Origin of the sequence: Corallococcus sp. RDP092CA (assembly GCF_041903675.1) — a bacterium.
Lineage (GTDB): Bacteria > Myxococcota > Myxococcia > Myxococcales > Myxococcaceae > Corallococcus.
Map to the genome: position 1 here is coordinate 1 of NZ_JAYESI010000035.1, position 57,671 is coordinate 57,671.

Sequence of the window (57,671 nt, forward strand, 5' to 3'; positions counted from 1 at the left end):
ACCTCGCGGGCCTCTACGCCCTGGTGGCGACCTGCGAGGCCAACGGCGTCAACCCCGAGGCGTACCTGGCTGACGTCCTGCTCCGTGTCCAGACGCATCCCAACTCGCGCATCGCGGAGCTGCTGCCGCACGAGTGGAAGCGTCGGCAGACCACCGGTCCGCCCGAGTCACACCTCCAACCCTCGCTCTGAACCCTCCTGCGGTCGCGGTGTCCGTTGCGCACGGACCTCGTCCGTCTTCAACGGCTTACACCACGTCACTGACCGGACGGATACGCAGAAAGCGCCACTGCACGCCCGTCCGCGTCACGTAGAGGATGGCATTCACCACCTCGCGGCGTGGGTGCACCTGCTCCTTCGGCCCGCCTCCCACGGGCCCGACGAACGGCTCAATGTGGGCCCATTGCTCGTCCGTCAGGTCGCTCGGATACGGCGTGCGCGTGGGCATTGGGAGGTCGGCCATCCTGTTCCTTCAACGTCCTGGCCCGCTCGCTCCATTTCAACAGGCTCTAAGGGTCGAAAACCTGCGACTCTGTATCCATGCCCTACGCAGCGACCAAGGTGTGGTGGCCGTGGAATGAGGATTCTATGGTTCGGTGAGTTGATGTGGGGTGCTTGAGGTGGGGTATTGTGGTGTTTGTGTTGAAAGTTTTGGTGGGGTGGTTGTTGTCTTGGAGGGAAGTATGGGTTCGCGTCTTGGATATGAGGAGTTGGTGGAACGATTTAATTCTGTCTCGATGGATGTTGTGAAGTTGCGAGAGGTGATTGTGGTGATTGATGGTGAGTTGAGGCTGGCGCCACATGATGCGAGGTTGTACTCGCTTCGCGGTTGGGCTCGGACGGTGGCGGGAGATGCGAAAAATGCTATTGCTGACTTTGATCGGGCCATAGAGCTTGATTGTAGTCGTGGGGCTTATTATTACAATCGTGGATTGGCGTATGGGATGTTGGGGGAGTCGGATTTGGCTCGGGAGAGTTTTCTTGCCTGTGGGCGATTGGCTGTTGAGTCGGGGGATGAGGATTTACTGGATGCGTTGGAGGGCCACATTTCGTTGGATGCACTGAAATGACAAGCCCGGGCCAGCGCATCCCTCGCACCAACCTGGGCTCGAATCCCATCCAGATGAACAGGCCTACGGCTTCTTCACGTCGTAGGACACCAGTTCCTCCAGGCGTTCCCCTTCCTCGCGGACCTTGCCCACGCCGGGGACCAGCCAGTACCGGCGTTGCTTCTCCTCCTTCACCTCTCCGCTCTTGTTCAGCTTGTCGCGCTGGACCTTGATGGCATTGGTGAAGGTGCCCGCGGGCGTCGTCACCGTGACGTCCTTCTCCAGCACCTTCCAGACGTACTTCGGGTCCTTGCCCTCCGTTCCGCCCGCCGCGTAGGTGATCAGCTCACGCACCTGATCCTGGTGCTCCCAGGGCACGGTGGTTGGCGTCGTCGCCAGGGACTTCATCATCGCCGGAGACCAGGTCGTCGCCTTCGAGGGCAGGCCGTCCAGGACGTCCTCCTCGCGCAGGCGCACCACCAGGCCGTTCGTCAGCTCCAGTTGCCAGGAGTTCTCCTCGTAGACCGTGCCCGACTTCGTGCGGTCCTGCCGGCTGTGGACCTTGACTGCCGTCATCGTCGTGTCCGGCACCGTCTCCGGGCCCTGCACCGTCACCACCTTGTTGAAGACGCCTTCCACGTCGTCGGTGATGCGGTAGGTCCACGTGGAGCCCGCCGTCAGCGGCCAGAGCGTCGTCAGCTCCGTCTCTTGATCCGGCTTCGTGCCGCCGCCCGTGCCGTCCGGATCCACCGCGTTGCCCGGCAGGTCCACCGTGCCGTCCGGGTTCGTCGTGGGGGCTCCCGGATCATTCCCCGTCGGCAGACTGCCTCCGCCGCCACCACAGGCGGCGAACGCTCCGCACGCCGTGAACAGCACCGCCAGCTTCCTGAACTTCATGCCATCTCCTCCCGCGCGCCCTTCTCGCTCACCGCCGTCCACCGCAGGCCCCGCAGGGGCGCCCCTGCCGTCCGCCCCAACGCCGCCGCCAGGCTTCCTGGCTCCGGCTCCTCGACTTCCAGCTCCACCCGCCGCGCGGAGAAGTCCATCGCGCAGCTCTTCACCAGCACGTTGCGCTCCCCCAGCGCCGCCCTCAGCGTGGCCTCCGCGCGCACCAGGTCGTCCGCCTGCGCGGACACCACCAGCCGCTGCTTCGCGTCCTTCGTCGCCACGGCCTTCTTCTCGAACAGGTCCAGCACGAAGAGCAGCGCCGCCACGAACCCCGTGCCCACGCACGCCAGCACCAGGTTCCCGTGGCCGCACGCCATGCCCAGGCCAATCACCAGGAACAGGATGGCCGCGTCCCTTGGGTCCTTCAGCCCCGAGCGGAACCGCACGAACCCGCCCAGGCCCACCAGCCCGAAGGCCTTCGCCACGCTGTTGCCGATCACCGCCGTGATCACCGCCGCCGCCGCGCAGAGCAGAATCTGCGCCTGCACCATCTCCACCTTCGGCAGCGGCTTGCCCGTCACCATCCGCCACGGCCTCGACGACAACAGCGCCCCAATCAGCGCCGCCGCCACCAGCCGGGGGAGGATGGACCCCATCGACAGCGCCGACAGCTCCTGCTCCACGTCCTGGAACAGCGCTCCGAACGGACCCTCCATGGGCGTCACGCCTCCTGCCGCCCGGTGTCCACTCCCAGCGCCTCCACCAGGGCCCGTGCCGGCCGCTGCGCCTGCTCCAGCGCCCGCGCGTGCGCCACCACCGCGTACGCGTTGCGCAGCACCGGCAGCTTCCCGGCCTGCTCCTCCAGGATGCGATCCAACAGCGCCCGCGTCTCCGCCACCAGCGGCAGCCCCTTCATCGACGACACCACCGTCGCCGGCCACCGGCGCGCCGCGGCGGCCCGCAGCTTCCACGCGCTCGGCGAGTCCATCCCGTCCACCGAGTCCAGCGCCTCCTTGGTGGACTGCGCACCCCGCTCACGCATCGCCCATGCCCGCGGCGTGTCCACGCCCGTCAGCGAGCGCAGCACCAGCTTCAGCGCTCCCTTCTCCAACTGTTCACGCAGCCCCACCGCCACCGGCGTCTCCAGCCCCGTCGTGCTCTTCAGCACCGCCAGCCGGTCGTGCGGGATCAGCGCCTCACGCAGCGCCTCCGCGCGCTCCGTGGCCAGGCCTCCCAGGCTGCGCGCCACCTCCGAGTACAGCTTGCGCCGCATGCCCGCCTCGCGGACCACCCAGGACTCCTCACCATCCACACCCACCAGGCCAAGCAGCACCGCCGCCAGGTGTCCGTCCTTCAGGCCCCGCTCGCGCAGCGCCCACGCTTCCGGCGAGTCCTGGCGCTTGAGCCCCTCCAGCACCGCCGCCGGCGCCTGCGCGTACAGCCGCTGCCTCAGCGCGTGCGAGCGCGGCGACGAGACGAACCCCAGACCCTCCGCCACGTCCACCGGCACGCTCGCCGCCAGCACCTCGCGCAGCGTCCACGCCGTGTCGTCATCCAGGCCGCTCAGGCTCCGTGCTACCAGCCCCGGCAGCCGCTCCGCGTACGCCACCCGGCGCTGGTGCGCGGGCAGGCCCGGGATGCCGTTGAGCAGCCACGCCGCCAGCTGTGGCTCGCGCGCCTCCAGGCTGTCCACCGCCTGGAAGAAGCGCTCCTCCACGTCATCCACCGACGCCACGCCCGGCTTCGGTGGCGTGGAGGCAGGGACCAGCCGCTGCACCGGCTGCTCGCGCCCCTCCAGCCGCGCCACCACGGCCTCCACCAGGCGCTGCTCCAGTACTCGCAGCGGCTGATCATTGTTCTCCAGGATGAGCCACCGCGCCGGATCCTTCCGGGCCTGCGCCAGGAACGCCTCGCGCACGCGCACCGCCAGCCCCGCGCCCACCAGGCCCTTGCGGCTGTCCGCGTCGTTCACCTTGCCGCTCTGCACCTTGCCCAGCCGCTTGCGCAGCCGCGCGAGGTCGGGGTCGACGTCCACCAGGATGACCAGGTCCGGCCACAGCCCCTGCGACGCCAGCTCGCACGCGGGCAGGAGCTGCTCCTCCTCCAGGCCCCTTCCGCCGCCCGTCAGCGCGAGCTGCGAGTAGAGATAACGGTCGGAAATGCACACCTCGCCGCGCTTCAGCGCGGGCGCGATGACCTCCTCCAACTGCTGCGCGTCGCGGGCCAGGTTGAGGAAGAACTCCGCGCGCGGGCCCATCTCCAGGAGCTTCGCGTCGCGCGTCAGGTCGCGGATGCGCCGCGCGGTGGGCGACTGCAGCTCGCCTCCCTCGCGCGCGTGCGCGACCTTGTAGCCCAGCCGCTTCAGCCGGGCCGCGAGCAGGTTGGACAGCGTCGTCTTGCCGCTGCCGTCAATGCCTTCGAAATCGATGAACACGGTGCCCTAACCCCCTGCGACCCCAACGCCACCTGTTGTGAAGGCATGCACCCGCGCCATGCCCTCCGCGAACTTGCTGTACGCCAGCGCGCCCCCCGGATTGAGGGCCGCCAGCCACTCGGGCAACGACGCCCCGAGGTGCTTCACCTCCACCACCACCCTCGAGTCCTCCCACGCGGGCAGCCCCAGCCGCTCCACCGACAGCGCCGTGGGTGAGAAGGCCAGCTCCGGCGACACCGCGTGGAAGCCGATGTCCCGGTCCACCGTCACGCGCCACTCCCGCGACACCTGGTACACGTGCCGCCGGTACGTCACCGCCAGCACCGGCGTCAGGCTGCCTCCCGCGATGAGCGGCAACAGGCTCACGCCTCCCTTCAGGACCCGGCCCAGCTCCGCGCGCGGCACCCACACGCGACGCTTGCGCGTCAGGCCGCCGCGCTCGCGCTTCACCTCCAGCACCACGCGCTCGCGCCCCGCCGCGCCCACGTCCGGCGAGTACTCCTTCGTCCTCACCTTGAGGCAGTCCTCCGGCGTGAGCAGCGCGCGCCGCGTCAGCGGGTGGCCCGGCTTGTCGAAGTACACCGACACGATGCGCGTGGGCGGCGACAGATAGCCCCCCAGCTCCTGCGACAGCCGCGTGCACACCACCTTGGCGTCGGAGGCGTCCAGCACCCGCTTGAACTCACGCCGCAGCTTCGTCACTTCGCCTTCCGCGAATGAGATCGGATCCACGGGTCTCCTCACCGGAAGCGGGTGGCGAGCTGCACCGACAGCTCGAGCGCGGGCGCCACGTCCCCCGGCCGGAGCGCCCGCTCCGCCTGGACCTGCGCCTTGAAGGAATCCGCCAACAACACGTTGAAGCCCCCCGTCACCGAATGCCCCTGGGCCTGGATGCCGCCCTGCAACTGCAGCGCCTCCGCCCCCACCACCGGCTGCACCGCCCACCCCTCGCGGCCCACCGGCACCGTCCAGTACGCGAGCACCGACTGCGAACGGAACGGCCCCAACGCCAGCCGGCCCGCCGCCGCCTCGCCCGTCACCGACAGCCCCCACAGCGTCACTTCCGCGTCCGCCGCCGTCGCGTACTGCTTCGTCCCGTCAATCACCTGCGTCAGGTACGTGCTCGTGCCCAGCGTGAGGAACTTGAACGGGCGGATGCTCAGCCGCGCGGAGCCGTCCTCGCTCAGGCGCTTCCCCGTCGCGTCCTCGCCGCCCTGGAAGAGGCCCGCGGACAGCTTCAGGCCCCACGCTTCCTTCAGGCGCAGCTCGCCCATGAAGCCCAGGCGCCGGCCGCCCAGGTCGTTCGTCTCCGTGAGGTAGTCCTCCACCAGCCCGCGCTCCTGGAGGGGCAGCCGCCACGCCGACTCCTGCGAGCGCTGGAGGAAGGGCGACTTGAAGCGGCCCGCGTACAGCCGCAGGCGCTTGTCGTCATCCGCCAGCCGCACGAACGCGTCCTTGAGGATCGTCTTGGAGGCGAGATCCGCGCTCACCTCCGCCTCCAGGTTGGACAGCGACGCGGCCACGCCCACGCGCGCGGACTCGATGCCCAGGTCGCGCTCGTACTTCTGGCGCTCGTCGGCGGCGGCCCGCGCGAACACGCGGCCGAACACGCGGATCCGCTGCCGGGGGCCGTCCTTGTCGTCCGCCTTGTCCGCTTCGTCCGGCGCCTCGCCCAGCGTGTCTTCCTTGGGGCCGGTGCGCTTCTTCTTCTTGCCCGGCACCGCCGCGTCCGGCACTGGCGCGCCTGGCTCCGTCACCTGCTCCGGCGTGCCCGAGATCGGCCCCTGCGAGCCGGCAGGCATCGCCTGCGCCACCGCGCCGCCCAGCGCTTCCTCCGACTCGCCCTCCGGCTCCTTCGCGTCGTCGTCTCCGGAGACCTGGAGCGGCTGATCCGCGCCCTCCGCCGCCGCGTCCTCGTCCGGCTCTGGCGCCGCGCCCGCGACCGCCGGCAGGCCCAGGAGGACCGCGACGAGCAGTCCCCGCCGCCACCCCTTCTCCTCCAGTCCCTTCCCGCCCATGCCCGATGTCTCCCCGCCCCGGAAATGCCCACGCCCATCGACCTGCTGCCTGCCCCCCCGTGCAACCCCGGTGCCCAGGGCAGGGACGTGCACTGCAGGACATCCAGGAGTGGCGCGCGGGACGGGTGCCCCGTGACGTGGCCGTGACGAGACCCAACGTGGGAAGGTTTTTTCCCTCCCGCGCTGGGACAAGGCTGTAACGCTGGACTGTAAGAAGGGCGGTGTTACCGATCAGCGGGCGGGTCCACCGGCGGCACGGTGGGCGCTGGAGTCGCCGCGGTTTCAGGCCGGGGCGGATCGGCCTCCCGGGGCAGGGCGGCGGCGGGCTCCACCGGCGAGGTTTCCGGAGCCGCGGCTGGTGCGGGCGAGGTTTCCGGAAGCGCAGGCTCCATGCGGGAGGCTTCCAGCGCGGCGGTTCGCTCGGGTGCGGCTTGCGGAAGCGCAGGCTCCATGCGGGGGGCTTCCAGCGCGGCGGCCTGCGCGGGTGCGGCTTCCGGAACCGCAGGCTCCATGCGGGGGGCTTCCAGCGCGGCGGCCTGCGCGGGTGCGGCTTCTGGAACCGCAGCCGGCGCGGGCGAGGTTTCCGGAGCCGCGGCCTGCGCGGGTGCAGCTTCCAGAACCGCGGCCTGCTGTGCGGGCGCGGCTCCCTCGGGTGCTGGAGTCGCGGCAGCGGACTCCGTGGGCGCGGCCTCCGGAGGCGGGGCCTGGGGCAGGGGAGGGATGGGGTGCTCCGGCGTCACCCCTCGCCGCGTGACGGCGTACAGCACCCGCGCCAGCAGCAGCCCTCCGGCGATGGCCATCAGGATGCGCCAGACCCAGGGTGGAACCGGGGGCTTGCTCACGGTGAACCGCGCGTGCGCCGTCTTGGGGCGGGTGGTGAGGAAGCGCACGTCCACGTCCCACGCGCCGGCCTCGTCGGGGACGAACTCGGTGCTCCAGCCCACGGCGTCGCGCGTCAGCGTGCGCGTCACCTGGCCGGGCACGCCCTCGCGGGAGAACGCGACCGTGACGGCGCCCCGGAACGGCGGGCCCTGGAGGTTTCCCACCGACAGTGTCAGCCGCAGCGGCTCTCCAGGGCGGATGACCGCCGGGGTGAGGACGCCCTGGAGCTGGTCCTCCGCGTCCCGCCAGGACAGGGAGAGCAGCTCTCCCTTGCGCTCCACCTTGATCTGATCCGGCGCGGGGGCCGCGGCGGCATGCAGGGCCAGCAGGCAGGTCGCGACGACCCACCCCAGTGCGGCGCCCTTGCGGCTTTGCCTCATGGGCCGCTGTCCCCTAAGATGCGCTGCCCTGTCACCTTCCACTGAGCCCGCTCCCCCCGGGGAGTCCCCGGGATGAACCCTCAAGCCTTCGGGAAATACCAGCTCCTCAAGAAGCTCGCCACGGGCGGCATGGCCGAAGTCTGGCTGGCTCGTCAGTCCGGAATCGAGGGCTTCCAGAAGGAGCTCGTCGTCAAGCGCATCCTCCCGCACCTCGCGGAGGACCGCGAGTTCGTGGAGATGTTCAAGAACGAGGCGCTGATCGCCGCGCGCTTCAACCACCCGAACATCGCGCAGGTCTACGAATTCGGCGAGGCCAACGGCACCTACTACATCGCCATGGAGTTCATCCACGGCGAGGACCTGGGCCGGGTCATGCGCAAGGCCAGCAGCATGAACCAGTGGATCGCCCGTCCGCTGGCCATCCGCATCGTCGCGGCCGCGTGCGAGGGCCTCTACTACGCGCACAGCCGCACGGATGACCGCGGCCAGCCGCTCAACGTGGTCCACCGCGACATCAGCCCGCAGAACATCCTGATCAGCTTCGATGGTTCCGTGAAGCTGGTGGACTTCGGCATCGCGAAGGCGGCGGACCAGGCGTCGATGACGAAGTCCGGCGCCATCAAGGGCAAGTTCGCGTACATGGCGCCCGAGCAGGCCGCGGGCAAGCACCTGGACCGGCGCGCGGACATCTTCGCCATCGGCCTCGTGCTCTACGAGATGCTCACCGGGCACCGGCCGCTCAAGAAGGAATCGGAGCTGGCCACGCTGCAGGCGGCCATGGAGTGCGCCATCCCGTCCCCGTCCGAGGTGGCCGACGTGCCCCGGGACATGGACCACGTGGTGATGCGCGCGCTCGCCAAGAACGCGGACGACCGCTACGACAACGCGCGCGAGTTCCAGACGGCGCTGGAGGAGCTGCTCGTCAACGAGCGCTGGCTGGTCACCCCCGGTCAGATCTCGGAGCTGATGAAGACGCTCTTCGCGGAGCGCCTGGACGAGGAGCGCAAGCAGCAGCAGTTCATGCCCACGGGCGAGGACTCCAACACCTCGCCGCCCCGGCCGCCCCCGGACATGAGCTGGGATGCCCCGCCGGGCGAGTCGCCTTCGCAGTCGCGCGAGCGCTCGCGCGGCGGCGCCACCCGCACGGGGTCCGCGCCCCGCCGCGCGACGGGCATGTCGCCCGCGCTGGCGGAGGACCCGAACGAATACGACGCGCCGTCGCTCACCGGCGTGGAGCCGCAGCCCCGGCGCCGCTCCAGCGTGTCGGAGCCGGTGGCCCGGCGCGGCACGTCCACCAGCAACCCGAACGCGACGCAGATCGCCCGCACCAACTCGCGCTCGGACCTGCGCAGCCAGGCCGTGGACGACGTCCCGCCGCCCCGGCGCACGATGTCGCGCGGCGCTCCGGTGTCGGAGCCGCCCATGCGCTCGCGCTCGGGCGTGCAGCGCATGGACCTGGAGGATGACGAGCGCACGCGCCTGCCGCCTCCGGACGAGGATCTGGAGACGGAGCCCGTCCCCGCGCCTCCGCCGCCGCGCCGCCGCACCAGCACCAGCCAGTCCGCCGCGGAGGCGCCGCGCCGCCGCACCTCCAGCCGCGTGGACGCCCCGCGCCCGCGCCCGGTGGCCCCGCCGGTGGACGACGAGGACTCCGGCGAGCGCCGTCCGTCGCGCTCCAGCGCCCCCGCGCTGCCGGAGCCGGCGAAGCCCCGGGGCGGCAGCGTGCGCACGCTGGTCTCGGTGGGCCTGGTCGTGGGCCTGCTCGCGCTGGTCGTGCTCTTCCGCGAGCCCATCATGCTGGCGCTCACGTCCAAGGCCGCGGATGCGCAGGGCGTGTGGCTGACGGTGAACACCAACCAGCCGGTGAAGGTGTCCGTGCGGCACACGGAGCGCTGCAACAGCCCGGAGCCGGTGACGTTCCTGGGGACCGCGCCGCTCACGCGCGTGCAGGGCGCCCACCTGCAGGACACGCTCATCCTGGAGAACGACGCCCAGGGGATCTACCTGGAGGACTCGGAGGAGCTCGCGTTCGGCCAGCCCGGCGAGCTGAAGACCTTCGAGCGCAGCTTCAAGGAGGGCACCCTCAAGCTGAAGATCACCCCCAGGTCGATGGCGTCGGGGCTCACGGTGTACCGGAACAACCAGATGATGGGCAGCGCCGGCACGACGCTCAAGCTGATGGAGGGCAAGCAGCGCCTGGAGCTGCGCGGCAAGCAGCTCAAGGAGCCCGTCGCCTTCGAGGCCACCATCAAGCCCGACGAGACGACGGACCTGCCCCTCGACCTGGCCTCCGCGCTCTAGTAGCGCGGCAGGGAAGGGTCCACGGTGCGCGAGTACAGGTCGATGCCGCCCTGGAGCGACACGGCGTCCAGGCCCCGGTCGATGAGGTACGCGGCGCCGTCCAGGCTGCGCACCCCGTGGTGGCAGTAGACGACCACGGGGCGGCCCCGGAGGGCGTCCAGCTGCGCGTGGAAGTCCTCCAGCTCCGGCAGGGGCATCAGCACCGAGCCGGGCAGGGCCACCCACTCGTGCTCGTGCGGGAAGCGCACGTCCACCAGCACGGGGCGCGCTTCGGGGGGGCCGGCCAGGCGCCGGGCCAGCTCGGCGGGGGTGATTTCAGGGATGGGCATGGGGGTTATCTTCTGTTGAGCCGGGAAGGGGCCCGTCAGGTCCCTTGGCTTTTCGGGCGCCGGGGCGTTATGAGGCGCCGTCCACGAGGAGAGTGAAGCACATGGATACTTCTACCGCCGTCGCCGGCTCCACGCCGGACTCCCAGCCCGCCACCTCCGCGCCCGTCGTCCTGACGGCCGCCGCCATCGCCCAGGTGAAGACGGTCATCCAGGCCCAGGGCTTCCAGGGCTATTTCTTCTCCATCCGCGTGGTGCCCTCCGGCTGCAGCGGCCTGGGCTACGACCTGAACCTCGTCAAGGAGACGAAGGCGGGCGACCAGACGTGGGAGCAGGATGGCGTGACCATCGCCACGGACGCGCTGAGCGCCCAGTACCTCACGGGCACGCACATCGACTACGTCACCAGCATCACCGGCGCGGGCTTCAAGTTCGAGAACCCGAACGCCAAGTCGTCCTGCGGCTGCGGCACGTCGTTCACCACCTGAGCCGCCGTCCCCACGGCGCGGGGAAGGAGGGCCGGGATGGGACGCCGGACAGGCGTGCCCCCGGCCCTTCGTGCGTCCAGCCCTCAGGCGCCGGCCACGGGCTTCATCACCTTCATCCAGTTCTGCTCACCCTGGCCGCGGTTGCGGCGCTGGGCGCGGCGGGCCTCGGCCTCCTGGAAGGCCTGGCGCTCCGCTTCCGACTCCAGCAGCAGCGGCGGCACGGGCACGCCCTTGCCGTCCTGGCCCTGCGCCACGAAGGTGAGCAGCGCGCTGGTGGTGAGGTGCCGCTCACCGGTGAGCGGGTTCTCCGCGTGCACGGTGACGCCCACCTCCAGCGAGGTGCGGAACGCCGCGAGCACGCGCGAGTGGAGGAGGGCAATCCAGCCCACGCGGATGGGGGCGTGGAAGTGCAGGTCGTCCATGGACGCCGTCACGACGACCTGACGGCAGTGGCGCTGGGCGGCCACGGCGCCGCAGATGTCGATCCACTGCATCACCTTCCCGCCGAACGCGGCGTTCAGGTTGTTGGCGTCCGGAGGGAGGATGAGCTGCGTCATCACCACTTCGGAGTCGCGCGGGCTCTTCGGGCTGAGGTCGTGCATGGCGCGCCCGAGCGTCGCACGAAACGCCGCCGCGTCAGGCGAGGAATGCGGAGACGCGGTCCATGAACTCCTCGCGCCCCGGGCCCCGGCGGATGTCCTGCGTCGTCACGTCCACCACCAGGCACTCCACGCCGTACTTCTCCTGGAGCACCTGGGGGAAGCCCGCGTAGTAGCCGTTGAGGCCCTTGAGGAACTGCCGCCCGATGCCCTTCTCCTCCGCCCGTCCGCGCGTGCGGATGCGCTGGAGCAGCACGTCCTCGGAGGGCACGTCGAAGCAGATGACCTTGTCCGGCCGCACGATGTGGCGCGACAGCCGCTGGAAGTACTCGTAGTACAGGTCCAGCTCCGCGTTCGTCATGTGCCCCAGGCCGTGCAGGTACTTGGCGAAGATCTCGGGGTCCTCGTAGAGCGTGCGGTCCTGCACGCAGCTCTTCCGGACGGAGTGGATGAGCTCGTGGTGCTCCACGCGCCGGATGAGGAACTCCAACTGCAGCGTGAACGACCACCGCGACATGTCCCCGTAGTAGTCACGCAGGAAGCGGTTGTCGATGACGGGCTCGTCGAAGAGCTCGAAGCCGAAGCCCTGGCTGATGAGCTTCGCGGCCGTCGTCTTGCCCGCGCCGATGTTGCCCGCGAGCGCCACGAAGCGCTTGGCGCGCGGCACCTTCACCTTGACGGTGTTGCGGGCGGAGGGCTTCGTTTCGGACTCGGCCGGGGGCGGCGCCTTGGAGGAGGGCGGCTCGGTGCGGGACGTGGCCGGACGCGCGCGGGCGGTGGAGCGGGGCATGGAGCCCGAAGGCTTAACCCGGCTTTCCCAGGGCGTCCATTCGCTGGCGGAGCAGGTCCGGCCGGTCGGTCATGATGCCGCCGATGCCCTCCTGGAGGAGCCGGTCCATCTCCGCCGGATCATCCACGGTCCAGACGTTGATCCACTTGCCGCGCTCGGCCGCGGCCTTCAGCAGCGCGTCGTCCACCAGCCGCACCTCGCCGAAGTACAGCGGCATGTCGAGCACGCTGAAGCGCGCGTCCTCCGGCGGCGCCTCGCCCGCCTTGAGCGCCAGGACGAACGAGGCCAGCGCGTCGCGCGGGTAGAAGTAGCACGCGTCCGGCAGTTGCTCGAAGAGCCGCTCCGCGATGACGTCCTGCTCGCTGCCCAGGCACACGCGGCCCAGGGCCCCTTCCTCGGTGAGCAGGCGGGCGAGCACCGCTTCCGCGCCCGGCACATCCGGCTTGAGCTCCACGTTGAGGCGCAGGGACGGGAAGGCGCGCAGCACCTCGCGCAGCGTGGGCAGCCGCACCCCCTGGCCGCGGAAGGGGAAGGTGCGGCCCTCGTCCGGCGTGAAGCGGTAGCCCGCGTCCAGCTCGCGCAGATGGGCCAGCGTGAGCGCCGCGAGCGGACCTTCCCCATCGGTGCAGCGCTCCAGCGTGTCGTCGTGCGCGACGATGACCTCGCCATCGCGCGACAGGTGCACGTCCAGTTCCAGCATGTCCGTGCGGTGAGTGTGGACGGCGCGCTGGAAGGCCTCCAGGGTGTTCTCCGGCGCGAGCAGCGCTCCGCCGCGGTGCGCGATGTGGAGCGTGGGCTTCAGCCCGTTACGAAACATGTCGCGCGGCAGCATGATCCACCTATTCCTGAATTGACGATGATGTCACGAACGGGGGGCCGGTCCGTTCCTTGCCGGCCCCGTGGAGCCGCCGGTATAAGGGCCCGAATCCTCAGCCCGACCGGCGTCGGACTTCAACCACCTCGGCGCCCTTCACCCCCCGGAGAATTTCAAATGGAACTGCGCACGAAGCTGGGCGCTGCGGCCCTCCTGGCTGCCGCGGCGATGGCCACCGCGGCCGGCTGTGGCGGCCGTGATGACGATCCCAATCCCACCCCCGACGCCGGCTGTACGGGCGTCTGCAGCACCGATGCCGGCACGGACGCGGGCACGAACAGCGACGCGGGCAGCGACGCGGGCACGAACACGGATGGTGGCTCCGACGCGGGCGCGGGCGGTCAGATCGCCGCGGTGCGCAAGCTGTCGTTCGGCACCAAGGCGACGCTGCACGACGTGATCGTCACCGACGTGGACTACGAGAAGCTGGGCACCGACGGGAAGCAGTGGCGCTCGTTCTTCTGGGTGACGGACCCGGCCTTCCCGAAGGAGGGCCTCTACATCAGCAAGTTCTATGACGACCTGCCGGACACGTACCGCCCGCAGCCGGGCAACACAGTCGACATCGAGGGCTACTTCGGCACCGAGCCGAACTACCAGCCGTTCAGCGGCCGCCGCCACCACCTGGTGAACGACTACCGCAACGGGAAGACGCTCAACATCACCGTGAAGTCCGACGCGGGCGTGGAGGCCCGGCCGGCGGCCAACGAGGTGACGGTGGAGGATCTGCAGGCGTCGCTCGAGGCGGCCCAGAACACCGCGTCCTACCTGGGCACGCGCATCCACCTGGCGGGTCCGCTCACCCTGACCAACCCGCAGCCCGTCCAGTTCCAGCGCCTGGACAGCGAGGACGCGGGCACCATCTACTACGGCTTCGAGGTCACCGGCGGCATCCTCGTCTACCACGACAAGACGCGCTCCCGGAACCTGAGCGATGGCGGCACGGTCGTCGGTTGTGACTACCAGAAGGCCGCGCTGGATGGTGGCGCGGTGACGTTCCCGAACGGCATCAGCGGCGTCTGGGACACCTACACCTTCGCGCCCTGCACCAACGGCAGCTCGGACATCACCGGCTGCGGCAACAACAGCTCCGACAGCGGCGTGCCGGGCACCGACAAGCGCTACACCTACACCGTCATCCCGCAGGACTGCACCGACCTGCCGGGCGAGGTGGACGGCGCGGCCTTCCCGTAATCCGCCGTCACCTGACGTCTTCCCCGACCGCCTCCCAGGGCCCTGCGCCCCTGGGGGGCGGCCGTGTTTCAGGGGCTGGAAAGTTCGCGTGCCCCGCCGGGCCTGCCTAGAGTCCGGCGCCGGGCGGGTCGGACGGCTCCCCCCGGGCCTGGAATGCAGGTAGGCTCCGGACCCGCTTCAAAGTTCCACCCGCGGTCCACACCTTCCAAGTCCTTGAGCTCGCCCCAGACGGCTACCCCGTTCGGCAAATACCTGCTCATCAAGCGCCTCGCGCTGGGCGGGATGGCGGAGCTTTTCCTGGCGCACAAGCCGCCGGACCCCACGCTGGTGGTCATCAAGCGGATCCTCCCGTACCTCTCCGAGGAGCCGGAGTTCGTCCAGATGTTCCTGGACGAGGCGCGCATCGCCGCCCAGCTCCACCACCCCAACATCGTGCAGGTGCACGAGCTGGGGAAGGAGGGGGACAACATCTTCATCTGCATGGAGTACGTGGAGGGCGTGGACCTGCGCCGCGTGCTCGCGGAGGAGTTCAAGTTCGGCGCCTCCATGCCGTATGGCGTCGCGGCGAAGATCTGCGCGGCCATCGCCGCGGGCCTGGACCACGCGCACTTCAGCCGGGGCGTGGATGGGCGTCCCCTGGAGCTGATCCACCGGGACGTCTCTCCGCAGAACGTGATGATCTCCTACGACGGGCGCGTGAAGCTCGTCGACTTCGGCATCGCCAAGGCCGGCGCGTTCATGGAGCGCAGCAAGCCGGGCGTCATCAAGGGGAAGTTCCTCTACCTGTCGCCGGAGCAGATCCTCCAGGAGCGGTTGGACCACCGGGCGGACATCTACGCGCTGGGGGTGATGCTGTACGAAATCACCACCGGCAAGCAGCCCTTCCACCGCCCCACCACGGAGGGCATCCTCTACGCCATCCGCTACGAGGAGCCGTCCCCGCCGCACCTGGTGCGTCCGGACTACCCGGAGGCGCTGTCGCGCATCGTGATGCGGTGCCTGGTGAAGGACCGCACCCAGCGCTACCAGCGGGCCTCGGACGTGCGCGACGACCTGCAGGCGTTCCTCGCGTCGGGCGTGCTCAAGCAGAGCCTGGACGTGGCGCAGTACATCGCGCGGCTGCTGGGGGAGAAGGAGGAGCGCACCGTGCTCCACATCCCCCCGGCGAAGCGCGCGGGCCGGCACGAGGCCACGGTGCCGCTGCCGTCCCTGCGCACGCCGCCCCCGCCCCCGGTGCCCGACCCGCCGGAGGACACCGCCGCGCGCACGCTGCCCCTGGCCGACGCGGAGGACACCGCCGCGCGGACGCTGCCTCTCGCGGAGGACACTGCGTCGCGCACGCTGCCGCTCGCGCAGGAGGACGAGGACACGGCCGCGCGCACCCTGCCGCTGGGCGGGACGGCGTCGCATGCGCGGGGGCCCTCGGCGCTGACGCCCGTGGCACTGGTGGCCCGGCCTCCCGCGCGCAGGCCCACGGCGGAGGCCGCCGCGCTGCGCTCCTGGGACGCGGACGAGAAGGAGCCCGAGACGCAGATGGCGCTCCCGCGCGACCTGCCCACGCGCGGCGACAGCGACGAGGACGACGACGGCGAGTCCACCGCGGTCGGGACGATGCCCGGGGCGCCCGCGCCGCGCCGCCACCTGGAGCCCGTGTTCGAGGCGGAAGCCTGGGACGAGGACGTGCAGGAGGAGGACAAAGACGGCGACTCCACCGTGCCGCTGCGCGCGCGCCGTCCCCGGGCCATCGCGCCCGCGCCGTCGCGGCGGGGCGCGGGAGACCGTTCAAGGCGTCCGTCGACCGGTGTGGCCATGCCTCGTGGGGCGGGGTCCGGAGAGGATCCCTTCGCGCCCACCCCGCGCCGCACGCCCCCCCATGCGTCCGAAGCGCGCGCCTCGACGCCGCCTTCGGCCTCGCGCCGCCCGGGCTCGGCCCCCGCCGACGACGGCCGGTCCGAGCCGCTTTCCTCCGGCCCCCGGCGCATGGGCGACGACGGCCGGTCCGAGCCGTTTTCCTCCGGCCCCCGGCGCATGGGCGACGACGGCCGGTCCGAGCCGCTTTCCTCCGGTCCCCGGCGCATGGGCGACGACGGCCGGTCCGAGCCGCTTTCCTCCGGTCCCCGGCGCATGGGCGACGACGGCCGTGTGTCGCCGACCTCGGGCCCGCGCCGGGGCGGCTCGCCGTCCAGCGACGCGAACCGCTCCGCTCCGTCCGGCGGTCCCGGGGCTCGCAACGCGCGTCCGCCGCGGCCCTCGCCCGAGGACGACGAACGCTTCCACACCGACCCGGGCGCCTCCGGGATGAGCCTCACGGACCCCACGCCCGTGTCCTCCGGGGACCCGGACGACGACGAGTCCACCGTCGGGTTCCAGGCGCCGCGCCGGCCCTCCCCGCGCCGGGCCGCGCGCCCCCCCGTCGACGAGGTTGAGGCCTATGACGACGAGGGGCCCGACGCCCTCGCCCCGTCCCGGTCGCCCCGGCGCTCGCGAGCCGTGCTGTTCGTGGTGGGCGCGATGCTCTTCGCCGTGCTGGGCCTGGGGCTCGCGTGGATGATGGGCCTCTTCAGCCAGGACGCCCCGTCGCCTCCCACGCCCATGAAGGGGGCTCCGACCGGAGGCCCGGCGCGGCCGGGCCCCCTGGGCACGGCCCCCACGAAGCCGCCCACGCCCGCTCCGGAGGTGGCGGCGCCCCCGACGTCCGCGGCGCCCGCGCTCGCGGAGGGCGCCACGACGACGAAGCCCTCGGAACCCGCCGTCGCCGACACCGCCGCGCCGCCGCCGGACGCGAGGCTCGCGGTGGCCGCGGCGGGCCCCGAAGCCGCACCCCCGCCGGCCCCGGCGCCGGCGCCCCCCGCCGAGCCCCCACCCCCCGCCACCGTGGATGTCCGCTTCGACGCCCCGGCGCGCACCGTGCTCGGCCGGCCGGGCGGCGGGAAGCTGCCCATCAACCAGGTGCTCGCCCTGGCCCCCGGGCCGCTCCGCGTCCAGTACACCTGCCCGGGACGGCGTGCACCTCGGGGCATCGAGACCTACAACGTCCGACCTGTAACCGGGGAACTCCAGACGCTCCGGGTCCCATGCCGGAGGAAGCGCTAATTGGCACGGCGACTTACGCGTATGCGGCATCCGCACCCTGCGGCGGACACGTAGGACCGGGTACGCTTGAGTGCCATTAAGTCGTTGGATTTCCTTGGTTTTCCACCGAGCGGGCGCGTTTACACATGTCAGAGGGGTCCGTAGACTCCGGCCCCTCTATGGCTCGCGCGAAGAAGCGGAAGAACATCAACCGACAGAGGACCTACCCCGCGGGGAGGGTGGCCCGGCAGCTCCCGGTCGCCCCGGAGCCCAACCGACTGGTGAAGGTGTGGCGGCGCGTGTTGGAGCGCCGGCTGCGCACGCGGCTGCGGGGGAAGGTGGCGGTGGAGATCCACGACAACACCCACACGATGCTGACCTTCCAACGGCAGCGGGCGCTGTGGCGGCTGCGGCTGCACCACATGTTCCTGGCCGCGCCGGACGACGTGCTCCAGGCGCTCGCGAGCTTCGTGCGCAAGGGCGACCCGGACGCCAGCGCGCTCCTGGACCGCTACATCGAGCGCAACCGCATCTTCATCCGCCGGCTGTCCCCGGCGCAGATGCGCAAGCGGCTGCGGCTGTCGCCGGTGGGGCGCTACCACGACCTGGGCCGCATCTATGAGCGGCTCAACGAGCGCTACTTCCAGAGCCGCATCGACGCGGCCATCACCTACGGGCCGGCGCCCCGGGTGAAGGGGCCGCGCAAGAGCATCAAGATGGGCTCGTACTCGGCGGACTCGAAGGTCATCCGCATCCACCCGGCGCTGGACCAGCCGCTGGTGCCCCGGTACTTCGTGGAGTGGATCGTCTTCCACGAGATGCTGCACCACGTCTACCGCGCCCGCCGGGGCGAGGACGGCCGGCGCTGCATCCACCCGCCGGAGCTGATGGAGCACGAGAAGCGCTTCCACGACTACCAGCGGGCGCTCGCCTGGGAGCGGGAGAACCTGGACCTGCTCCTGTGCGCCCGCACGGAGCAGAACTGACGTGAAGCGGGCCCGCTCCCGGGGCGCCCTGGCGGCGCTCGGGTCGCGGGCCCCAGCAGCCGGCGTCAGGGCAGGATGAGGCCGCCGGGGCTGCGCCGATCGCCCGTGGGGGCGGCAGGAGCCGCTTCGGGGCCCGTGGCCGCCTGGGCGCCCGCTGCGGCGAGGACGACGACCTTGGCGAAGAGCGTCTCCGCGAAGCGCGAGAAGGGCTCGTCGAGCCCGTGGAAGAGGCGCCGCGCCTCACCCCTCGCGATGTCCGCCTGGAGGGCCCGCCCGGTCGCGTCGAAGAAGGCCGCCATGCGCCACAGGCGGCGCGCGTAGCGCTGGCGCACCTCCGGCGTGAAGTACGCCTTCGCCGCGTCCCGCACCCCCTGCTGGAGCTGTTCCTGGCGCTGGGCCTCGCTCAACGCCAGCGGGCTCTGGGCCAGCGCCTGCACCTGCTCCATCAACGCCCGCACCTCCGCTTCGGGCGGCAGCCACTCGGCGATCTCCGGCGTGGCATGGAGCTGATCGCCCTCCAGGGCGCGGCGCACGTCGTCGGGCTCGGGGGCGGGGAGGGGCTCCGGCTCGTGGACGGGCTGCACGTCGTGGTGGCGCAGCGCGGCCTCCAGGTCCGGCGGGAAGGGCGTGCGGGTGCGCAGGTTGAGGGCCGCGGCCTCGGCGAGCAGCCGGGCTCCCTCCTCGCGGGAGACCTCCATGCCGAAGCCGTTCTTCAGCCCGTGCTTGAGGATGCGGCGGATGTCCCCCCGGCTCTGCTCGGTGCGGGTGAGCTCCAGCACGCCCTGCTCGTCCGACGCGATGACCTGGAGCAGCTCCACGCCGCCGCGCACCACGCGCGTGAGCAGCAGGCCGTACTGCCCCGCCGACGACACCAGCGTCACCAGCGTGGGCAGCGCCTCCTGCGCCGGAGCCTCGGGCGCGGGCCTGGGCGCTTCCGGCGGGGTGACGCCGCGCGAGCGCAGCCGGTAGAGCGCCTTCTTCGCGGCCTTGGCCAGCGGCTTCACCGGGGAGGCGGAGAGGGCCTCCGGCAGCGCCACCTGGCCCGCCAGCACCGCCGCCTCCAGCACCGCGCCCGCCAGGGCTTCCGGCAGGGCCTCCACGGCCTCGGCGGACGCGCTGCCCACGTCGTCCGCGAGCCTCCGGGCCCGCGCGACATCCGCCTCCGGAAAGGTGGGCAGGGGCGTGCCGGCGCGCAGCGCATCCAGCAGGGGACGGGGCTCGGTGGGGGCAGGGCTCATGCGCCGGGGTTCTACTTCACGCCCTACCGCCGCCGCACCAGCCAGCTCCCCCCGGCCTGTCCCACGATGACCAGTTCCGACTGAAGCCGCCCGCCGAAGACGCGCGACGGCGGGACCCCGCGCACGAGGAAGTGGTCGTACCAGCGGCCCTGCGTCGCGTAGTCCATCTCCTGGGGCCGCCACTCGGACGGGAAGGTGGGCGGCACCTCGCCCCGGTAGCGCAGCGGGGAGTGCGGCGTGGAGGCGAAGGTGAAGTTGGGCACCCCGCCGCGCTCGCGCGCCACCACCGCCGCGCCGTGGATGAAGACGGGGAAGCGCACCACGCGCGAGCGCGGGTCGAACACCAGCCCCATCACCTTCGGCCGGTTCGCGGCGAGGTCGGACAGCACCTCCAGCTCGCGGGCCTCCTCGGAGAAGCCCCGGAAGCCGCGCCCCATCACGAAGGCCAGCAGCAGCGCGCTCGCCGCCGCCGCGAACGTCAGGGGCGCCCGCCATCCGGCGCGCACGGCCGGCACGCTGGCCACCAGCAGCGCCGCGGCCAGGTGCGCGTAGCGCGTGTTGAGGTAGTAGACGTAGCCCCGGATGTCGAAGGGCAGCAGGAAGTACAGCGCCAGCGCCAGCACGCCCAGCCCCAGCATCCGCCAGCGCGCCACCGGCCCCTCGCGGCGCGTGCCTGCGCCCAGGAGCCCCAGCCCCCAGCCCGCCACCGCCACCGCGCCCACCGCGTAGAGCGGCCAGCGGTCCGAGCCGTCATGGAACGTGTTGGCGAGCACCTGGAGGAACTCCGCGCGGTTCTGCTCGAAGCCCTTCCACGCCAGGTTCTGCGGCGAGAACGTGGGCCCCCACGCCTTCCACGGCGCGCCCGGCTGGATGTCCGGCGGGTTGCCGAACCGCAGCACCACCCACGACAGGAACAGCGCCACGCCGGGCGCCACGCCCAGGAGCGCCGGCACGCGCGGCCGCAGCCGGGCCCCCACGCCGCGCGCCGCCGCGTCCTCCGGCACCGGCGTGGTGAGGAGCAGCCACGGCAGCCCGAACGCCAGGAACCCGAAGGCCTGCACGTGGAAGAGCAGCACCGCCACCAGGCACAGCGCCAGCCCCACGCCCCAGCGCGCGCGGCGCGGCGCGTCCGTCAGCGTCCGCACGAAGAGGCCGCAGCACAGCAGCGTCAGCGGCAGGGCCGCCAGATAGTTGATGAAGCCCCAGCCGAAGCTGTCCCCATACGCGAGCGGCAGCGTCAGCAGCGAGGGCCACGACGGCCGGCCCAGGCTGCGCAGGAGAAAGGCCATGCCCAGCGGCATCCCCACCACGTACGCGGTGAGGAAGACGCGGTTGGCCAGGTCCAGCGGCAACAGCCAGTTGAGCGCGCTGACGAGGTAGTAGTACCCGAGGTAGGGCGTCAGCTCGTGCCGCGCCGCGAACAGCGTGGGGTACAGCGTCGTCGGGTCGTCCAGCCGGTGCAGCACCGAGATGAGGTACAGGTGCTGCGGCAGGTCCACCATGGGCAGGAAGCGCGACACCCAGAGCGGGAGCGCCCCCAGGACGAGCGCGGCGAAGAAGGCGATGCGGGCGGTTCGGGTCGTCACGGGCAGGAGGGCGCGGACTGTACGCGCGCGCCCCCGCGCCGGGCGAGCGCACCGTGGGCTCCGTTGGTGGGTAGGCAAAGGTACGTGCGAATGCCTTGGCAGGGGGAATGCCCTGCGCTATAGGCCGGGACGGCGGGCGCGTCCCCCCACGCCTCGCCGGGCCTTCGCCAAGGAGAGCGGACCATGGCACGCAGCGCGATGTGGATGACCTCGGGATTGCTGCTGGGCGGCCTCTGGCTGGTGCCCGCCAGCGCCCACGCCTGCGAGGCTCACGCGAAGGCGGCCGCCTCCAAGGGCGCCGAGACGCCCGCGCCGGAGGCCCGGAAGGACGACGCGCCGCGCCCCCTGGAGGAGCTGGATCAGCTGCTGACCGCGAAGTGCTCGTGCGGCAGCAAGGCGGACTGCACCTGCAAGCGCGGCAAGTGCGAGTGCGCCAAGTGCAAGGGGCACGCTGCGCCGCGTCAGGTGACGGACGCGCTGCGCGGCCATCCCGCCACGCAGGAGCTCCAGGAGGCGCGCAACGACGCCTCCGCCGGCATCTTCATCTGAGGTGGAGAGCGGGGCCTCCAGGGGCCCCGCCGCAGCCCGAGGGCCTCAGGCCGCCGGGCTGGAGGGCCGCCCGCGCGGCGCGGGGGTTCCGCCCTCCGCCACGAGCACGGGCCAGCCGCGCGCCATGGCCTCGCGGAAGAAGCCCGCGAGCTGGTACCGGCTGGTGTTCACCGCGCCCTGGAACGGGTCGATGAGGGCCTCCTCGCCCAGGCTCTGCTGCGAGGACAGCTGCACCGGGTGACCGCAGCGCTCGCAGCGGATGGACACCTGGCGCACCAGGGCCACCGGCACCGCGTAGCGGGCACCGCACTCGCCGCACTTCCACACCAGCGCGCGCTCGCCGGCCTCCCGGCGCGCGAGCTGCTCCAGCTCGTCCGCCAGGCGCAGGAGCGCAGGCAGGTCCTGGGGCGGCTGGGCGAAGATGGCGCTGGGGCCATAGCCCTTGCCCGGCGAGCCCAGCGCCGGGGGACGGTCGCCCTGGAGCAGGGCGCGCAGGCGGTCGCGGGCCTTCAGGTCGCGGAACTCGGCGCCGGCGAGCGCCCGCTCCACGGCTTCAATCACCGGGGGCAGCTCCGGCTCGAGGCGCTCCTCGTCTGGCAGGGTCTTGGGGAAGTCCACCAGCCGGTGGGCGGGAAGTGCGAGAAATCGGAAGGCCACGTCCCTTCCATGGCACTTGGGCCCGCCATCCGCAAGGCGCGAGTTGGCAAACGTGGGACGCGGGCAACAGTCCGCGCCCCTCGTGTTTCAGGCGGACCACTCCAGCATCCGCTTCAGGGGCGCCAGCGCCGCGTGCTGCAGCTCCGCCGGCAGCACCAGCTCCGGCGTCCGGTCCCGCATGCAGCGGTAGAGCTTCTCCAGCGTGTTGAGCCGCATGTACGGGCACTCGTTGCACGCGCACCCGTTGTCCGGAGGCGCCGGGATGTACGTCTTGTCCGGCGCGGCCTTCTTCATCTGGTGGAGGATGCCGGCCTCCGTCACCACGATGAACTGCTGCTTCGGGCTCTTCACCACGTAGTCCAGGATGGCCTTGGTGGAGCCGATGAAGTCCGCGTGCCGCAAGACCTGCTGCTCGCATTCCGGGTGGGCCACCACCTCCGCGTCCGGGTGCTCCACCTTCAGCTGCACGAGCTTCTTCTCGCTGAAGATCTCATGGACGATGCAGCTGCCCGGCCACAGCACCATGTCGCGGCCCGTCTCCTTCATCACGTGCCGGCCCAGGTGCTGATCCGGCGCGAAGAGGATGGGGCGGTCCTTCGGAATCTGGTTCACGATGCGCACGGCGTTGGAGGACGTGCAGATGACGTCGCTCATCGCCTTCACCGCGGCGGAGCTGTTCACGTACGACACCACGAAGGCGTCCGGGTGCTTGTCCTTGAAGGCCTTGAAGGCCGCGGGCGGGCACCGGTCCGACAGGGAGCAGCCGGCCTTGAGGTCCGGGAGCAACACCTGTCGGGTAGGATTCAGAATCTTCGCGGTCTCCGCCATGAAGTGCACACCACAGAAGACGATGACGTCCGCCTCCGTCCGCGCCGCCGCCTGCGCGAGCGCCAGGCTGTCGCCGACGAAGTCGGCCACGTCCTGCACCTCGCTCTCCTGGTAGTAGTGCGCCAGGATGACCGCGTTCATGGAGCGCTTCAGCTCCCGGATGCCGGCCTCGTAGTCCACCGTCTCGCCCATGGGGGGCCTCCTCGTCGCCCGCGCATTCTGTAACGGCGTCCAGGCCCCGGGGCCAGCGCGCTCCAGCGCCCTCCGGTCGCGCGTCCTACCCGCCAAGGGGTCCTGCCTGACTGCGCTTCTTTAACCTATTCCGAAAAGTCTCTTACCCCCGCGTACATCACCTAATCCATAGGAGCAGGTAAAGTACGCAGTGGTTGTTCGCCGGCGGCTCACCGGGAAGGCGTTTCAGCGCGGGCCCGCTGGCAACAGAGAGAGCACCTGGCTCGGACACTCAAGACATGCGGATGGCGGAAACGGGGCGCGTGCGAGCCCCGCGTCGACGGGAATGGCGCCATGCACAGGCGCCGGTGTGGCTCTTGCGCGTCGGGGAAAATCCATGAGCGTGCCGACTCACGAAGTCCTCATCGTCCACCCCAACGAGTTGCGCCGCAACGCGCTGAAGTCCGCGTTGGGCTCGCACCGCGTCTCGGTGGTGGGCTCACAGCTGGAGGCCACGCGGCGCATGGAGGCGTCCGTGCCCACGCTGATCATCGCGCCCGCGGACAACGCGCGCCGCTTCCTGCGCCACGTGGACCGCGCGGCCCCGGAGGCCGTCTGCGTGTTCGTCTGCGCGCGGTCGGATCGGCACGGGCTGGAGGAGCTGGTGGAGACGGCCGCGGAGGGGCACGTCTTCAGCACCGTGGATGATGGCTTGTCGGAGGGCGAGCTGCGCGCGCGCCTGCGGGACATCCTCCAACTGCGCGCCTCCACCCGCGTGTCGCTGGACGCCGGGATGCGCGTGGACTTCCAGCTGCGCGGCCAGCCCTTCACCGCCGAGTGCATGGACCTGGGCCCCTTCGGCGCCGCGCTCCAGGTCCCCATGGACGCGTCGCTGGCGGCCTTCCTGCCGGGCACGCCCCTGGAAGCGCTGTCCATGGTGCGCGACGGCCGGCCCGTGCTGCACGTGGCCCGCGCCTCCGTGCGCCACGCCACGCCCGTTCCACAGGGGACGCGGCTGTTCCTGCGCGTGGGCATCTGCTGGCGGCCCGCCGCGGACGACACCACCTCCGCCCCGCCGCGCACGCTGCGGGACGCGGTGGCGGTGCAGGCGGCGCTGCGCAAGGCGCTCCGGCGCGAGCTGCCCGTGTGGCTGCATCCACCGGACAGCCAGACGGCGCACTTCCGGCTGGAGTCCGCCACGGTGGAGCCCTGCGACGAGCGCGGCCTCCTGCGCGGGCAGGTGTCCCCGGCGCTGCCCTCGAGCGTGGGCGAGGTGGTCCACCTCTCCTTCGAGATGGGCGGCCAGCGCTACCGGGGCGTCACCAGCATGATCCACGTGGGGCATGACGGCGTGGCGCTGGGCATGCCCCGGTCGCTCGCGGTGGAGAACCGGCGCGGCCAGCAGCGCTTCCGCCCCGGCGCGCAGCACCGCTTCCTCGTGCGCTTCACCTCGCCCTTCAGCGGCCAGCGCATCACCCGCGCGGTGCTGGACCTGGGCGCGCGCGGGTTCGCCTTCCCCATCGACGCGTCGTGCGAGGTGCTGCCGGTGGGCTCGCACCTGGACACCACGCTGCTCTTGCCGGGCGGCGCGGAGGTGGCGTGCCGCGTGGAGGTGCGCTCGGTGGACGTGGTCCCCTTCGAGTCCCGGCATGATCAGCGCCTCCGGCCCTACCGCTGCGGCGTGCGCATCCTGGACATGCCGCGCGCGGTGCGCGACGCCATCGTGGATGCGTTCGTGTCCGCGCGGCAGCCGCAGGTGCACGACGGCGCGGTGTTCCGCTTCCCGGACCTCTGGCGGATGATGGAGGACGCCCGCTACACCTTCCACCCGGACCACCCCTTCGGCGAGGAGGCCCGCGTCCTGCCCGTCCTGGAGGAGACGCACGAGCGGCTGGGGCGCGCGAGAGAGCTGGGGCGCTCGCTCGTCTTCACGGATGACCACCGGCTGCTGGGGCACGTCAACGGCCTGCGCATGTACTCCGGCACGTGGCTGGTGCAGCACCTGGCCGTGATGCCGGGCTTCCGGCGCAGCGAGCAGATCTCCAGCGAGCTCACCTCGCTCGCCGTGGAGGTGGGCGAGGCGATGGAGGACGTGGAGTTCATCCGCTACATGTGGCGCACCGACAACCGGTGGCCGCACCGGCTGGGCACCTGGCTGGCGCGCGTGCTGGAGGGCCAGGGGCTGTGCCACCTGCGCCAGTTCCACTACCTGCGCGCGGACCTGGCCGTGAAGCCCGCCCTGGACGCGGGGACCCTGCCGGCCGCGCGCGAGGCGGGGCCGGAGGACCGCCGGTGGCTGGAGTCATACCTGCGCCGCCGGGGGGAGCTGGTGCGCCTGCTCAGCGAGGACCTGTGCGCGGACCCCGGCCCCGAGACCGCCCTGGGCGAGCGCTTCCGGGGGGCGGGCCTCCACCGCGAGCGGCGGATGTTCGTGGTGGACGGGGAGGCGGGCCCGCTCGCGATGGCGCTCCAGGACGAGGCCACGCCGGGCCTGAGCCTCATCGAGGTCACCAACGGCTTCAACCTGGTGGTGGCGGACCGCGAGCACCCTCGCACGAAGGACGCGGTGGCGGCGCTGGCGCTGCGGTGCATGGCGCACGCGCGCGAGCGGGGCCGGGGCTCGGCGCTGGGCATGGTGGACGTGCTGGACGTGCCGGTGCTGCGCGAGCTGGGCTTCGTGGACCAGGGCCGCTTCTCCGAGTGGACCTTCCACCGCTCCATGGTGCGCCGCTGGTGCGAGGCCTGGCGCTCGCTCTTCGAGCGGCAGCTGCCCATGCGGCGCACGAAGCACCGGGCCGCCGTCGCGGCGCCGGCGTCCCTCGAGAAGCAGGAGGCGCGGTGATGATGTACCTCATGGAATCCGCGGACGAGGCCCGCCGCCTCCTGGAGCAGGAGCAGTCCCAGGACACGCGCGCCGTCCTGCACCGCACGGGCCTCAAGCCGGGGGACCGGGCGCTGGACGCCGGCTGCGGCCCGGGCGGCATCGCGGAGGTGATGGCGGAGCTGGTGGGGGAGGGCGGCCACGTCACCGGCGTGGACCTGCACGAGGGCCGCGTCGCGGAGGCGCGGGCCCGCAACGCCCACCGCCCGCAGCTGACGTTCCTCCAGGCGGACGTGCGCGGCACGGGCCTGCCCGCGGACGCGTTCGACTACGCGTGGAGCCAGTACGTCTTCGAGTACCTGCCGGACCGGAACCTGGCGCTCGCGGAGCTCATCCGCGTGACGCGGCCGGGGGGGCGGGTGGTGGTGTCCGACATCGACGGATTGGGCTTCCAGAACTGGCCCTTCCCGGAGCACCTGCGCGTGGGCACCCAGCGCATCGTGGAGGCCCTGGCGTCGCGCGGGTTCGACCTGTACGTCGGCCGCAAGCTGTACTCGGAGTTCCGCCGCGCGGGGCTCACCGACGTGCGCGTGCACCTGATGCCGTTCTACCTTTCTCCGGGGGCCGCGGAGGCGCGACTCGTGCGAGACTGGAAGACGCGCTTCGAGGCGCTCGCGCCGGTGGGCGCGGCGGCCCTCGGGGGCATCGAGGCCTACCAGGCGCACTGCGCCGACTTCCTGGCGATGCTCGAGGACCCGGAGGGCTTGAAGTACGCGGTGACGCTGGTCACCGAAGGAACGAAACCGTGACCGAACGCCTTCCGGCGGTGAAGGTGCAGGAGGTGTCCCCGGACAACGCCCCCGAGGTGAGCGTCCGGGCCACGTCCACGCTGCTGCTGTACTTCGAGCACCGCTACGGGGCGGAGCGGCTGGCCAAGGCGTGGCGCGACCACGGCTTCAGCCTGGGGCTGGACTACATGCGCCAGCCCACCAACTACGTCTCGCTGCGCTTCCTGGAGCGCGTGGCGGCGGCGCTGCGCGAGGAGTCTGGCGACTCGCGCTTCATGCGCGAGGCGGGCCTCTTCACGGCGTCGCCGCAGGCGCTGGGCTTCGTCTTCTACATGCTGCGCGCCTTCGGCTCGCCCAAGGCCTGCTACAAGCAGACCATCGACTTCTCCCCCAGCTACAACCGGGTGGGGGCGTTCACGGTGGACCTGCTGGAGCACAAGCGGCTCAAGCTGTCCTACCGCAGCAGCATCCCGGAGCAGAGCCGCAACATCTGCGAGCTGCGCATGGGCCAGTTCGCGTCCTTCCCCACCATCTGGGGCCTGGCGCCCGCGGAGGTGCGGGAGACGGAGTGCCAGGTGCTGGGCGGCGCGGCGTGCCGCTACCACCTCACCTGGACGGATCCGCCCACGCTCTGGGGCCACTACCTGGGGCTGCTGCTGGGCATGGTGAGCGGGCTGCTGGCCACGCACGTGGGCTGGGCGGACGCGCTCTTCTCCGTGACGTCGCTGGGCATGGGCGGCTTCGCGCTGGGCGGCTGGCTGGACCGGCGGCGCGAGCTGCAGCGCAAGGACGAGCTGCTCGCGGCGCAGGCCCAGGCGAACATGGGCTCCCTGCGCGAGCTGCAGCAGCGCTACGACGAGGTGTTCGGCAGCAACGTGGCGCTGGAGGACCGCGTCGCGGCGCGCACGCGCGAGCTGTCCGAGGCCAACGCGAAGCTGGAGGCGGCGCTCGCCAAGCAGCGCGAGCAGGACCGGCTGAAGACGGAGTTCTTCGACAACGTGAGCCACGAGCTGCGAACGCCGCTCACGCTCATCCTGCTGTCGCTGGACGCGCTCCAGAAGGAGCCGGAGTCGTTGCCCACGGTGGTGCGGCAGCACCTGGTGACGCTGGACCGGAGCACGCAGCGCCTGCTGCGCCTCATCGACAACCTGCTCAACCTGGCCCAGCTGGAGGCGGGCAAGGTGCGCCTGCGCTACCAGCCGCTGGAGCTGCACGCGTTCCTGTCCTCGCAGCTGCTGCCCTTCCGCTCCGTGGCGGAGAAGCAGGGCATCACCCTCACGCTGGAGGGCGGGCCGGCGTCGGTGGTGCACGTGGACGCGGAGCGCATCGAGGGCGTGTTCCACAACCTGGTCTCCAACGCGCTCAAGTTCACCCCGGCCGGCGGCAGCATCGCGGTGCGCGTGCGCGAGGACGACAGGGACGTGCACGTGGAGGTGGCGGACACGGGGCAGGGCATGGCGCCCGCGGACCTGGCCGTCATCTTCGACCGCTTCGCCCAGGCGGACACGTCCGGCACGCGGCGCTTCGGGGGCAGCGGCATCGGCCTGGCGCTGGTGAAGGAGACGCTGGAGCTGCACGCGGGCGGCATCGAGGTGTCGAGCACGCCGGGGCAGGGCTCGAGCTTCCGCGTGCGGCTGCCCAAGGGCACCGGGCACCTGCGCGAGGACTTGCGCGAGCGCCGCGCCACGGACCTGCCCACGCGCCGCGAGCGCCGCAGCTCCGGCCGCTTCGCCACCGTGCTGGCCGCCACCGTCGCCGGGGCGCAGCGCCCCACGGAGCCGCAGGACCACACGCGCGCGGACGCGAAGGCGCCCCGCGTCCTGGTGGTGGAGGACGACGCGGAGATCCGCGCCTTCATCGCGGACATCCTCGCGCCCAGCTACCGGGTGCTGGAGGCCGTCAACGGCGAGGAGGGCGTGCGCCGCGCGCTGGAGGAGCGGCCGGACCTGGTGGTGTCCGACGTGATGATGCCGGTGCTGTCCGGCCTCAACCTGCTGGTGCAGCTGCGCGCCCACGTGCAGACGGTGGACCTGCCCGTCATCCTGCTCACCGCGCGCCAGGAGGTGTCCGCGAAGGTGGAGGCCCTGGGCGCGGGCGCCAATGACTACCTGGGCAAGCCCTTCAGCCCGCGCGAGCTCCTGGCGCGCGTGGAGACGCAGCTGCGCCTGCGCGACGCGGCCGTGCGCGCGGCGGAGAACGAGCGGCTGGCGGCCATCGGCCTGCTCACCTCCGGCTTCGCGCACGAGGTGCGCAACCCGCTCAACGGGCTGATGAACGCGCTCATCCCGCTGAAGGACGTCGTGCAGGGGAAGCAGACGGGCGGCGACCCCAACATGGGCCCGGCGATGCTGGAGGTGATGGAGGAGTGCGGCCAGCGCATCCGCCACCTGGCGGAGTCGCTGCTGTCCTTCGTGCGCACGGCGGAGAAGCCGGTGGCGGTGCGGCTGGACGCGGCGCTCGACTCCACGCTCAGCGTGCTGGGCTGGCGGATCCCCCCGGGCGTCGTGGTGGAGCGCGCCTACCACTGCGCGAACCCCATCTGGGGGGACCCCGGCACCCTCAACCAGGTGTGGCTCAACCTCCTGGACAACGCCCTGCGCGCGGTGGGCGACGCGGGCCGCGTGCGGGTGGAGACGGCGCAGGCGGGCGACGAGGTGCTCGTCACCATCTCCGACACCGGCGTGGGCATCCGCCCGGAGGACCTGGAGCGGCTCTTCCAGCCCTTCTTCTCCACCCGCGCCGCGGGGGAAGGCACCGGCCTGGGCCTGGCGCTCAGCCGCCGCATCATCCTGCAGCACGGCGGCCGCATCCACATCACCAGCCAGATGGGGCAGGGCACGCGCGTGGAGGTCCATCTGCCCCTGCGGCCGGCGCACGCGGAGCCGCTGGCCCAGACCCCCACCACGGGTGCGACGCGCGGCCGGTGGTCGCGGCGCATCGGCTGACGCGCCCGGCCACGAGCGCGGGGGACGCGGGGGGCTGACAGGTTGCTCGCGCAGGGGGCGGGAATTCCCCAGGACGCGGGGTGTCCTCTGTCCTCGCCCAGGGCGAGACTCCTGTTACAGTCGCGCGACTTTTCGTTTCCCCTCACAAGATTCCGTTCGAGGAACTCACGGCATGCAAAGCACCGTCGCCGCGGGCGAGGCCCGCAAGGGGCATCCCCCGGGCCTCTACCTGTTGTTCGCCACCGAGATGTGGGAGCGCATGTCCTATTACGGCATGCGCGGCCTGCTGGTGCTCTTCCTCACCGACAAGGTGCGGGGCGGCTTTGGCTGGTCCGCGGCGGACGCGCTGAGCCTGTACGGCACGTACACGGGCCTCGTGTACCTGACGCCCATCCTAGGCGGCTACATCGCGGACCGCTTCATCGGTCAGCGCAAGGCGGTGCTGCTGGGCGGCGTGCTGATGATCATCGGCCACCTGCTGCTGGCGCTACCGGGCGTCCCCATCTTCTACACGGGCCTGGGCTTCCTCATCATCGGCAACGGCTTCTTCAAGCCGAACATCTCCACCATGGTGGGCGGGCTGTACCCCGCGGGTGACGGCCGGCGCGACGGTGCCTTCACCATCTTCTACATGGGCATCAACCTGGGCGCGGTGCTGGGCAACTTCATCTGCGGCACGCTGGGGGAGCGCGTGGGGTGGCACTGGGGCTTCGGCTCGGCCGGCGTGGGCATGGCGCTGGGCGTGGTCATCTTCATGTCGCTGTCCAAGAGCCTGCTCGGCAACGTGGGCCTGGCGCCCGCGCCGCGCCCCACCGACGCGCAGACGACGACGCCGGACGGCAAGCACCACGCCTTCTCCCGCGAGGAGTGGGACCGCATCATCGTCATCTTCATCATCGCGCTGTTCGTGGTGGCGTTCTGGACGGGCTTCGAGCAGGCGGGCGGCCTGATGAACCTCTACACGGACCAGAAGGTGGACCGCACGATGTTCGGCTGGGAGGTGCCCACCACCTGGTTCCAGAACTTCAACTCCGTCTTCATCGTGACGCTGGCGCCCGTCTTCGCGGCGGTGTGGAGCTCGCTGGCGGCGAAGGGCAAGGACCTGAGCATCCCGGTGAAGATGTCCCTGGGGCTCATCTTCCTGGCCGCGGGCTTCGCCTTCATGCTGGGCGCCTCCAAGGAGAGCGCGGCGGACGGCAAGGCGGCGGCGTGGTGGGTCATCATGGCGTACCTCTTCCACACCATGGGCGAGCTGTGCCTGTCGCCGGTGGGCCTGTCCATGGTGAGCAAGGTGGCGCCCCAGCGCGTCGTCTCCGCGATGATGGGCGTGTGGTTCCTGGCGAACGCGGCGGCCAACAAGCTGTCCGGCGTGCTGGGGGGCTACTCGGAGAAGATGGGTGAGTTCAGCGTGTTCCTCACCATCGTCATCGGCGCGGGCCTGGCGGGCGTCATCCTGCTGTTCCTGGCCCCCATGTTGAAGCGGATGATGCATGGCACGGACGAGGTGACGCCCGCGGCGGCGCCCACGCACCAGGAAGGCACCGTCCACCCGGCCACCTGAGCTTCCAGGCTCTGGGGGTTCGGTTGAAGATAAGCGCCGGAGCGCCTCGCGCCCTCCGGCGCTTTTCTTTTGTCAATGCCTCGCTGTGGGCATCAGGATTTACCGGTCAGCCGGCAACCAGACTGGCCGGCCAGCCGGGTATTGCGTCAAGGGCTGGATGTTGCCGTGTCAGCAATGTTCGGTGGCCGCCTCCGCGTCCGGCTGTCGTGAGGGGAAAGCATTTCAAGCGATGGTTCGTCAGACGCGGTGCTCTGGAGGCAGCGTTGATGAGGTGTCAGCCATTCCAGGTCTCCGCCCTCAGTGCGCGGAGCCTGCTCTTGTCTGTGTTCCTTGCGTTCCTCCCCACCACCATGCTGGCACAAGGGGCGCCAGGCGAATGCCCTCGCGACACCGCGTCCGTGGAGGTCTGCAATGGTTGTGACGACGACCTCGACGGTCTCATTGACGAGGATGGCGTCTGCCGGTCGGACTCGCTCTCTTGTGAGTGTGAGCCGGTGACTTGCGCATCGCAGGATGCCAACTGCGGCGCGATGCCGGATGGCTGCGGCGGCACTCTGCAGTGCGGCACCTGCCCCGCGGGCCAGTCTTGCGGCGCGGGAGGCACCCCCAACGTCTGCGCGGACTCCACTGGCTGCGCGCCCCTCTCGCAGAGTGCGGCGTGTGACGGGAAGAACTGCGGCCTGGTGTCCAATGGCTGCGACGGCGCCTACTCGTGTGGCACCTGCTCCGGGAACAACTCGTGCGGTGGGGGCGGGACACCCGATGTCTGCGGTTGTACGCCCTTGAGCCAACAGGCAGCGTGTCTGGGCAAGAATTGCGGCACGGCGTCCAATGGCTGTGGTGGCACCGTCACCTGTGGGACGTGCTCCGGCGTCAATACCTGTGGCGGTGGCGGCGCGGCCAACGTCTGTGGTTGCACGAAGATCACCCAGACGGCGGCCTGCAACGGGAAGAACTGCGGCCTCGTGTCCGATGGCTGTGGAAGTGTCTACAACTGCGGCTCGACATGCTCCGGCTTCAACACCTGCGGTGGGGGCGGGACGGCCAACGTCTGTGGTTGCACGCCCACCCCCCAGGCCACGGCCTGCGCGGGCAAGAACTGCGGCACGGTGCCCAATGGCTGCGGCGGGACCTGGAGCTGTGGGACGTGCTCCGGCTTCAACTCCTGTGGCGGCAGTGGGACGGCGAATGTTTGCGGTTGCACGCCGAGCATTGAAGCCTGTGACGGCCGGGAGTGCGGCTCGGCCAGTAATGGCTGTGGCGGCACGGTGCGCTGCGGCACCTGCGCTTCGGGGCAGGTCTGCCAGACCGGTGTCTGCCGCTGAGCCTCCGCCCCTGAATCCTCTTCGCCAGGCGCCTCCAGGGGCTTGGCGTCTCTCTCTTCACTCCCATGGACCAGCAGGGCCGGTCCATGGTGGGAGACCTTCACTTGAAACGCATCCTCCTCGCAGTCCTCACGCTGTCCTTCATGGGGGGCTCCTGTGGCCCCACCACCTCGGAGCCCTCCGACTCCGCACTGGGGCCGCGGGCGCGGAACACGGGCCGGTTGATTGACCCACCCGCCAACACCCTGCTGCCCACTGAGATCGGCACCAACGGCAAGGCCGTGGGCAACGCGTCCGGGCTGCCCGGCGTCAGCGCGGACGGTACGGCCACCTATTCGCTGCCGCTGTGGGTGCCTCCGGGGCGCGCCGGCATGCAGCCCGAGCTCTCGTTGCTCTACCGAAGCGAGGGGGGCCAGGGTGTGCTCGGCGCAGGCTGGACGCTCACCGGCACGTCGCAGATCTCTCGCTGCTCCCAGATCCAGGCGCAAGACGGACGGACGGACGGCATCACCTTCACGTCCTCCGACGTCTTCTGCCTGGACGGTCAGCGGCTGGTCGCGGTCCAGGGCATCTACGGCGCCTCGGGCACGGAGTACCGCACGGAGCAGGAGAGCTTCACCCGCGTGGTGTCGCTTGACGCGGATGCCTCGGGGCCTGGCTCGTTCCGTGTCTACCTCAAGAACGGCCGCATCCTGACGTACGGCGGGCTCAACCAGTCCACCTTCGTGGGCGAGCGCATCCAGGTGAGCCCCCAGGGCGAGGATGGCTTCGTCACCACGCGGGACGGCAAGGAGAATCGGCTCAGCTGGTCCGTGGCCCGGGTGGAGGACCGCAGCGGCAACTCCATGTCCTTCCACTACACGCTGACCCACGATACCAACGACTCCAGCTACGAGCAGCTCCTCTCCCGGATCGAGTACGCGGCGTCCTCGGTGGGGGCGGGGCTGGCCGCCAACCGCTTCGTCGACCTCGATTACGGGCCCCGGCCGGACACCAGCGTGGCCTTTGTGGCGGGGCTGAAAATCAAGCTGAGCCAGCGGCTTGCGTCCATCACCCTTCGCGCCCCCAACCCCACGGTGGTGGGCCCGGTGAAGCAGTACCGCCTGCTCTATCACCCGACGAACGGGGCCCCCGAGGCCCTCTCCACGTTGGCCTCTGTGCAGGAGTGTGACGGCGCCAACGTCTGCCTGAACCCGATTACCTTCGAGTGGACGCCGGAGACGGCCACCTTCGATGACGTGGACACCGGCATCACGGACCTGATGCAGACCTACTCATCGGTCTTCGACTCGATTTTCTGGGTGCTTGAGGCCCAGGACGTGGACGGCGATGGGCGCGATGACCTGCTCTACCGGAAGCCTAACAACAGCGGAAAGTACGAGTGGATGCTGCGCTACGGGGCTGCGTCAGGCTATGGCCCGGGCGCCGTGGCCATGGGCCTGCCGGGCATCTGCAACGACGTCAAGGCAAACCACAATGGCCGGTGGGTGGACGTCAACATGGACGGCAGCCTGGACGTCAGCATCCTGGAGTGGAACCTCTGCGGCCAGCCGGGGCAGACGAGCTACCTCAAGCACCTGCGTCGGACAAACGGCCCCGGCTACAACTCGTACACGACGCTGGAGGACGACGGGAAGTGGGGCGACGATTTCTGGTACGCGGACCTGGACGGTGACGCGCTACCGGACCTCGTCCGGGTGCAGACCGTCAACAACCGCAAGGAACTGGGGTGGCGCCACAACATGGGCGGGAACCTCCAGCCGTTCCAGCTCATCTCCACGGGACCGCGCAACGACAACAACCAGTTCGTCGTCAACCTGGATGGCTCCGGGCGCACGAGCCTGCTGCTCATCGACTTGCGCCAGCTAGCGGGCTCGCCCGACCACTACGAGGAGGTGGGCCCGCGCTACTCGAGCGTGAGCCTGAAGAACGGTGTCTTCTCCAAGCAGGAGACGACGCTCGTGCGCACGGACGTCAACCACAAACAATACCTCTTCGCTGACCTCAACGGGGACGGGCTGCCGGAGGCCCTGCGCGTGGCCGAAACGGGTGGCGACATCGAGGTGCTGGTCAACACCGGCAACGGCTTTGCGCCCCCTTACCTGGTGGATTTGCCCACCGGTTTCGAGGTGGGCTCCTTCAGCAAGGATAACGGGCTGCGGCTGTTCGACTTCAACAACGACGGCCGGCAGGACCTGCTGCTGCTGGATGATGCGGGGGGCACGCGCTCCCACCCACTGGTGCTTCAGTCCACGGGCACGACCTTCGTCGCGACCCCGCTTCCGTTCGACATAGGGCAGACGACCCGCGAGGGCTTTAAGCTCTCCCAGGTGCTGGACGCCAACGGCGACGGGCTGCCGGACTTCACGCAGATCATCAACGGCTCGCTCCACATCTACACGCGGCGGGGGCCCCCGGCGCGCCTGCTGTCGGGTGTCGTGAACGCGGCGGGCGGTCGGGCGGAATTCACCTACAAGCCGCTCTCCGACGCCTCCGTCTACACGCCGGGCTCCGGCTGCGCCTATCCCCAGACGTGCGTGAAGAAGGGACGCTGGGTGGTGTCCGAGACGCGCATCGACGCGGGCGTGAACCAGCCGCTGCGCACCCGGCGCTATACCTATGAGGACGGCCGGCTCGACCTGCTGGGCCGCGGGTGGTTGGGCTTCAACGCCATCAACGCGACGGATGTCGCCACCGGCCAACTGGCGCGGACCGAGTTCGACAACCACACCCGGGTGGGGACCTTCTATCCCTACGCGCGCCAGTCCGTCGCCGAGTCGACGACGGTGACCGTGGGCGGTCGCGTGCTGAGCCAGACGCGCACGACGGTCCCGAACTCCAACCTGCGCCTGGGGCTGGGCGGGGCGTCCATCCTGACGGTGCTGCCTGCGTCCGGGCGCGTGGAGATGTACGACCGGCTGCCCACGGAAGGGCCCACCGTGGGGCTCACGCGTCGCATGAGTACGACGTGGACCTTCGACTGGACCTACGGAAACCTCACCGCCCGGTTGGAGGCCCTGCAGGACGGAGAGACGCGCAACTGGCAGTCGACGTACTTCAACGACGCCAGTCAGTGGCTCATCGGCCTGCCGGCCGTTGTCAGTGAGAACAGCTTCTCTCCGGACGTGGGGCTGTCCAAGACCCGGACGGTGTCCACCACCTACGTTCCGGGCACCACGCTGGTGGCGACGCGGACGGTGCAGCCGGGCGAGCCGACGCTGGAGCAGGTGACGACGTATCAGCGGGACCCGGACGGCCTCCTCCGACAGATTACCCTGTCGGGCGCCGGGATGGCCGCGCGCACGACCACCCTGACGTATGACGCCCTGGACCGCACGCACCCGGCGAGCGTGAGCAACGGGCTCGGCCACACGCTCAGCTACGCTTACCACCGGGGTATGGGGCTGCCGGCGGCGCGCGTGGACGCCAACGGTCTGTCCTCCACGTGGCAGTATGACGGCTTCGGACGGCCGAGGACCTTCACCGCGTCGGGCGCGGCGGCGCTACTGACGAACTACAGCGACTGCACTGCGACCCCCGGTTGTTTGCTGGAGGTCCACTCGCGCGAGGTGGTGGCGCTGCCCGCCAACCCGCAGGACACCCCGCTGGCGGCGGGCACGGAGAGCTATACGCGCCAGGATCGCCTGGGCCGCTCGCTGAGCGTGCGCACGCGCGCCTTCGGCGATGCGAATGGCAACGGCCTGGAAGACGACTGGGTGGAGAACTCGTTCGAGTACGACGCCCTGGGCCGTCAGGTGAAAACGTGGTTCCCCTCGCCCATGGGGGGGAACCCGGTAGCCACCTCGCTCACCTATGACAATCTGGACCGGCCGCTGACGCGGCTGCATCCGGACGGGACGACGGTGCGCTGGGCCTATGAAGGCACCAAGATCACGTACTGGGATGAGAAGAACCGTCCCTCGGTCACGTGGATGGACTCCGCGGGCCGGGTGAAGACCACGGATGACCTGCTGGGCACCCAGCACCTGCTGACGCAGTACCGGTACGACGCGTTTGGCCTGCTGGCCTCGGTGCTGGATGGCAACGGCTACGGGCCGCGCTTCGACTACGACAACCTGGGGCGGCAGATTGGGGTCCACGACCCGGACTCAGGCACGACGCTCACGTACTACAACCCGTTCGGCGAGGTCTCCAGCGAGACGGATGCCCGGGGGGACACGACGACCTACACGCGGGACGTGCTGGGGCGCGTGCTGACGGCGACGAACCGGGATGGCGTCTCGCGCTTCACGTGGGATGGCGCCCAGGGGCTGGGCATGCTCTCCACGCAGGTACAGGAGACGTCCGTGGGGAACATCTCCACGGCCTTGACCTACGACAGCCTCAGCCGGCCGGTGCAGGAGAATTGGAGCGTGCTGGGAGCGGCCTACTCCTTCACGCGGACGTATGACGCCCAGGGGCGTCTCCAGACGCTGAGCTACCCCCAGGTGGGGGGCCTCACGCTCGCGACCACGAACGAGTACACGAAGTGGGGGGCCCTGAAGTCGGTCCGTGACACCCAGCAGTCGGGCGTCACCTATTGGACGGCAGAGGCTCGCAACGGCCTGGGCCAGCTCACCCAGGAGCGCTACGGCAACAGCGTGAGGGGCACGCGCCGCTACGACTCCCGCGGGCGCGTGGTGTACATCGGCAGCAAGACGCGGCGCGTCATTCAGGCGCTGGCGTACGAGTACGACGTGGATGGCAGCCTGCGCAGCCGCCACGACCAGGGCCGCGCCACCACCGAGGACTTTACCTACGACTCCCTGGACCGACTGACGCGCTGGACCACGTTCCAGAACTGCCAAAAGTCGGTGGTGGACTACAGCTACGACACGACGGGCAACCTGCTCGCGCGCACCGTCTCCCAGGGCCCGGGTGAGAGCCTCTCGCTCTTCTACGAGCGGACTGGAGGCGCCGGCCCGCACGCGGTCACCCGCTCCTCCCTCGGCTCGTACACGTACGATGCCAGCGGCAACCAGCTCACCACGCCGGAGCGCTCGGTCGAGTACAGCACCTTCAACCTTCCGACGAAGGTGACGAAGAGCGGCCAGGACACGCAGTTCCGCTACGACGCGATTCACCGGCGTGTGGTGAAGCTGTCGCCCAACGGGGACATCACCATTTCCCTGGGCGGGCGCTACGAAGTCCGGCGCAAGACGGATGGCACGGCGCTGCACCTGTTCAACGTGCTGGGGGCCGAGGGGCCGGTGGCCCAGGTGGCGTGGAGCACCGACGCGGCGGGGAGCATCACTCAGACCCGGAAGCTCGACCTGCACAAGGACTCCCTGGGGTCGGTGGACACGCTCACCGACGAGAAGGGGAGCGTCATCGAGCGCATGCGGTACGAGCCCTTCGGCGGACGCCGCTACGTCAACAGCCTGTCCTTGCCGCTGACGCGGAGCGAAGCCAGCCGCGTGCATCTGGGCTTCACCGGCCACGAGACCGATGAAGAGCTGGGCCTCATCAACATGAAGGGGCGCATCTACGACCCGCAGCTCGGGCGTTTCCTCAGTCCGGACCCATACCTGCCGGCGCCCCGGACGAGCCAGTCGCTCAACCGTTACAGCTACGTCCTCAACAACCCGCTGCGCTACACGGACCCGTCAGGATTCTTGCCTGTGGAGATGCCCGTCATCATCTACGACAGCTGGTACGGCGGGTCTGCCATGGCGGGAGGGGGCGGCGTCTGGCTCTACACGGTCTACCGGGAGGACTACGGCGGTGGCAGCTACATGGAGGCCTTCCCGACCAACGTCGGTGACTTCCTGAATCAGCAGGGGAAGGTCATGATGCCTGATGGCTTCGCGTATTTCCTGTTGAGGGGAATGTCCGGTAGCTCGAAGGCAAGTCGTTCCGTCCAGAACACCCCGATGGGCCGGGGCTTCGGAGGCAACGCCTACAATGAGTTCGCGCGAGACCAGTTCAACCTATCTCCGGAAGAGCTCTACTGGGCCCAGAAGCGAGAGAGCGAGGACATGGACCGGTGGTGGGAGCGGGCCAAGATCCTGGGGCCCCTGTTCCTGCTCGTGACGGCTCCCGAGGCCGGTATCCCCGCAGTGTTATTGGCGGAGGCTTCAGCGAATTCCTCGGCGGCCGCCGTGTCGCAAGCCGAGGCCACCGCGGTGGCCAGTGCTACCCGGGTGGAGGCTGCGGGCGCAGCTGCCGAAACGGCGGCTGCTTCTGAAGCATCGAGTGCTTCCTTATCCGAGTCCGCAGCAGCTGCGGCCGCACAGGGTGGAGCGAAGGTGGTCGACGTCCTGCGGCCCGGCGGTAAGCTGATCGGACAGGCAGGAACCAGCTCTCAGATCCGAATTCTGCAGGGTGGCAAAGCCGAGGCTGAAGCGCTGTTTGGACAGTTGTCCAAGGGGGGCGAGGTGGTCGCGGGCAGCAAGTACCCCGGCACGCTTGTTCGCCTTCCCGATGGTGGGACGGTCGGCTTCAGGCCCGTGTCGACCAGTGGACCGCCGACGATCGACGTGACCGTCAAGGGACTGGGAATTCGCGAGATCAAGTTCATTCCGTGAGGCCGACATGCCCGATCAAACGCCCCCTAACCCTACAGACGAGCGCCTCACGAGCGAGGACCTCGCAGCACTCATCGTCGATGCGCTGCTTCGCGCAGGGCTACTCCGGGAAGCCGACACGGGTCGGGCTGTGGCAATCGCAACCGAGGAGATCGAGGTGAGAAAGACCCTGGGTGACTATTGATCGCAGATGCACGCGCAGGTCCCGAATAGCTTCTGCGAAGTCAGCCGCCTTGCGGCAGCGTGTCGCCTTCACGAAGTGTTGCCGCGCACGCTTTTTGATGGTTCCACGGCGTTCCACGGACCGGCTCGTTGATGGGCACCGCCAGCAAGCGCGCGAAACCACTGGAGTCCATCACGAGCGCGCGCGGCCGGGTGTCACCGCCGATGATGGCCTTTTCTTGAGGCGATTCCCTTTGGGGAATCGACGGTTGCAGCTTGAGCCGGAGCACGAGGCGGCTCAAGGCTGCCCGGAGGGCACCGCCGCCAGGCGGCCGTAGGGCCTTGAACCGACTCGGGATTCCGGCGTCCCTCATCCAGCCGGCTCACCCGTCCATCAACAAGCGTGCTCGGCAACACCTGCGTACGGGTCGGACCCAGCGCCGGCCCAGCAAGCGCAACGACGTGGGCGGACAGCTGCGCGATATGGTGATGCTCAGCCAGAAGCCGCCGGATGCAGAGGACCGCGCCGTCGCGGGCCACTGGGATGGCGACCTCATCATCGGCAAGGCAGGCAAGTCCGCTGTCGGCACCCTCGTGGAGCGCCACAGCCGCTACGTGATGTTGCTCGAGTTGCCGCACGGCCGGACGGCAGAGCGCGTCCACGAGGCCCTGACAGTGCAGATTCAGCGGCTGCCCGAGCACCTGCGCCGCTCGCTCACGTGGGACCAGGGCAAGGAGATGGCCGAGCACGCACGCTTCACCATCGACACCCAGGCACAAGTCTACTTCTGCGACCCGCACAGCCCCTGGCAGCGCGGCAGCAACGAAAACACCAGCGGTCTCCTGCGTCAGTACTTCCCCAAGGGCGTGGACCTGAGCGCCCTCTCCGGCAAGCAACTTGACGCCATCGCGCACGAACTCAACGGGCGCCCGCGTCAAACGCTTGCATGGCGAACGCCTGCCGAAGTATTCGCGTCAGCTGTTGCGACGACCGCTTGAGACCGCCGCGAGGGCTGCGCCGCAGCTTTCTACGACGGCGCAGCGTTCAATCCGTTCGCTTGAGGCGAGGCTCGCCGAGCACGAGTCCAAGTTGATTGCGTACCGGAGGGACCCGTTCGCGTTTGACAACCAAGGCCACCTGGCGCGGAATGCTGGTCGGCCCGAGGTTTAGCAACGCATCATTGAAGGTCGCATCCGTCACCTGGAAGGCGAGATTCAAAACTTCCAACAGCAGCTCGAACGGCTTCGAGCAGGAGGCGTCGAGCCATGAAGGTGCAAGTGGAGGTTCTGCGCGCAGCGCTCAACAAGCTCCTGGACCACGCCAAGGAGGCAAAGGGAGAGGCGATCGACGTTGATGTCGACCTGTACTGGTTCGTGCCCAAGGAAGTGCTGAGCGATCCCGCAGTGGAGCCGACCGGACTCACTCTCGGCTCCCTCGACGACGATTGGGCCGAGGTGGCGGCGATCGGCGACGGAACGAAGGATGCGTTTGGCTACGGGCTTGTGTGGGCATCGGCCGTGCTTCGCGCACTCGGAGATCGGACGCCGTAACGTTTGACCGTTCATCCCCACGCCAAGGCCGCGCCACAAGCCCCGGCTCCCACGCGGCATACGGGCAAGCCTGCGAAGACCCCTCCCACCGAACGGGTCGATCACGTTCACGACTACGAGCCGAACCCATACCACCCTGAAGGCAGACCCAACCGCATGCCTGGCAGAGCACCCACTCCGGCCGACTATAATGACTTCGGCTTCGGAGTCCCCTGGACTTGAAATGAGCACGTCCGAAGGCAGACAGGCGCTGGATGAGATCGCGGGGCACTGGGCCCTGCATGACGGGACGATTTGTGCGTTCGCGATCCAGACGGTGGCAGGAGTAGGGGTGGTCATCGACATCACCTGCGTCCCACGACCAGGGAGCCCCGTGGCGGAGCTCCGCCTGCGACTCAACGGGGTTACCCGGTTCGACCTGGGCTGGGACGCGGGCTCTGCGTTCTATTTCGTCCCGGGCTACACGGCCTTCATCCTGGAGTCGGGTTCGGTCTACCTCTCGCTCGACCCTTATGACGACAGGGCGGAAGCGCCCGATTCACAGGATGCCGGTGTCATCGAGGCGCGCCGCATCCACGCCGAGTTCGTCATGAAACAGACCTGATGAACGCCGGAGCGCTTCTCGAAGCGCTCCGGTGGACACGCTCACCGACGAGGAGGGGACCGTCATCGAGCGCATGCGGTACGAGCCCTTTGGCGGGCGCCGCTAGCGCGGAGGCAGGTGCGGCGGTGCCCCCAGGCTGAAGCGCATGATGCACGGCACGAACGAGGTGACGCCCGCGGCGGCGCCCACGCACCAGGAAGGCACCGTCCACCCGGCCACCTGAGCCGGGCAGGGCAGTCCTGCTGAAGCACGAACGCCGGAGCGCCCCCTGGGTGCTCCGGCGTTTTTCGTGGGCCCCGGACGCCCTGCACGCCCGCTCCCGCGTGGGTATCGATTCCTGGAGCCCATGCGGATCCAGATTGGAAAGAGCCGCTCGGCGGAGTGCACCACCGCCGCGCGGGAGGCGAGCCAGGAGGCGCTGCGAGGCGCGGACGCCCCCGCCTTCGCCCTCGTGCTGTGCACGGACCAGTACGACGCCGCGGCGCTGGCGTCGGCAGTTGGCGCGGCGCTCGGGGACATCCCCTGGGCCGGGGGCTGCGCGGCGGGCGTCTTCGCTGGGACGGAGCTGCTGCTCCAGGGCCTGGTCATCGCGCTCTTCCTCGGCGGCGACTTCCGCGTCGGCGTGGGCATGGGCGGGCCGGTCAGCGTGAGCCCGCGGGCGGCCGGGCGCGCGGCGGTGGCCGAGGCCTTCGGCCGGCTGCCTCCCAAGCCGCCCGGATACCGGCGGATGCTGTTCGTCCTGCCGGACGCGCTGAGCGGCAACCCGACGGAGGTCGTGCGCGGGGCCCAACAGGAGGCGGGCGCGGGCGTCCGCTGGGCGGGCGGCGGCGCGGGCAACGACGTCCGGTTCGTGAAGACGGCCCAGTTCACCCGGGGGCACGCCTATCAGGACCAGGTGGTCGTGATCGCCTTGGACGCCCAGTCGCCGTTCGGCGTGGGCCTCCAGCACGGCTGGTCTCCGTATGGTCCGCCCTCGCACGTCACGAAGGCCCGGGGCCCGACCGCCGTCGAGCTCGACTACGAGTGCGCCTTCGAGGTCTACCGGCACACCGCCGAGCGCAGGGGGGACGCCCTGGACGCGCAGCGCTTCCCCCGCTTCGCGATGACCCACCCGCTGGGGATTCCGCAGGCCAACGGCGAGTTCGTGATCCGCGACCCGCTGGCCGTCGAGCCCGATGGCTCGGTCCGCTGTATCGCCGAGGTCCCGGACGGCTCCCTGGTCCGCGTGATGGAGGGCCGGCGCGCGGAGCTGCTCGACGCCGCGGGCCGCGCCGCCACCCAGGCCCGGGAGTCGACCCCCGGCCCGCTGGGCGGCGCGGTGGTGTTCGACTGCGTCTCCCGCTACCTCCTCCTGGGGGAGGAGGGCGTCCGGGACGAGCTTTCGAGATTCCAGGACGCGCTCGGAGCGGGTGTCCCGGTCGTGGGCTGCCTGACCCTGGGCGAGGTGGGGGCCATGGGAGGCGGGGCCCCCCAGTTCCACAACAAGACATCGGTGGTGGTCGCCCTGCCTGGATGAGGGAGTGAGGTGGCGCATGGCGCACCATGGCGCGGACGGGGACCCCAAGCTCACCGAGGAGCAGCTCGCGCTGCTGAGCGTGCTCCAGGAGCTCACCGTCGCGGCGCTCGACCTGCTGGATCCCCACGAGCCCGCCGACGACTTCCTGGCCCGGGCCTCGGAGCGGCTGGGGTGCGCGGTCGCCCTCTGGCTCCAGCCGGATGCGCGGGGGCGGGTCGGGCTCCTGGGCGCGAGCGGGCTGTCCGCGGCGTCCCGCCAGCTCCCGATTCCGGAGCTGCCCCCGCGGCCGGGGCTGCCAGCGCCCCTCTGGGTCGACCTGCCCTATCCGGAGCTGGACTCGCCGGGGCTCGTGCGGTGGTCCGTGCCCATCGACGACGCCGGGGCCCCTCCCAGCGTGCTGCTGCTGTACTTCGACGGCGAGCCTCGGCTGCCGCGGCAATACCGGGGCATGATGGAGCGGCTCGGCGGCGTGCTCCGCACCGCGCTCGTCCACCGGCAGCTCTTCGCGCGGGCCCTGGACAGCGAGCGCGCGCTCCAGCGCGAGCGTGACTTCAGCTCGGCGGTCCTGGACACGGCCCGCGCCCTGGTGATCGTCCTGGATCCCGAAGGGCGGATCGTCCGCTTCAACCGGGCGTGCCAGGAGATGACGGGCTGCTCCTTCGAGGAGCTGCGCGGCGCGCACTTCTGGACGCGGCTCCCGCCGCCGGACGAAGCGGCGCGGATTGAAAGGAACTTCGCCATGCTCGCGGCCGGGCTGGGGAGCGAGCACACCGAGCATCACTGGCTGACACGCACGGGCGAGCGCCGCCTCATCTCCTGGTCCAGCAACGTCCTGCGCGGCGAGTCGGGCGCGATTGAGTACGTCATCGGCACCGGCATCGACATCACCGCGCACCGCCGGACCGAGCAGGAGCGCGACCAGACCTTCCAGCGGGAGCAGCAGGCGCGCGCCCGCGCGGAGGAGCAGGAGGGGCGGTCCGCGCTCCTGGCGGAGGCGTCCGGGCTGCTCACCGGCTCGCTCGCCCCCGAGGCCGCGCTGCGGAGCGTGGCCGCGCTGACCGTCCAGCGGTTCGCCGACTGGTGCGCGGTGGACTTGCTGGACGGAGGCCACGCCTTCCAGCGCATCACCGAGGCCCGCTCCGACGCGCTGCGCGCCACCGCGCCTGCGCGGATGCACTGCTCGCTGCCGGACCTGGAGGCCGAGCATGGCCCGGGGCGGGTGCTCCGCCTGGCCGAGCCGGAGTTCTGCCCGGAGGGCTGCGCCTCCATGTCGCTGGGCTGCGTCCGCGACGGACAGGGCCTGTCCGAGGTCGTCGAGTTCCAGTCCTGGATCTCGGTGCCGCTGCTCGCGCGGGGGCATGCGCTCGGCGCGCTCACGCTCGCCCGCCTGAAGGGCGGCGGCCGGTATGGCCCGGCGGACTTCGCGCTCGCGCAGGAGGTGGCCCGCCGCGCGGCGATGGCCCTGGACAACGCCCGCCTGTATCAGCAGGCCCAGCTGGCGATTGGCCTGCGGGATGAGTTCCTCTCCATCGCCTCCCATGAGCTGAAGACGCCGGTCACGTCCCTCCAGCTGTCCGTGCAGGGCCTGCTGCGCCTCGCCCGGACCGGCGCGCTCCGGACCGCGCCGTTGGAGGCCGTGAGCCACTCGCTGGAGGTCATCGAGCGTCAGGCGAAGCGGATGGCGAAGCTCATCAACACCCTGCTGGACGTCTCCCGCATCCAGGCCGGGCGGCTCGAGCTCGAGTTCGAGGAGGTGGACCTCGCCGCGCTGGTCCGGGACATCGCGGCGCGCTTCGCCCCCGAGCTGGCCACGTCGGGCACCCGGCTCCAGGTCCACGCCGACACGGCGATGCCGGGCGTGTGGGACCGGTCGCGGCTGGAGCAGATCGTCACCAACCTGCTCTCGAACGCGATCAAGTACGGCGAGGGGAGGCCCATCGAGGTCCGGGTGGAGGGGGACGCCGTGACGGCCCGCCTGGAGGTCCGGGATCAGGGCATCGGCATCCCGGCGGAGCGGCACGCGCGCATCTTCCGGGCCTTCGAGCGCGGGGTGTCGTCGCGCCACTACGGGGGGCTGGGCCTGGGCCTCCACATCGTGAACCAGCTCGTGGAGCGGCTGGGGGGCTCGGTCCGGGTCGAGAGCGAGGCGGGGCGGGGCGCCCTCTTCACGGTGGAGCTCCCCCGCCGGGTGCACCCCGCGTCACCCCCGGCGGAGCCGGCCGCGCGGGCGGGACCCTAGGCCGGCCTGGGCTCCACGGCGGGGTTGCGGCCGTCCATGGGGGCCTGCGCGTCCGCCTGGAAGTAGTCCCGCACCACGTAGCGGCGGGCCACCAGCGCCATGCCCACGCCGGCCGCCGCGGCCAGGGCCGCGTAGAAGAAGAACTGCGCGGCGCCCGTGAAGACGTTGAGCGCCGCGGCGATGGCCACCGCCACGTTCGCCAGCGTGTTCGTCACCAGCCACACGCTCTGGATGGTGCCCTTCATCTCCCGGGGCGCCTGCGTGTACGCGAACTCCAGGCCCGTGGTGGACACGAGGATCTCCGCCACCGTCAGCACGATGTACGGCAACAGCTGCCACGCGATGTTCAGCGTCTGGCCGCCCTCCATGGCCACCTGGAAGAAGCCCGCGATGACGAACGACGCGGCGCCGATGATGAGCCCCAGGGGCATGCGCCTGAGCGGCGTCAGCTCCCAGCCCATCCGCTGGAAGGCCGGGTACACCACGGCCGTCAGGAAGGGGATGAGCAGCATCACCAGCATGGGGTTGATGAACTGCATCTGGCTGGGCTGGAACACGATGCCGCCCACGTTGGGGTCCATGGACCGCGCCTGCACCACCCAGGTGGACGCCTTCTGATCAAACAGCATCCAGAAGAAGGGCACGAAGGGCAGGAGCAGCGCGGACACGCGGAACACCGCCTTCACGCCCTCCACCGCCTCCGCCGGGTGCTCCGCCTTCGCCCGGTCCAGCCAGGTGCCGCCCTCCACGGCCCGGCCCCGGGACGCGCTGGCCAGCACCTTGAAGAACGAGTGCGGGTTGCGGCCCGTGGGCGGCACCAGCACGTAGTGTTTGCGGCCCGCCCAGAAGATGACCGTCGCCAGGAACATCAGGATGCCCGGCACGCCGAAGGCCACCGCCGGCCCGTACTTCTGCATCAGCAGCGGGATGAACAGAGACGCGAAGAACGACCCGAAGTTGATGGTCCAGTAGAAGATGGCGAAGACCTTCTTCACCAGGTGCTTGTTCTTCTCCGTGAACTGGTCGCCCACCATCGCGGACACGCACGGCTTGATGCCGCCGGAGCCGATCGCGATCAGCGTCAGGCCCGTGTAGAAGCCCGTGGCGTTGTCCTCGAAGAGCGCCAGGCACGCGTGCCCGCCGCAGTACACGAGGCTCAGCACGAAGATGGTGTGGAACTTCCCGAAGAAGCGGTCCGCCAGGTAGCCGCCGATGAGCGGGAAGAAGTACACCCCCGCCATGAACAGGTGCATCAGGCTCTTCGCCTGCGCCTCCCGCGCCGCCGTCTCCGGCACGTGCGTGCGCAGGAGGTAGTCGATGAAGAACACCGTGAGGATGTTCCGCATCCCGTAGAAGCTGAAGCGCTCACAGGCCTCGTTCCCGATGATGTAGGGAATCTGGGGCGGGAAGCGCTGGGCGATGGGGGCGGTCGAGGTCTCGGCCATGCCCCCACCCTACCGGGGCCCCTCAGGCCGCGTCCACGCGCTTGCCGATGCGGGCCCGGCGCGACTTGCCCAGCACGTGCTTGAGGTAGCGGCCGGTGTGGCTGGCCTCCACCTTCGCCACGGCCTCCGGCGTGCCGGTGGCCAGGACGTTGCCGCCGCCCGAGCCGCCCTCCGGCCCCAGGTCGATGAGCCAGTCCGCGCTCTTGATGACATCCAGGTTGTGCTCGATGACGAGCACGCTGTTGCCCGCCTCCACCAGCCGGTTGAGCACGGAGAGCAGCTTGCGGATGTCCTCGAAGTGCAGGCCCGTGGTGGGCTCGTCCAGGATGTAGAGCGTGCGGCCGGTGGCCACCCGGGCCAGCTCCCGGGCGAGCTTGATGCGCTGCGCCTCACCGCCGGACAGCGTGGGCGAGGGCTGGCCCAGCCGCAGGTAGCCCAGGCCCACGTCGGCCAGCGTCTGGAGCACGCGCATGATGTCCTTGTGCGCGCCGAAGTGCTCCATGGCCTCGCGCACGCTCAGGTCCAGCGTCTCCGCGATGTTCTTGCCCTTGTAGCGCACGCGCAGCGTCGCCTCGTTGAAGCGCTTGCCGTTGCAGACCTCGCACGGGACATAGACGTCCGCCAGGAAGTGCATCTCCACCAGCTTCACGCCGTCGCCCTCGCACGCCTCGCAGCGGCCGCCCTTGATGTTGAAGCTGAAGCGGCCCGGGCCGTACCCGAACGTCCGGGCCTCCGGCGTCATCGCGAACACCTCGCGGATGGCGTCGAACACCTTGGTGTACGTGGCCGGGTTGCTGCGCGGCGTGCGGCCGATGGGCCGCTGGTCGATGTCGATGACCTTGTCCAGGTGCTCCAGGCCCTTGATGGCCTTGTGCTTCCCCATGGGCTCGCGGCTGTCGTAGAGCGCGCGCGCCAGCGCCGGGTAGAGGATCTCGTTGATCAGCGTGGACTTGCCCGCGCCGGACACGCCCGTCACCGCCGTGAAGATGCCCAGCGGGATGTCCACGTCCACGTTCTTCAGGTTGTTCTCCGTCGCGCCCACGATGGAGATCTGGTGCTTGGGGTTCACCGGGCGGCGCGCCTCGGGGATCTCGATCTCCTGGCGCCCGGACAGGTACGCGCCGGTGAGGCTCTGCTCGTCCGCCATCACCTGTCTGGGCGTGCCCTGGGACACCACCTGCCCGCCCAGCTCGCCCGCGCCGGGGCCGAAGTCCACCAGGTAGTCCGCCTCCTCCATCGTCTCCTCGTCGTGCTCCACGACGATGACGGAGTTGCCCAGGTCGCGCAGGCGCTTGAGCGTGGCCAGGAGCTTGCCGTTGTCGCGCTGGTGCAGGCCGATGGAGGGCTCGTCCAGGATGTAGATGACGCCGGTCAGCTCGCTGCCCATCTGCGACGCCAGCCGGATGCGCTGGCTCTCCCCGCCGGACAGCGTGGACGCGGTGCGGTCCAGGGTGAGGTAGCCCAGGCCCACGTCCACCAGGAAGGACAGGCGGCTGCGGATCTCCTTGAGCAGCTCGTGGGCGATCTTCTCCTCCTGCGCGCTCAGGCCCAGCTGCGTCAGGAACGTCCGCGCCTCCGTGATGGTCATCCGGCTCAGGTCCACCAGCGTGCGCTGGTGCACCTTCACCGCGCGGCTCTCCGGGCGCAGGCGCTCGCCCTTGCAGGACGGGCAGGGCTTGTCGCTGAAGTACTTCTGGAGCTCCGCCCTGCGCGCCTCCGACGTCGTCGTCTTGAAGTTGCGCATGGTGCGGGCGAGCAGGCCCTCCCACTCCATGTCGTACTGGCCGTTGTCGCCCCACTGCACGGTGAAGGACCTGCCCTTCGCGCCGTTCATCAGGACGTCCTTCTCCCGCTTGGACAGCTTCGCGTACGGCACGTCCAGGTCGATCTTGAACGCCGCCGCCAGGCTCTCCACGAAGTCCGCCGTCCAGCCCTCGCCGCGGTTCATGCCGCTGGCCCACGGCTCGATGGCGCCCTCGCGGATGCTGCGGCTCGGGTCCGGCACCAGCAGGTCCGGGTCCATCTCCGGGCGGGTGCCCAGGCCGTTGCAGTCCGTGCACATGCCCAGCGGGTTGTTGAAGGAGAACGACGCCGGCGTGAGGTCCCCGAAGGACAGGCCGCACGCGGGGCACGCGTTCAGCTCGCTCATCACGCGGTCGGACGCGAGCGCGCCCTTCTCGTCCGTGAGGATCAGCGTGCCCTTGCCCTCGCGCAGCGCGGTCTCCACGGAGTCCGTCAGGCGCGTGCGCAGGTCCGGCTTCAACACCAGGCGGTCGATGATGAGCGCGATGTCGTGCTTGGACTTCTTGTCCAGCTCGATGCGCTCCTCCAGTTCCCGCACCTTGCCGTCCACGCGCGCGCGGGAGAAGCCGCGCTTCTGCGCCTCCGCCAGCAGGTCCTTGTGCTCACCCTTGCGGTTCGTGACGATGGGCGCCAGCACCTGGAGCCTGGTGCCCGCCGGCAGCTTCATGATCTCGTCGACGATCTGCTGGGCGCTCTGCTTGCCCACCTTGCGGCCGCATTGGGGGCAGTGCTGCACCCCGATGGAGGCGTAGAGCACGCGCAGGTAGTCGTGCACCTCCGTGACGGTGCCCACCGTGGAGCGCGGGTTGTTGCTGGCCGCCTTCTGCTCGATGGAGATGGTGGGGGACAGGCCCCGCAGCGTGTCGTAGCGGGGCTTCTCCATCTGCCCCAGGAACTGCCGCGCATAGGAGGACAGGCTCTCCACGTAGCGGCGCTGGCCCTCCGCGTAGAGCGTGTCGAACGCGAGCGAGCTCTTGCCGGAGCCCGACACGCCGGTGAACACCACGAGCTTCTTCTTCGGGATGTCCAGGGAGACGGTCTTGAGGTTGTGCTCCCTGGCACCGCGGATGGAAATGACGTCGGGCTCGGACATGGGGCGCGCTTTATCACTGAAAGGGTGTTCCGGTGCACGCAAAGGCGCGCGACCGGAGAGGTCGAGGGAAAACACCCGGCGACCCCGCCCGCATCCCCCGGCCGGACGGGCACCCGGCCGTCCTGCGCGCCCCACTCACCCCCGCTGGAAGTCGCACGGCCCCCGGGGGCAGGAGGTCGGTGTGGCAGCCACCGTTTGTGAAGGTTTTTCAGTCGCTTCCACGAAGCGTGGAATCTCCTGCTTTACCCGTTAAAGCCCGCTCATCAGCGTGGGCGCCCGTTTGCCATGTTGGCGGAGCGACGACGCCTCGTTGGGACGTCCAGGCACCAGGGTTGCACCTTTCTACGACGACCGGATCCACGTGCAGGGCTGTGTGGGGGGACACCGGTGCCGTGCGTAGGAAAGAAGGGGACTCTGTATGCGTGGACTCCGTTGGCTGGTGTTGGCGGTGGTGGTGGCGGCGACGGCGTGTGAGCGGCCCACTTCACAGCAGGCACGCACGGGCTTCGCCGCGCGGCCGGAGTTCCTGGAGTTCGGCGCCGCCGCGGTGGGCCGCACGAAGACGATGACGCTGCGGCTGGCGAACCAGGGGCGCGCGTCGTACCGCGTGGAGGGCGCGCGCGCGTCGCTGCCCAACGTCACCATCCCCGCCTTCGAGCCCTTCACGCTGACGGCGGGCGCGGAGCACGAGCTCGAGGTGCGCTTCACGCCCGACGTGGAGGGCACGGTGCAGGGGCAGCTGGAGCTGTTCACGGACGCCTCTGGCGGCGCGGCGACGCAGGTGCCCGTCAGCGGGCGCGGCGTGAAGGCGCTGGTGGAGGTGCCGGAGACGGCGCTCGACTTCGGCAACGTGAACCTGGGGCTGGTGGAGATGCGCGAGGTGACGGTGCGCAACCCCTCGGACGTGGAGAGCCCGCTGGTGCTGTCGGTGGAGGGCGCGGACGCGGACGAGTTCTCCGCCGGGGCGGGGCTGCCGTCCACGCTGGCGCCGCACGAGACGCGCAAGGTGCCGGTGGCCTTCAGCCCGGTGCGGCTGGGCAACGCGGAGGCGGCCCTGCGCGTCGCCGTGTGCGACGGCTGCGAGCCCGCGGAGGTGCGGCTGACGGGCACGGGCGTGGCCAGCGCGCTGGAGGTGACGCCGCTGCGCGTGGACTTCGGCCGGGTGGTGGTGGGCGCCACCGCCGAGGAGCGCATCACCGTGCGCAACCAGGGCGCGGAGCCGCTCAGCTACAAGGGCGCGGCGCTGCTGGAGGACGCCTCCGGCGTGTTCAAGGTGGTGAGCGCGCCCGCGCTCCCCAACGACGTGCTGCAGCCCGGCGCGGCGGTGGAGCTGCGGGTGGCCTTCACGCCCGTGGCGAACGGCCGGGTGCGCGACGGCCGCGTGGAGGTGGCCGTGCGCAAGCCCCAGACGACGTCGCCCGGCCCCAAGGTGACGCTGGCGGGCGAGGGCGGCGCGTCGTGCGTGGACGTGACGCCCTCGCACCTGGACTTCGGGCCGGTGGCCTTCGGCATGACGGCCACGCGCGACGTCACCGTGAACAACCGCTGCCGCGAGGAGACCACCGTCACCGGGCTGAACCTCACCACGCAGGCGGGGGGCTACTTCACGCTCGCGCAGGCGCCGTCCCGCCAGCCGGTGGCGCCCGGGGGCACGCTGAAGGTGGGCGTCACCTTCAGCCCGCGCGCGGGCGTGGGCGGCCCCAGCCAGGGGCAGCTCGCCGTCACCTCCAGCCAGCGCGCCTCCAGCACCACGGACGGCGTGACGCTGTCCGGCGAGGGCAGGGCCTTCGCGCCGTGCGAGTTCGAGCTGCCGTCGGTCATGGACTTCGGCCAGGTGCCGGTGGGCTCGGAGGTGGCGCTGGGGGTGACGCTGAGGAACACCGGCGCGGAGGCGTGCTTCCTGTCCTCGCTCCATCTGGCGTCCGGGTCGGACCCCGCCTTCCGCGCGGCCCCGCTGCCCAACAGCGTGCTGGCGCCCGGCAAGAAGGCCACGCTCATCGTGCGCTTCCAGCCGCCCGCGGAAGGGGAGTACCAGGGGCTCGCGGAGGGCTGGGTGAGCCACCCCACGCACGGCCACCCGCTGGTGAACCTGGTGGGCCGGGGCGTGCAGGGGTGCTTCTCCGTGCAGCCCACCACGGTGGACTTCGGCGTAGCCCGGCTGGCGTGCGGCCCGCGCACCCGCGAGCTCATGGCCTACAACGACTGCCCGGGGGACGTGAAGGTGACGGGCATGAAGCTGGAGCAGGCGGGCCAGGAGTTCGCGGTATCCGGCGCGCTGCCGGCCACGATCCCGGCGGGCGGGCGGGTGAAGCTCACCGCGAAGTACGCGCCCGGGGAGGAGGGCGAGGACGCGGCGGCGGTGCGCTTCACGCTGAAGGACGGTGCCGTCTACAGCGCGGGGCTGGTGGGGCGCGGCCTGGAGAAGACGGAGCAGACGGACCGCTTCGTGCAGGAGGCGGAGTCGCGCGTGGACGTGCTCTTCGTCGTGGACAACTCGGGCTCCATGATGGAGGAGCAGCAGAGCCTGGGGGAGAACTTCGCGGCCTTCCTGTCCTCGGCCACCGCCGCGCAGGTGGACTACCGCATCGGCGTCACCACCACCGGCCTGGACCCGTCCCCGGGCGGCTGGTCCGAGTGCCCCGGCGGCGCGCTGGGCGGTGAGAACGGGCGCCTGTTCCCCGTGGACGGCTCCAGCCCGCGCATCATCACGCCGGACACGCCCAACGCGCCGGGCGTCTTCGCCATCAACACGCACGTGGGCGTGTGCCACTGGAACGAGCAGGGCCTGGACGCGGCCTACCGCGCGCTGTCCGACCCCTTGCTCTACAACCTGGACGACCCGCGCACGCCCCAGGCCAACGACGGCAACGGCGGCTTCCTGCGCGACGACGCGAAGCTGGCCATCATCGTGCTGTCGGACGAGGAGGACTTCAGCACGCAGCCGGTGGCCTTCTACGAGACGTACCTCCTGGCCCTGAAGGGGAACGACCCGTCCAAGGTGAGCTTCAACGCCGTGGTGGGCCCGGAGGACCTGACGACCTGCAACACGGCCAGCAGCTCCGGCACCCGCTACATGGAGCTGGCCCACAAGCTCAACGGCGTGGTGGAGAGCATCTGCACGCCCAACTGGGCCGCGTCGCTGGAGAAGCTGTCGGAGAGCGCCTTCGGGCCCAACCGGGCCTTCCTCCTGACGGAGGTGCCCGCGGATCCCGGCGCCGTCGTCGTCCGGGTGGACGGGCTGCCGGTGACGGAGGGCTGGAACTATGACGCGCGCGCGAACTCCGTCATCTTCGACCGGCTGCGCGCCCCCGCCCCGGGCGCCGTCGTGGAAATCACCTATCCGCTGGGGTGCCCGTAGCCGGGGCGGCCATTCGTCCGTCACCGGAAAGTGACCTGGCCGGATGACTCGACAGGGCGGGGCGGGAGGCCTTGAGTGAAGGACATGTCGCAGGACCCCCTCCTCGTCGCCGCGCTGGGCGACATCCATGGCCGCTTCCACCGGGTGGAGGCGTGGCTGGACGCGCTGGAGCAGGCGCGCGGCCGGCGGGTGGACTTCGTGCTGGCGGTGGGGGACGTGGAGGCCTTCCGCCGCGCGGATGACCACCGGCGCAAGGCCGCCAAGCGCTCCATGCCCGCCGAGTTCGCCGAGTACGCGGACGGCGTCCGCCGCGTGAAGCGGCCGCTGTACTTCATTGGCGGCAACAACGAGGACTTCGAGGCGCTGCACGACCTGCAGGACGGCGGGGAGCTGGCCCCGGACGTCCACTACCTGGGCCGCGCGGGCCTGCGCACCCTGGGCCCCTTGCGCGTGGCGTACCTGTCCGGCATCCACGCGCCGCGCTTCATCGACCAGCCGCTCAAGCGCCCCACGTCGCTGGATACGGCGAAGCAGGCGGGCTACTTCCGCGCGCCGGAGGTGGAGCGGGTGTCCAGGGCGCGGGACGTGGACCTGCTCCTGGTCCACGAGTGGCCCCGGGGCATCGTGCAGAAGGTCCGCGACGAGCGGCTGGGCCCCGAGCGCCCGCTGCCCTCGCCGTGGATCGGCAACCCGGTGACGCGCAGGCTGGTGGACGCGGTGCACCCGAAGTGGGTGCTCTGCGGGCACTCGCACAAGCCCTTCGCCGTGGCGCTGGATTCGCACGGGCGCACCCTGTCGCGCGTGGCGTGCCTGGACCAGGCGGCGCGGCCGGACACCGCCGTCTTCTGGCTGGAGTTCGAGGGGCGCGAGGCCCAGCGCGCCGGCTGGGGCGTGTCCGGCGTCGCCAGCTGGCAGGCCGGGCAGCGCTGGGGGATGCACACGCTGCCGCCGCTGGAGCCGGAGCCGGGGGCTCCCAAGTCCCCGGACGGGGCGGGCAGCGTGCCCGCGGACAACGGCGCTACCGCTTGATGACGTCCACGGCCGCGCGCGGCAGCTCCACGCGGAACTCCGTGTAGGGCCCGGCGCCGGAGCGCACCTCCACGCCGCCCTGATGCGCGTGGATGATCTGCTGGACGATGTAGAGCCCCAGGCCCAGCCCCTCCCCCCGGCCCCGGCGCTGCTGGCCGCCCCGGAACGGGTCGAAGAGGGAGGGCAGCAGGTGGGCCGGGATGACGCCCATGTTGATGACGGCGAAGCGCAGGGCATCGTCGCGCGTGCCGTCCAGGCGGATGCGCACGGGCTCCGCGGCGTCGCCGTGCTGGAGCGCGTTGCCGATGAGGTTGGAGGCCACCTGCGCCAGCCGGTCCGCGTCCCAGTCCCCCACGAGGTCGCCGTCCTGCTGCACCTCGATGCGGTGGCGCGGCCACGCCGTCTGGTGCTCCTGCACCATGCGCTGCACCAGCTGCCCGAAGTCCGTCGCTCCCCGGCGCAGCGGAATGCCGCCCGCCAGCCGCGCGCGCGCCAGGTCCAGCACGTCCTCGATCATCCGGCCCATGCGCTTGCCAGCGGCCAGCATCCGCGAGGCCGTCCTCTTCACGGCCTCGTCGTCCGAGCGGCGCTGGAGCAGGTCCGCCGCGGTGAGGATGGCGGAGAGGGGGTTCCTCAGGTCGTGGCCCAGCACCGCGGTGAACATCTCGTTGAGGCGCAGGGTCTCCGCGAGCGTGTCCAACTGCTGCGCCAGCTGTAGCTTCTGGCGGTGCATCTGGAAGAAGACCTCCGCCTTGCTGCGCAGCGCTTGGGCCTCCAGCGGCTTGTGGAGGAAGTCCACCGCGCCGGCCTCGTAGCCCTTGAAGGTGCGCTGCGGGTCGCCCGTGCCCGCGGTGACGAACATGATGGGCACGTCGCGGGTGCGCTCGGAGCCGCGCATCAGCTCCGCCAGCTCGAAGCCGTCCATCTCCGGCATCTGCACGTCCACGAGCGCGAGCGCGAACTCGTGTTGCAGCAGCAGCTCCAGGGCCTCCGCGCCGGAGCGGGCGCAGTGCACCTCCACGTCATCGCGCCGCAGCACGGCGGAGAGCGGCAGGAGGTTCTCCTCCAGGTCATCGACGAGCAGGCACTTCACCCGGGAGGCCACGGACAGGGGCTCCTTGCTGAGGACGGACCCCTCAGATAGCACCGCCATCTCCCCATGCCCGGACGGCGGCGGGCATCTGTTCAAGAGGAGGCACGAGCTCCATCGCTTGGGCCCGCGGTCGCGCCGGTGGTGTCGACACGGCCTGGGGGCCGGCGGGGGACAGGTGGGCGGACGCCTGGGGCTCGCCGCGTCGCCGCGCGCGTGCCGGCTCCATCTCCGCCACGGTGGCGCGGAGGGCGCTCATGGCCGCGAGGCCGCGGTCCTCCTGCATGACGGCGCGGGCCTGGCGGCCTTCACCGCGGCTGCGTGGAAGGACCCGTCCGATGAACGGCGAACGGGGGGACTGGCATGTCGGGCGCGCGCTTGGAGGCCGGGGCGCCTGTTGGTGCGTGTGGCTAGAAGGCGCCGGACAGGCCCACCATCTGGGTGCCAACCATCGGGTTGAGGGACACCGAGGACTGGCGCGTGGGGGAAGGCGGGGCGTCCTCCACGCGGCCGTGCAGGAGCAGGGGCACGGCGACGCCGAACGCGGTGCCCAGCACGGCGCCCGTGAGGACGTCGGAGAGGTAGTGCTTGTCCGCGCCCATGCGCAGCAGGCCCACGGAGGCGGCGAGCGGCAGGCCCACCCCCCAGATGACGGCCTGGTGCTTGTAGCCGCGCAGCGCGGCGACGGTGCCGGCGGACGCGACGAGGGAGAAGGCCAGGTTGGTGTGGCCGCTGTAGAAGGACACGTTGTTGTCGTTGGGGTGGGCGGTGAGGCCCTTCTCCGACTCTGGCAGGACGTGGACGAAGGGGCGCTCGCGGCCCACGGCGAACTTCACCGCCTGGTTGGCGACGGAGGCGAGGACGGCGCTCTGCACCATGATGGTGGCGTCCTGGGCGAAGAGCTCACCCGAGGCGCCGCTGCTGTGTCCCACGGCGTACTGGGTGCCCAGCATGCCCAGCGGCAGGCCCACGAACCCGATGACGTTGCTCCAGGTGTTCGCGCGCTTGCGGGACGCTTCGGTGTTGCCCGCGATGCCCCGGCCCCAGCGGTCCAGGCGGTTGAGCCGGTCGGTGCCGTCCGGAGCGCGGTCGCACCAGCGGCACCGCGCCGGGGCCAGGTCGTCCTTGAAGACCGTCTCGCTGGAGATCCACAGCACGCCCGCGGTGCCGGTGAGGATGCCGTCGCGCGTCCAGCTGAAGCGCAGCGCGCGCGGCGAGTCCGAGGTGTCCTGCGCGGCGGCGGGGGACAGCGGCGCGAGCAGGAGCAGGCAGAAGGTGGCGAGGGTCCGGTAGGAGGCAGGCATGGGGTGGCGGAGCATAAGGGCGCTCCGCCCCTTCCCCGCAATCCAGGCGGCGGGGGCTAACGCGCCCCGGCCTCATCCTCTTCGACGAGCCGCGCCAGGAAGTCGCCCAGGGCCTTCACCTTGGGCGGGGTGCGCCGGGCCGGAGGCCACACCAGCCACAGCGCGCCGCGCTCCAGGGAGTGCTCGCGGAGGAAGGGTCGCAGCGTGCCGGCCTCCAGCTCCGGGCGGATCATCAGCTCCACGAACTGGGCGATGCCGAAGCCCGCGCGGGCCGCGTGGGTGACGGCCTCGCTGTTGTTGAAGACGAAGGTCTCCGGGATGCGTGGCACGGGAGCGCCTGTGGGCAGGCGCAGGGCCCAGGACTCCACGCGGCCGGTGGACACGAAGCGGTAGCGGATGCAGTCGTGCTCCTGGAGCGCGTCGAGCGAGCGAGGCGTGCCATGCGCCTGGAGGTAGGTGGGCGCGGCGCAGAGGATGAAGCGCTTGGGGCCCAGGCGGCGGCGCATGAGGCGCGAGTCGGAGAGCTCACCGCAGCGCACCGCGGCGTCCAGGCCATCGCCGACGATGTCGGCCACGTGGTCGTTGACGTCCAGGTCCAGCTCCAGGTGGGGGTATTCGCGGCGGAAGCGCTGGAGGTTGGGGATGATGAGTCGCAGCGCGAGCATCTCCGGGACGGAGACACGCACGCGGCCCCGAGGTGTGCGCACGGCGTGGGCGAGCTCCGCCTCCGCGTCGCGAAGCTCGGTGAGGGCGCGGGCGCAGCGCTCGTGGAAGCGGGCGCCCTGTTCGGTGAGGTGCATGCGCCGTGTGGAGCGCTGGAAGAGGCGGGTGCCCAGGCGCTCCTCCAGGCGGGCCACGCTCTTGCTCGCGGCGGAAGGGGTGATGCCCAGCGCGCGGGCCGCGGAGGCGAAGCTGCCGGTCTCCGCGACGCGGGCGAAGACGCCGATGGCGGACAGGCTCTCCATGTGTGCCTCCCGGGATTGAGGATTCAGGACTCAGGTGTCCGGAGTGAAATGGCAGACAGCGTCATTTCGCGCACGCCTTTTCCGCCGCATGAATGCGGGCGAAAGGAAACACGCGCCATGTCCTCCTCGTGGGATGTCTCTCTCCGAACCTCCGACCGTTCGAGCGCTGCTGGCGATGCGCGCCTCCGCCGCGACAAGCCCGTGAGCACGCGGAGCGACGATTCGCGGCCCCGTGA

42 protein-coding genes are annotated in these 57,671 nt (G+C 70.7%); 21 read left to right on the forward strand and 21 right to left on the reverse strand.

What is annotated here, in order from left to right:
* Positions 1–191, forward strand: a 191-nt coding sequence (locus tag U8525_RS28620) for a transposase domain-containing protein (RefSeq protein WP_374269875.1), incomplete at its 5' end; no start/stop codon positions are given.
* Between the two features lie 55 nt (positions 192–246).
* Here the strand turns inward: U8525_RS28620 and U8525_RS28625 are convergent.
* A complete protein-coding gene (locus tag U8525_RS28625; protein WP_374269876.1) occupies positions 247–462 on the reverse strand; it encodes a transposase in 216 nt (71 codons plus the stop codon).
* Between the two features lie 220 nt (positions 463–682).
* Here U8525_RS28625 and U8525_RS28630 point away from each other — a divergent pair, with 220 nt between their 5' ends.
* Positions 683–1,069 carry a hypothetical protein gene (locus U8525_RS28630; protein ID WP_374269877.1) on the forward strand — a complete coding sequence of 129 codons (387 nt, stop codon included), beginning with the start codon at positions 683–685 and terminating at the stop codon, positions 1,067–1,069.
* 63 nt (positions 1,070–1,132) lie between these two features.
* Here the strand turns inward: U8525_RS28630 and U8525_RS28635 are convergent, their stop codons facing one another.
* From U8525_RS28635 to U8525_RS28660, 6 genes are all read right to left on the reverse strand, one after another.
* Entirely contained in the window at positions 1,133–1,945 is an 813-nt protein-coding gene (locus tag U8525_RS28635; protein WP_374269878.1) for a hypothetical protein, read from the reverse strand.
* The gene (locus U8525_RS28640) at positions 1,942–2,652 is read right to left on the reverse strand and encodes a DUF4956 domain-containing protein (protein ID WP_374269879.1); all 711 of its coding nucleotides are present in this window, start codon (positions 2,650–2,652) and stop codon (positions 1,942–1,944) included. The genes U8525_RS28635 and U8525_RS28640 overlap by 4 nt, the downstream gene beginning before the upstream one ends.
* A 5-nt stretch (positions 2,653–2,657) precedes the next feature.
* A complete protein-coding gene (gene tmk / locus U8525_RS28645) occupies positions 2,658–4,370 on the reverse strand; it encodes a dTMP kinase (protein ID WP_374269880.1) in 1,713 nt (570 codons plus the stop codon).
* Between the two features lie 6 nt (positions 4,371–4,376).
* A complete protein-coding gene (locus U8525_RS28650) occupies positions 4,377–5,102 on the reverse strand; it encodes a VTC domain-containing protein (RefSeq protein ID WP_374269881.1) in 726 nt (241 codons plus the stop codon).
* Positions 5,103–5,110: 8 nt separating this feature from the next.
* On the reverse strand, positions 5,111–6,388 hold the full coding sequence (locus U8525_RS28655) for a hypothetical protein (RefSeq protein WP_374269882.1): 1,278 nt from the start codon (positions 6,386–6,388) through the stop codon (positions 5,111–5,113).
* A gap of 224 nt (positions 6,389–6,612) precedes the next feature.
* A complete protein-coding gene (locus tag U8525_RS28660; protein ID WP_374269883.1) occupies positions 6,613–7,650 on the reverse strand; it encodes a hypothetical protein in 1,038 nt (345 codons plus the stop codon).
* A 72-nt stretch (positions 7,651–7,722) separates the two neighbouring features.
* Between U8525_RS28660 and U8525_RS28665 the strand changes: the two genes are divergently transcribed.
* Positions 7,723–9,951, forward strand: coding sequence for a serine/threonine protein kinase (locus U8525_RS28665; protein ID WP_374269884.1), 2,229 nt, complete (start codon positions 7,723–7,725; stop codon positions 9,949–9,951).
* Here the strand turns inward: U8525_RS28665 and U8525_RS28670 are convergent.
* Entirely contained in the window at positions 9,948–10,280 is a 333-nt protein-coding gene (locus U8525_RS28670) for a rhodanese-like domain-containing protein (protein WP_374269885.1), read from the reverse strand. The two genes, U8525_RS28665 and U8525_RS28670, sit on opposite strands and share 4 nt — an antisense overlap.
* A 101-nt stretch (positions 10,281–10,381) precedes the next feature.
* Here U8525_RS28670 and U8525_RS28675 point away from each other — a divergent pair, with 101 nt between their 5' ends.
* Positions 10,382–10,765: a HesB/IscA family protein gene (locus U8525_RS28675; RefSeq protein ID WP_374269886.1), complete on the forward strand. Its 384-nt coding sequence runs from the start codon at positions 10,382–10,384 to the stop codon at positions 10,763–10,765.
* A gap of 83 nt (positions 10,766–10,848) precedes the next feature.
* Here the strand turns inward: U8525_RS28675 and U8525_RS28680 are convergent, their stop codons facing one another.
* The 3 genes from U8525_RS28680 to U8525_RS28690 are packed head-to-tail and all read right to left on the reverse strand — an operon-like array spanning position 10,849 to position 12,986.
* On the reverse strand, positions 10,849–11,367 hold the full coding sequence (locus U8525_RS28680; RefSeq protein WP_120581020.1) for an acyl-CoA thioesterase: 519 nt from the start codon (positions 11,365–11,367) through the stop codon (positions 10,849–10,851).
* 34 nt (positions 11,368–11,401) lie between these two features.
* A complete protein-coding gene (locus tag U8525_RS28685) occupies positions 11,402–12,154 on the reverse strand; it encodes a deoxynucleoside kinase (protein WP_374269887.1) in 753 nt (250 codons plus the stop codon).
* 13 nt (positions 12,155–12,167) lie between these two features.
* A complete protein-coding gene (locus tag U8525_RS28690; protein ID WP_374269888.1) occupies positions 12,168–12,986 on the reverse strand; it encodes a glycerophosphodiester phosphodiesterase in 819 nt (272 codons plus the stop codon).
* Positions 12,987–13,145: 159 nt separating this feature from the next.
* Between U8525_RS28690 and U8525_RS28695 the strand changes: the two genes are divergently transcribed.
* The 3 genes from U8525_RS28695 to U8525_RS28705 all read left to right on the forward strand — a co-directional run bounded on the left by U8525_RS28695 (position 13,146) and on the right by U8525_RS28705 (position 18,280).
* Entirely contained in the window at positions 13,146–14,222 is a 1,077-nt protein-coding gene (locus U8525_RS28695) for a hypothetical protein (protein ID WP_374269889.1), read from the forward strand.
* 213 nt (positions 14,223–14,435) lie between these two features.
* Positions 14,436–17,315 carry a protein kinase gene (locus U8525_RS28700; RefSeq protein WP_374269890.1) on the forward strand — a complete coding sequence of 960 codons (2,880 nt, stop codon included), beginning with the start codon at positions 14,436–14,438 and terminating at the stop codon, positions 17,313–17,315.
* A gap of 158 nt (positions 17,316–17,473) precedes the next feature.
* Complete coding sequence (locus tag U8525_RS28705; protein WP_374269891.1) at positions 17,474–18,280, forward strand: hypothetical protein; 807 nt, start codon at positions 17,474–17,476, stop codon at positions 18,278–18,280.
* Positions 18,281–18,345: 65 nt separating this feature from the next.
* Here the strand turns inward: U8525_RS28705 and U8525_RS28710 are convergent, their stop codons facing one another.
* Positions 18,346–19,518, reverse strand: coding sequence for a hypothetical protein (locus tag U8525_RS28710; protein ID WP_374269892.1), 1,173 nt, complete (start codon positions 19,516–19,518; stop codon positions 18,346–18,348).
* Between the two features lie 23 nt (positions 19,519–19,541).
* A complete protein-coding gene (locus U8525_RS28715) occupies positions 19,542–21,104 on the reverse strand; it encodes a hypothetical protein (RefSeq protein WP_374269893.1) in 1,563 nt (520 codons plus the stop codon).
* A gap of 183 nt (positions 21,105–21,287) precedes the next feature.
* On the opposite strand from U8525_RS28715, the gene U8525_RS28720 reads away from it, so the two are divergent.
* Positions 21,288–21,653: a metallothionein gene (locus U8525_RS28720; RefSeq protein ID WP_374269894.1), complete on the forward strand. Its 366-nt coding sequence runs from the start codon at positions 21,288–21,290 to the stop codon at positions 21,651–21,653.
* A 45-nt stretch (positions 21,654–21,698) separates the two neighbouring features.
* Here the strand turns inward: U8525_RS28720 and U8525_RS28725 are convergent, their stop codons facing one another.
* Together U8525_RS28725 and nadA are read right to left on the reverse strand one after the other, a co-directional pair.
* On the reverse strand, positions 21,699–22,310 hold the full coding sequence (locus tag U8525_RS28725; protein WP_374269895.1) for a hypothetical protein: 612 nt from the start codon (positions 22,308–22,310) through the stop codon (positions 21,699–21,701).
* An 87-nt stretch (positions 22,311–22,397) separates the two neighbouring features.
* Entirely contained in the window at positions 22,398–23,330 is a 933-nt protein-coding gene (gene nadA / locus U8525_RS28730; protein ID WP_374269896.1) for a quinolinate synthase NadA, read from the reverse strand.
* Between the two features lie 376 nt (positions 23,331–23,706).
* Between nadA and U8525_RS28735 the strand changes: the two genes are divergently transcribed.
* The 6 genes from U8525_RS28735 (at position 23,707) to U8525_RS28760 (ending at position 39,276) form a co-directional block, all read left to right on the forward strand.
* Positions 23,707–26,151 carry a PilZ domain-containing protein gene (locus tag U8525_RS28735; RefSeq protein WP_374269897.1) on the forward strand — a complete coding sequence of 815 codons (2,445 nt, stop codon included), beginning with the start codon at positions 23,707–23,709 and terminating at the stop codon, positions 26,149–26,151.
* Positions 26,151–26,939 (forward strand): methyltransferase domain-containing protein, encoded by a 789-nt coding sequence (locus U8525_RS28740; protein WP_374269898.1) that lies wholly within the window; start codon positions 26,151–26,153, stop codon positions 26,937–26,939. The genes U8525_RS28735 and U8525_RS28740 overlap by 1 nt, the downstream gene beginning before the upstream one ends.
* Positions 26,936–29,863 (forward strand): ATP-binding protein, encoded by a 2,928-nt coding sequence (locus tag U8525_RS28745; RefSeq protein ID WP_374269899.1) that lies wholly within the window; start codon positions 26,936–26,938, stop codon positions 29,861–29,863. Before U8525_RS28740 ends, U8525_RS28745 begins: the two co-directional genes overlap by 4 nt.
* Positions 29,864–30,035: 172 nt before the next feature.
* Complete coding sequence (locus U8525_RS28750; protein ID WP_374269900.1) at positions 30,036–31,424, forward strand: peptide MFS transporter; 1,389 nt, start codon at positions 30,036–30,038, stop codon at positions 31,422–31,424.
* A 782-nt stretch (positions 31,425–32,206) separates the two neighbouring features.
* Positions 32,207–32,749 (forward strand): hypothetical protein, encoded by a 543-nt coding sequence (locus U8525_RS28755; RefSeq protein ID WP_374269901.1) that lies wholly within the window; start codon positions 32,207–32,209, stop codon positions 32,747–32,749.
* Positions 32,750–32,853: 104 nt separating this feature from the next.
* On the forward strand, positions 32,854–39,276 hold the full coding sequence (locus U8525_RS28760) for an RHS repeat-associated core domain-containing protein (RefSeq protein WP_374269902.1): 6,423 nt from the start codon (positions 32,854–32,856) through the stop codon (positions 39,274–39,276).
* 224 nt (positions 39,277–39,500) lie between these two features.
* On the opposite strand, the gene U8525_RS28765 is transcribed toward U8525_RS28760, so the two are convergent.
* The gene (locus U8525_RS28765) at positions 39,501–39,728 is read right to left on the reverse strand and encodes a hypothetical protein (RefSeq protein WP_374269903.1); all 228 of its coding nucleotides are present in this window, start codon (positions 39,726–39,728) and stop codon (positions 39,501–39,503) included.
* 52 nt (positions 39,729–39,780) lie between these two features.
* Between U8525_RS28765 and U8525_RS28770 the strand changes: the two genes are divergently transcribed.
* The 5 genes from U8525_RS28770 (at position 39,781) to U8525_RS28790 (ending at position 45,348) form a co-directional block, all read left to right on the forward strand.
* Positions 39,781–40,437 carry an IS30 family transposase gene (locus U8525_RS28770; protein WP_374269904.1) on the forward strand — a complete coding sequence of 219 codons (657 nt, stop codon included), beginning with the start codon at positions 39,781–39,783 and terminating at the stop codon, positions 40,435–40,437.
* Positions 40,438–40,704: 267 nt separating this feature from the next.
* Positions 40,705–40,989 (forward strand): hypothetical protein, encoded by a 285-nt coding sequence (locus tag U8525_RS28775; protein ID WP_374269905.1) that lies wholly within the window; start codon positions 40,705–40,707, stop codon positions 40,987–40,989.
* A gap of 223 nt (positions 40,990–41,212) precedes the next feature.
* Positions 41,213–41,593 (forward strand): hypothetical protein, encoded by a 381-nt coding sequence (locus tag U8525_RS28780; RefSeq protein ID WP_374269906.1) that lies wholly within the window; start codon positions 41,213–41,215, stop codon positions 41,591–41,593.
* A gap of 346 nt (positions 41,594–41,939) precedes the next feature.
* Positions 41,940–43,109, forward strand: coding sequence for an FIST signal transduction protein (locus tag U8525_RS28785; RefSeq protein WP_374269907.1), 1,170 nt, complete (start codon positions 41,940–41,942; stop codon positions 43,107–43,109).
* Between the two features lie 16 nt (positions 43,110–43,125).
* Positions 43,126–45,348, forward strand: coding sequence for an ATP-binding protein (locus U8525_RS28790; protein ID WP_374269908.1), 2,223 nt, complete (start codon positions 43,126–43,128; stop codon positions 45,346–45,348).
* On the opposite strand, the gene U8525_RS28795 is transcribed toward U8525_RS28790, so the two are convergent.
* Positions 45,345–46,793 (reverse strand): POT family MFS transporter, encoded by a 1,449-nt coding sequence (locus U8525_RS28795; RefSeq protein ID WP_374269909.1) that lies wholly within the window; start codon positions 46,791–46,793, stop codon positions 45,345–45,347. The two genes, U8525_RS28790 and U8525_RS28795, sit on opposite strands and share 4 nt — an antisense overlap.
* A gap of 22 nt (positions 46,794–46,815) precedes the next feature.
* A complete protein-coding gene (gene uvrA, locus U8525_RS28800) occupies positions 46,816–49,689 on the reverse strand; it encodes an excinuclease ABC subunit UvrA (protein WP_374269910.1) in 2,874 nt (957 codons plus the stop codon).
* Positions 49,690–50,107: 418 nt separating this feature from the next.
* On the opposite strand from uvrA, the gene U8525_RS28805 reads away from it, so the two are divergent.
* Together U8525_RS28805 and U8525_RS28810 are read left to right on the forward strand one after the other, a co-directional pair.
* Positions 50,108–53,047, forward strand: coding sequence for a choice-of-anchor D domain-containing protein (locus tag U8525_RS28805; RefSeq protein ID WP_374269911.1), 2,940 nt, complete (start codon positions 50,108–50,110; stop codon positions 53,045–53,047).
* An 84-nt stretch (positions 53,048–53,131) separates the two neighbouring features.
* Positions 53,132–54,076, forward strand: a complete 945-nt coding sequence (locus tag U8525_RS28810; RefSeq protein WP_374269912.1) for a metallophosphoesterase — start codon at positions 53,132–53,134, stop codon at positions 54,074–54,076.
* On the opposite strand, the gene U8525_RS28815 is transcribed toward U8525_RS28810, so the two are convergent.
* From U8525_RS28815 to U8525_RS28825, 3 genes are all read right to left on the reverse strand, one after another.
* Positions 54,066–55,181: a response regulator gene (locus U8525_RS28815; protein ID WP_374269913.1), complete on the reverse strand. Its 1,116-nt coding sequence runs from the start codon at positions 55,179–55,181 to the stop codon at positions 54,066–54,068. The genes U8525_RS28810 and U8525_RS28815 overlap by 11 nt on opposite strands.
* A gap of 395 nt (positions 55,182–55,576) precedes the next feature.
* Positions 55,577–56,485, reverse strand: a complete 909-nt coding sequence (locus U8525_RS28820) for a phosphatase PAP2 family protein (protein ID WP_374269914.1) — start codon at positions 56,483–56,485, stop codon at positions 55,577–55,579.
* 41 nt (positions 56,486–56,526) lie between these two features.
* The gene (locus tag U8525_RS28825) at positions 56,527–57,435 is read right to left on the reverse strand and encodes a LysR family transcriptional regulator (protein ID WP_374269915.1); all 909 of its coding nucleotides are present in this window, start codon (positions 57,433–57,435) and stop codon (positions 56,527–56,529) included.
* Positions 57,436–57,671: the final 236 nt, after the last annotated feature.

Excerpts from the sequence above, each read along its gene's own strand:
- U8525_RS28820 (WP_374269914.1), bottom strand. The coding sequence starts at position 56,485 with ATGCTCCGCCACCCCATGCCTGCCTCCTACCGGACCCTCGCCACCTTC.
- U8525_RS28655 (WP_374269882.1), bottom strand. The coding sequence starts at position 6,388 with ATGGGCGGGAAGGGACTGGAGGAGAAGGGGTGGCGGCGGGGACTGCTC.
- U8525_RS28750 (WP_374269900.1), top strand. The coding sequence starts at position 30,036 with ATGCAAAGCACCGTCGCCGCGGGCGAGGCCCGCAAGGGGCATCCCCCG.
- U8525_RS28735 (WP_374269897.1), top strand. The coding sequence starts at position 23,707 with ATGAGCGTGCCGACTCACGAAGTCCTCATCGTCCACCCCAACGAGTTG.
- U8525_RS28680 (WP_120581020.1), bottom strand. The coding sequence starts at position 11,367 with ATGCACGACCTCAGCCCGAAGAGCCCGCGCGACTCCGAAGTGGTGATG.
- U8525_RS28695 (WP_374269889.1), top strand. The coding sequence starts at position 13,146 with ATGGAACTGCGCACGAAGCTGGGCGCTGCGGCCCTCCTGGCTGCCGCG.
- U8525_RS28810 (WP_374269912.1), top strand. The coding sequence starts at position 53,132 with ATGTCGCAGGACCCCCTCCTCGTCGCCGCGCTGGGCGACATCCATGGC.
- U8525_RS28705 (WP_374269891.1), top strand. The coding sequence starts at position 17,474 with ATGGCTCGCGCGAAGAAGCGGAAGAACATCAACCGACAGAGGACCTAC.
- U8525_RS28710 (WP_374269892.1), bottom strand. The coding sequence starts at position 19,518 with ATGAGCCCTGCCCCCACCGAGCCCCGTCCCCTGCTGGATGCGCTGCGC.
- U8525_RS28630 (WP_374269877.1), top strand. The coding sequence starts at position 683 with ATGGGTTCGCGTCTTGGATATGAGGAGTTGGTGGAACGATTTAATTCT.
- U8525_RS28665 (WP_374269884.1), top strand. The coding sequence starts at position 7,723 with ATGAACCCTCAAGCCTTCGGGAAATACCAGCTCCTCAAGAAGCTCGCC.
- U8525_RS28785 (WP_374269907.1), top strand. The coding sequence starts at position 41,940 with ATGCGGATCCAGATTGGAAAGAGCCGCTCGGCGGAGTGCACCACCGCC.
- U8525_RS28675 (WP_374269886.1), top strand. The coding sequence starts at position 10,382 with ATGGATACTTCTACCGCCGTCGCCGGCTCCACGCCGGACTCCCAGCCC.
- U8525_RS28685 (WP_374269887.1), bottom strand. The coding sequence starts at position 12,154 with ATGCCCCGCTCCACCGCCCGCGCGCGTCCGGCCACGTCCCGCACCGAG.
- uvrA (WP_374269910.1), bottom strand. The coding sequence starts at position 49,689 with ATGTCCGAGCCCGACGTCATTTCCATCCGCGGTGCCAGGGAGCACAAC.
- U8525_RS28635 (WP_374269878.1), bottom strand. The coding sequence starts at position 1,945 with ATGAAGTTCAGGAAGCTGGCGGTGCTGTTCACGGCGTGCGGAGCGTTC.
- U8525_RS28740 (WP_374269898.1), top strand. The coding sequence starts at position 26,151 with ATGATGTACCTCATGGAATCCGCGGACGAGGCCCGCCGCCTCCTGGAG.
- U8525_RS28670 (WP_374269885.1), bottom strand. The coding sequence starts at position 10,280 with ATGCCCATCCCTGAAATCACCCCCGCCGAGCTGGCCCGGCGCCTGGCC.
- U8525_RS28825 (WP_374269915.1), bottom strand. The coding sequence starts at position 57,435 with ATGGAGAGCCTGTCCGCCATCGGCGTCTTCGCCCGCGTCGCGGAGACC.
- U8525_RS28625 (WP_374269876.1), bottom strand. The coding sequence starts at position 462 with ATGGCCGACCTCCCAATGCCCACGCGCACGCCGTATCCGAGCGACCTG.
- U8525_RS28690 (WP_374269888.1), bottom strand. The coding sequence starts at position 12,986 with ATGCTGCCGCGCGACATGTTTCGTAACGGGCTGAAGCCCACGCTCCAC.
- U8525_RS28720 (WP_374269894.1), top strand. The coding sequence starts at position 21,288 with ATGGCACGCAGCGCGATGTGGATGACCTCGGGATTGCTGCTGGGCGGC.
- U8525_RS28640 (WP_374269879.1), bottom strand. The coding sequence starts at position 2,652 with ATGGAGGGTCCGTTCGGAGCGCTGTTCCAGGACGTGGAGCAGGAGCTG.
- U8525_RS28660 (WP_374269883.1), bottom strand. The coding sequence starts at position 7,650 with ATGAGGCAAAGCCGCAAGGGCGCCGCACTGGGGTGGGTCGTCGCGACC.
- U8525_RS28805 (WP_374269911.1), top strand. The coding sequence starts at position 50,108 with ATGCGTGGACTCCGTTGGCTGGTGTTGGCGGTGGTGGTGGCGGCGACG.
- nadA (WP_374269896.1), bottom strand. The coding sequence starts at position 23,330 with ATGGGCGAGACGGTGGACTACGAGGCCGGCATCCGGGAGCTGAAGCGC.
- U8525_RS28775 (WP_374269905.1), top strand. The coding sequence starts at position 40,705 with ATGAAGGTGCAAGTGGAGGTTCTGCGCGCAGCGCTCAACAAGCTCCTG.
- U8525_RS28790 (WP_374269908.1), top strand. The coding sequence starts at position 43,126 with ATGGCGCACCATGGCGCGGACGGGGACCCCAAGCTCACCGAGGAGCAG.
- U8525_RS28795 (WP_374269909.1), bottom strand. The coding sequence starts at position 46,793 with ATGGCCGAGACCTCGACCGCCCCCATCGCCCAGCGCTTCCCGCCCCAG.
- U8525_RS28780 (WP_374269906.1), top strand. The coding sequence starts at position 41,213 with ATGAGCACGTCCGAAGGCAGACAGGCGCTGGATGAGATCGCGGGGCAC.